The sequence below is a fragment of the Acidobacteriota bacterium genome (assembly GCA_039028635.1).
GTDB lineage: Bacteria > Acidobacteriota > Thermoanaerobaculia > Multivoradales > JBCCEF01 > JBCCEF01.
Genome location: JBCCHV010000005.1, coordinates 1 through 57,671, shown reverse-complemented (window position 1 = coordinate 57,671; position 57,671 = coordinate 1). Strand labels below are relative to the sequence as shown.

The following is a 57,671-nucleotide window of genomic DNA, read 5'->3' as shown; positions in this document are numbered from 1 at the left end:
GGAAGGGGGACTCGCGCTGGTCCTGGTAGCGACCGGCGATGCGCCGCCGGCGGCAGTTGGTGAGGGAGAGGTGGCGGCGGGCCCGGGTCATGCCGACGTAGAGCAGCCGGCGCTCTTCTTCGAGGTCGTCACGGGTGCCCTGGGAGTTGAAGTGCGGCAGCAGGCCGTCTTCCAGGCCGGCGACCACCACGGCGGTGAATTCGAGGCCCTTGGCGCTGTGCAGCGTCATCACCGAGATGCCGCGCTCGACCTCCCAGTCGTCGAGGTCGGCGACCAGCGCGACGTGGTCGAGGAAGGGAGTCAGCAGGTCCTCGTCGTCGGAGTTGAAGGCTCGCGACTCGGTGAACTCCTGTGCCGCCGACAGGAACTCGCGAATGTTCTCGATGCGGCCGGCGTCCTCGGGATGGTCTGGGCGGTACATGTCGAGGAAACGGGTGTCTTCCAGCAGGCGGTCGAGGAGGGCCGGCAAGGGCAGCTCTTCGGCCGCCGCCATCAGGCCGGCGATCAGGTCGCGAAACTTGCCGACGGCGGTGGCGGCGCGGGTCGGCAGATTCTGGGTCTGGCGCTGGAAGATGACGTCCCACAGGGGCTGCCCGAGGGAGTCCGCCTCCTGCCGCAGCATTTCCTGGGTGGCCTTGCCGATGCCGCGCGCCGGCCGGTTGAGGATGCGCTCCAAGGAGTAGGAATCCTGCGGGTTGCGCAGCAGCCGCAGGTAGGCCACCAGATCCTTGATCTCGGCGCGCTCGTAGAAGCGCGTGCCGCCGACCAGGATGTAGGGGATCTCGCGCCGCAGCAGCTCATCTTCGATCGAACGCGTCTGGGCGTTGGTGCGCACCAGAATGGCCATCTCCGAAAGCGGCACTTTGGAGCGCAGGTCGCTCAGGCCCTGAACCAGCCAGCGCGCTTCTTCCTGCTCGTCGGTGGCTTTGAAGACGACGATGTTCTCGCCTTCGCCGGAGTCGGTCCACAGCCGCTTGCCGCGGCGGCCCTGGTTGTTCGCCACCAGGGCGCCGGAGGCGTCGAGGATGGTCTGGGTGGAGCGGTAGTTCTGCTCCAGCTTGCGCACCTCGGTGCCGGGGAAGTGGCGTTCGAAATCGAGGATGTTGGCGATGTCGGCGCCGCGCCAACGGTAAATGCCCTGATCCTCGTCGCCCACCGCCGTCAGGTTGGCCGGCTCGCCGGCGAGAACCTCGATCAGCCGTTGCTGGGCCTGGTTGGTGTCCTGGTACTCGTCCACCAGCAGGTACTGGGCGCGGTAACGCAACCGGTCGAGGACATCCGGCTCCTGCTCCATCAGGCGCACCGCCAGGAACAGCATGTCGTCGAAGTCGACGCCGGATGCCTTGGCGAGGAGCCCCTGGTAGCGGCGGTAGCAGGGGGCGACGCGGCGGGCGAAGAACGAGTCGGCGGCGTCCTCGAAGGCGTCCGGGTCGATCAGCCGGTTCTTGGCGCTGCTGATGGTGGCGAGCACGCCGCGGGGCGGAAAGGACTTCTCCGATAGGCCCTCGATCTGCAGCGCCTGCTTGATCAGATTGAGCTGGTCCGAGGTGTCGAGGATGGCGAAGTTGCGCGCCAAGCCGACCCGTTCGCCGTAGCGCCGGAGCTGGATCAGGGCCCAGCGGTGGAAGGTGCCGACGAAGGTCTCGAGAGGCCACTGGTCGACCAGCCCCTCCACCCGCTCGCGCATCTCTGCGGCGGCCTTGTTGGTGAAGGTGACGGCGGTGATGGCGCCGGGCGAGACCCCGAGCTCGCCGATCAGCCAGGCGATGCGATAGGTGATCACCCGGGTCTTGCCGGAGCCGGCGCCGGCAATGACGAGCTGGGGGCCGTTGCCGTGGGTGACGGCTTCGATCTGTTGCAGGTTGAGCTCGCGCTCGAGGTCCACGGCGGCGGTCATGGCGGGCAGTTTGCCCCACGCCGCCGAGGAGCGCAAGGGTGCCGCGAGGGGCGCCTGAGGAGGTTCGGACTGGAGGGGATGTGCGCCGGTTGGCCGAGTGCCGGCCAACCGGCGTCGAGCGTCCTACGGGGCGACGTTGCAGAGGCTGTTGACGGGAATTCCGTTCAGCCCGAGGCTGTAGCGGTTCTCGGCCGAGAACACAGTCTGCAGCCAGGCCTGGCGGTGATTCTGCAGGTTCGGGCCGTCGGCGAAGCCGAACTGAACCCGACCGTTGTTGTAGTTGAAGTCGAACTCGTCCGCCGAGAAGCGCTGCGTGGCGAGGGCCATGAGAGGGAAATTGGTAATGAAGTCCGGGTCCGCGCCGGCCTCGTTACGGGCGGTGACGAACGAGGTGTTGAGAGGGAACCAGGACGGCTGGCCACCGAAGCAGGCGAACTGATCCGCCTCCGGGGTGCCGGGGTCGCGCCAGACGATGAAGTCGGTACCGCCGGAGAAGGCGCCGCCGGTGAGGAAGCGGCTGCTCCACAGATCCGGCAGCGGGGCGCGGTCGTCCTGAGCCGTGAAGCCGTCGAAGCGGCCGTAGAAGGTGAACTCGTTGGGCCCCGCGAAGAGCGTCGGGTCGGACCAGATCGAGACTGCCTCCGAGCCCTGAGCGAAGTTCTCGCCGGGGTTGACGATGAAGAAGTCGCCCCACAGGCGATTACTGGCCTCGCCGATGCCGCCATCGCCGTCGATGAAGTACGGAAAGTCCGTGTCCGCCGGCGTGAAGCGCTTGCCGTACTCGATGCCGCTGCATTCATCGACCACGTCGATGGTGATGTAGCCGCGGGCGATGGAGTCCTTGTAGGGAGCGCCCGAGCAGAGGTTCGTCACCGGATCCTGAAAGCCGCGGTGGGCCGCCCGCAGCTTGCCGATCTCAGTGGCGGTGAGCACCGGGTTGACGTGCACCGGGGTGAAGGTCGGCGAGCTGCAGAAGGGAATCTGGGTGAGGTCCGAGCTGCCGCCGGTCGACGGCACGACGCCGTTGAACAGGTCGCGAACGTTGATCGACTGCAGGTCTCGCGGCTCGAGGAAGAGGTCGAAGCCGAGAGTCGGGATGCCCATGTCCGTCCACAGCACGACGCGCGCTGCGGTCACGCCGTTGAACTCGTTGTTGACCGAGAACAGGGTGGTGATACCGGACGGATTGGCGGTGTCGACCTCGAAGTAGGGGATCAGCATGGTGGCGCCGAGTCCCTGGCCGACGCGGCAAGGTTGGGCGGCCAGACTGCCGGAAAGGGTCACCAGGGCGAGCGCCAGGAGTCCCGTGACGAGCCTTCGCTTCATGAGTCTTCTCCTTCGGATTGAGATTTCACTATGCCGCAATGGCCAAGCAAGTCGAGCAGCGAGGACAAACCGATGGCGGCCTCTCCTCCCTCCAAGGACCGAACGCGAACGCTCCTCCTCGGAGGACGAACAGCAAAGGAACGCCCACCATCTTATAGGGAGGAGGGCGGCGATTCCGTTACACGCCTTGGGCAGCGCGCCACAGGCGTCGTGCGCCGGCCAGCTCGGCGGCGACGGCCGATGGCGTGACAGGGCTTTCGAGGATCACCGGAACGGTGGGTGGAATCTCCTCGATCAGCGGCAGCAGCCGTTCGCCGGCGGCGGTCGACAGGGGACGGTGGCGGGCCTCCGGGGTGAGGTCGCTGAGGTGGAGCTGGGCCAGCCGGTCGCCGAAGGCTGCGAGCAGCTCGCGTCCCGCGGCGAGGGTCGGGTCGACATGAACGGCGTGGGCCAGGTCGAAGCAAAAGGTCGCTTCGGGCAGCGCCTCGAACAGGGGCTCGAGCTCGCCGACGGTGCGACCGACGGCCTTGCGCCGGTCCATGTTTTCGAGACAAAGGCGGTGACCGAGCGGGGTCCAGAGGCTCGGGTCACGCACCATGTCGGGGTGGACGACCAGCGGCCAGGGAACAGGAACCGATGCGGCCAAACTCTCCACCAGCAGGGCCTCGCGATCTTCCGGGAGGCGGCTGGGAGCGTGCACCGAGACGTGCTGAAAGCCGGCCAAGGGGAGATCCGGGATCCCCTCGAGGAGGGGCTCGAGCTCGTCCCAGCGCAGGGCCGAGAGCTCGATCGCCGTCGCGCCGTGATGGGCGGTCGCGGCGATCGCTGTCGCCGGGTCGCCCGGCGCAATGGCGCCGCTGGAGAAGCCGAGGATCATCTCCCTTGCCGAGCTAGAAGACGCCGAACTTGACCGTCAGGTCGAACAACGGTGCTCCCGGCGTCAGAAAGAGCTGGTCGAGGCCTTCTTGCAGCTCGTAGCAGGTGCGGCTGGCGTGGTGGAAGAGCTCGTCTTCGCCGAGGTCATCGAAGGTCAGGTCGCTCAGGCGCCGACGGGCGTCGTCGTCCGCCAGCAAGCCGAGAAAGCGATCATAGGCGCCAAAGACCTGGCGCGCCGCATCGGCGAGGTCGCCGTGAGGCTGGAAGGCGGTGGCGAGCATCTCGAGCGGGGTCTGGCCAACGGTGCGTCGAAAGTGCTCGGTCAGGCGGTCGACATCGTGCTGGCCGAAGATCTCCTCCTTCTCATCCGGGGCCAGCCCGGTTTCACAGCAGAAGGCGGTGAGCAGGCCGGCGACGAAGATCAGCTTGCGGGAGGTGCGCAGCTTGATGTTGCGCAGCGCCCAGCCTTCGCCGGCCCGGCTGCGCTGCTTGTAGGCGAAGTCGACCGTCATGGTGCGCCAGTAGCGCACGATGTCGTTGAGCAGGAAACGCGGCATGCGGGTGCGACGGCTTCCGAACCACAGGCCGCGGTCCTCCGCCAGGTAGCGTCGCAGGACGTGATGGACGACCCGCTCCCAGGCTTGCGGCCGGCCGATCGCCGCGCTTTCGAGGAGCAGCAGGATCCGTCGGGTGGTGTTGCTGTTGGTGTCGTCCTCGCCACCGATCTGATGCACCAGATCATGGCTGAAGGCCATGCTGCCGAAGGTGCCCTCGCGACCCGGCTTGCGCTGCTCGATGCGGCGCACGTGGCGGTCGACGGACTGCGCTCGCTCGAGGTGCCTGGGATCTGCGGGGCCATCCACCAGCAGGGTCCAGTCGATGTCCGAGCCAGCGGAGAACTCGTCCCGCGCCAGCGAACCGAAGACCACGATCGAGGCCTCCGACGAGGTGCAGTCGGTGAGCGCTGAGTCGAGCTCTCGGCGCTTGGCCTGGGCGCGTTCTTGGCCCGCCTTCAGGTGGGGCCAGCTCTCGCCCAGCTCGGCCGCCAGCCTGGCAATCGGATCGTGCATGGCGGTCGGAGCCGCTTTAAGTGAAGTCGGCTCCGAGGAAGATCACCGCCAGGATGATCAGAGCCACCGCCGCCGGCGACACGAAGCGGATGAAGAAGCTCCACACGCCGTACCGGAACCAACCCGGTTGGGTGCCGTCCATCAGCTCCTCTTCCTTCGTCTTGCGGGTCATGAACCAGCCCACCGCGAGAGTGATCAGGAAGCCGCCGATGGGCAGCAGCCAGTTGGCCGCCAAGTGGTCCATGGTGTCGAACAGGCCGCGTTTGCCGGCGAAGATCTCGAAGCTCGACAACGGGCCGAAGGCGCCCAGGGACAGGCCGCACAGGAGGGTGATGAAGAAGGTGCCGAGGCCGCAGAGGGTGGTGGCCTTGGCGCGGCTCATGGCGCGCTCGTCGATGAAGTAGGCGACCACCACCTCGAGCAAGGAAATGGTCGAGGTGAGGGCCGCGAAGCCCACCAGGAGATAGAACAGCGGCCCCAGGACCTTGCCGAGGGGAACGACCGTGTAGAACAGGTCGGGCAAGGTGATGAACAGCATGCCGGCGGTCGAGCGACTGATCTGCTCGGCCATGCCGGGCTTGCTGAAGATCACCGAGAACATGATGACGGTGGCGACGATGGCGATCACCGTGTCGAGGACTACCACCATCATCGAAGAGCGCACTACCGAGTTCTTGCGGCTCAGGTAGGAGCCATAGGTGATCATCGCGCCCATCCCCAGGGAGAGGGTGAAGAAGGAATGTCCGAGAGCCTCGAGAACACCGTTCCAGGGCAGCTCCGAAAAGGTCGGGGCGAAGATGAAGGCGAGCGCTTCGCCGGCCCCCTCCATGGTCAGGGCGCTGACCAGCAGCAGCGCCAAGATGACCATCAGGGTCGGCATCAGGATGCGCGAAATGCGTTCGATCCCCTGACCGACGCCGCGATAGATCACGGTCATGGTGCAGGCCATGAACAACCCCGCCAGCAAAATCTGGAGAGGCCCATTGCCGGTCATCACCCCGAAGGCATCACCACCGCTGTAGTCGATCGGGTAGCCGTTGAAGCTCCAGCCGAGGCACTTGATGAAGTAGAGCAGGGTCCAGCCGGCGACCACCGTGTAGAAGCTCAGGATGACGAACCCGGTGACCACTCCCCAGCCACCGACGAAGCCCCAGGCGGAGCCCACCGATTCCTTGAGGGCTCCGACGGCGCTGCGCTGGGTGCGGCGACCGACCAGGATCTCGGCGATCATGATCGGCAGGCCGACGCCGGCGATGCACAGCAGGTAGACGAGGACGAAGGCTCCACCGTTGTTGTGCCAGGTGATGTAGGGGAACTTCCAGAGATTTCCCAGGCCGATGGCGCTACCGGCGGCGGCCAGGACGAATCCCAATCTCGAGCTCCATAGATCACGGGGCTTCTGCATGCTTCCCTCCGGCTCCCTCAACGGCGATGTCGAGAACGTCAGGTCGACGGGTTGGTCGAACGTGGTTGCGCGCCAGTGTACACGGAGCACCGGCCCGGGGAGAAGGGAGTGTTTGCTGGAAGTGTCGGTAAGACCGTGGTTTCTACCGCCAGCTCGAGGGAGCTGAGGCTAGAAGATCACGGTGCGAAAAATGGTGCCGCGGGTGCCGACCAGGTCGTTGGTCTTGAGGGTCTGGCCTTCGCTCAGGGTCAGACCGTTGACCAGCGTCGGGGCACGCTCCGCCAGATTGCGGATGAAGACCTGGCGGTCGAGCTGCACCAGCTCGAACTGCTCGGCGGCGATGTCCTCCTCGTCGGCGAGGACCAGGTCGCAGGTCGAGCGCGAGCCGATGGTCGCCTTGTTGCGCAGCAGGAGGCGGTACTCCTTGCCCTTGCGGCTTCCCCGCAGGACGACGAAGCGTACGCTGCGGGGATTGAAGACACCGGTGATCTCGGCGCCCGGCGGATCGATGCCGCCAGCGGCGGCGATGGCGGCGGCCCCCGGCATGGTGGCTTCACCATCTTCGGTCGGCAGGTCGCCGAGGGCGGCTGTCGCCTCGAGGTCTTCGCTGGGGGCTGGCTCCTCCCGGGGCTGCTTGCGGCGGCGCAGGGAGAGCAGCCAGCCGAGCAGTCCGAGGGCGAGCAGGATCAGCCAGAGGGTGGGGTTCTTCCACCAGGGTCGCGCAGCGCCCGTGGTCGCTCGGTCCGCGGGGTCCGTGGCCGCGGTCGGGTCGCTTCGGCCGGGATCGGTGCGCGGCGTCTCGGTGGTGGTTTGGGGCGAGGTCGCGGTGTCGGGCCCGACTTCTCCGCCGGCCGGCGGCGGAGGTTCTGCGGTCATCGGATCCCGCCCCTGGGGATCGCCTGCCGAGCCCTCGACGCTGGAGGACGCCGCCGTTCCGCTGCCGCTGGCGGCGGTCGAGGAGACGGTGGGGAGGAGGCGCAGGTCGGTGCCCTGGGACAGACGCCTGCCGCTGTGCTCGAGCTGGAGCTGAAGGCGGTAGCTCTCGCCATCGACGCGGCAGCCGGCGCAGCTCATCTCCGCGACCCAGACTCGCCGGATGGCATCCCGAATCTCGCCGTATTGGTCCTCGAAGGATTCACTGCCGGTGTAGAAGGCGCCGCCGGAGTTGGAAGCGAAGCGGTGCAGCACCTCGAGGTACCTCTGCTGCTCCGCTGTTGGCAGCTTGCTGACGCCGATGGCGTAGATCGGCATCGGGTCTTGGCGCAGCTTGGTCAGCACGTCTTCCGGCAGCAGCCCGCTGCCTTCGTCCTTGCCATCGGTGAGCACCACCAGCACCCGTCGTCCGGGAATCTGCTGATCCCGTTGTCGACCGAGCTCGAGGGCGTCCACCAGGGCGCGGTGGAGAAGGGTTCGCTGGTCCGTGGGGCCCAGATCATCGAGACCGGCCCGCAGCGTCGCAACATCGCTGGTGAAATCGACCACCAGCCGGCTGCTGTCACCGAAGGCCAGGATGGCGGCGCGATCCGCCGGTCGCAAATCGCCCAGCCAGGTGCCGAGGGCAGAGCGAATCTGACGGAACTGGGCCTCGCTGAGGGACTTCGAGATGTCGACCAGGAACAGATAGCCGACGCCTTCGCCGGTGGCGTCGAAGGGACGCAGGCGGTCGAGGTCGAGGCGCTCCTGGCCGAGGGTGCCGGTGAGCTGGGGCGGAGCGATGGCGGTCACCGCTCGGCCCTCGTCGTCGACCACGTCGAGGTAGACCTGGAGCCGCGGCGGCAGGTCGCCGGTCTGGCGGGCGTGGCTGAGGATGAGGCTGTGGGCGGATTGCGCCGTTGCCGCCATCGGGAGGGCGAGGGCGAGTACGGCCAATGCCGCGATGAAGCCTTTCATGACCTGTTTCTCCCAGGGGCAGCCGGGGGCTCGCCCGCCATCCGTTGCGATCGCCCTCAGGGGGTGGTGACCCGATTTCCTCGCAGCTCGAGGGGGTGCGGGGGCGCAACCCAGAATCCCTGGGCGAAATCCACCCGCATGCGCCGCAGCGCCGTGAAGGTCGCCTCGTCTTCGACCCCTTCGGCAATGGTCTTGAGCTGCATCACATGGCCGACCTGGTTGATCGCCTCGACCAACGCTAGCTGGGTGGGGTCGTGACAGATTCCCCGGACGAGATGTCCGTCGATCTTGAGGAAGTCTACCGGCAAGTCTCGCAGCGTGGCAAAGGAGCTTCTGCCGCTGCCGAAGTCGTCGAGGACAAAGCGACAGCCGCGACTGCGCAGGGCGTGCATGCGGCGCCGGGTCTCCTCCGAGTCGGCGGCCTCGGTGATTTCGAGCCAGAGGCGGTTGGGGTCGACCCGCTGGCTTTCGAGGGCGGTCATCAGCTCGCGGACGAAAGCCTCGTCGGCAATCGACTGCCGCGACAGGTTGATGGCCAAACGCAGGGACGGCGACTCGGCGAGTTGCTCGAGGGCGCGGGCCAGCACCCAGCGGTCGATCTCGCGGGCGAAGCGGTGGCGTTCGGCGAGGGGCATGAACTCTTCCGGCAGGATCAGCTCGCCGTTCTCGCCGTCCATGCGCAGCAACAGCTCGAGGCGATCGGCGGTGTCGCTGCCGGCGCAGGTGCGCAGCGGCTGCGCGAAGAGTCGGAAGCCGTCGCCGGAAAGGGCGGCGTGCAGGGCCCGGACGCGATCGACGTTGTCCCAGCGGGCCGAGATCTCGCCGTCGTCGGGGCGGTACTCCTTGACCCGGTCACCGCCCTGTCGGCGGGCCAGATCACAGGCGGCGCGCGCCGTTTCGAGGGCCTGCTGGGCGCCGCCGCGCAGGCTCACCGCCACCAGACCGATGCTGGCGCGCACCGACACCGCCTTCGAATCGGCGGTGAAGCGCAGGCCGCGCAGCTCGTCGACCAGCGACTCGATGGCCTGGCGAGCCGCCGGCGGCGAGGTGTCGCGGAGCAACAGGCCGAACTCGTCGCCCCCCAGCCGGCCGAGGACCCGGGGGCCGCCGAAACGGCACTTGAGGAACGAGGCGAACTGCGCCAGCACCGCATCGCCGGCGGCGTGCCCGTGGACCTCGTTGATCAGGCCGAGGTCGTCGAGGTCGAGGTGACAGAGGGCAAGCGGCTCTTCCGGCGAGCTCGCCGCCGCCTCGTCGATGGCGCGAAGGAGCCGGCTCTCGAATTCGCCGCGATGGGTGAGGCTGGTGAGTTCGTCGTGGGTGGCGAGAAAGGATGCGTGGCGGGCGGCGGTCTCGGCCTCGGTGAGATCGCGGGCGACAACTACGCCGCCGCGCCGCTCTCCGCCGTGATGAAGGGCGGCCGCCGAGAGACTGACGTCACGCTCCCCGAGGCGCGGCGACAGCAGGGTAGCGCGCCAGGCGCCTTCCGCTCGCAGGCAGTGGTCGAGGGGCGAGCGCAGGGGTTGGCTGGAGTCGTCCGCCAGCAGGCGTACCACCTCGTCGAAGGGACGCCCTTCGAGGCGCTCGTGATCGCGTGCCAGGAGCAGCTCGCCGGCGGCGTTGAGGTAGTCGATGCGGCCATCGGCGTCGGTTCGAATGACGCCGTCGCCAATCGAGTTGAGGGTGACTTCGGCGCGCTCCCGCTCTTGCCGCAGCTCGCGCTCGGTGCGTCGCTGCTCGGCGATGTCGGTAGCCACGCCCACCACCCGGCGCCCTTCCTCTACTGCCTTGCCGCGCAGCAGGATGGGGCCGAAGACGCCGTTCGCGCCGCGCATCCGAACTTCCAGCGACAGCGGTTGGCCGGACTGTAGACATTGCTGCAGGGCCTGTTGCAGGCGCCCCTGGTCGGAAGGATGGACGAAGGGCAGGATTGCCTGACGCGTTGGGCGGCCGCGGAATCCGGAGAGCTCTTGCAGCCGGCGGGTGTTGCCGGGAACGCTGATCTCGTCGCGCACCACGTCCCATTCCCAGGTGACGCTGCGGCCGGCCCGCTGGGCCAGCTTGAGATGGGTCGCCTGCTGGCGGCCGACGTCCTCGAGTTGCTTGTAGCGGGCGATGTCGAAGGCTGCGATCACCACCTCGTCGCCGTCCGCCTGCACCGTCAGCTCGAGCCACCGGTGGCCACCATCGGCCTCCAGGAATGGCACTTCCAGGTGGTCTCTCTCGAGGGCGAGGAGCTCGCGCAGGGCCGGTTGATGGTCGGGGCGGACGCGCTGGCCGAGGGATTCGCCGGTCAGCTCGTCGGCGGACCAGCCGGTGAGTCGCTCCCAGGCTGCATTGACGGCGATCGGACGGTCGCCGCGGCAGCGCATCAGGGGGACCGGTGCCCGGTGCATCCAGTCACTGCCGCGCGCTGCCCGCGAGGGCTCGCTGGAAGGGGTGTGCTGAGTATCCAAGTCCGCCAAGGGTCCGTCCGATCAACGCCCAGATTGCAGAGGAAATCAAGCCTTCAAAGGAAGTGCGACCATAGCACGCAAGTGACGAAAAACAAAGTACTTGGTTTCCCTTTGCTGAGTGTCATGGCACTGAATATATGCCTTTGAATTCTTATAGGTGAATCCTTGCCGAGGACCGTCGGCCGAGACAGTCCGCTGGCCGAGGGGGTGGTTCCTCCCGCCGTCGTCCTTGCGTCCCGCCGACGGCCAAGATACCTTTGGGCCGACTTTCCAACATTCTCCGCGGAAGGGGATTTGCCGATGTCCGAAGACGCCAAGGTAGCCGAGGAGATCTCACCATCCCGCTATATCGAGAAGGTCAGCTTGATGACCGGCGAGATGCTCGACGACGAAATTCTGCCGCGCCATCTGCTGGTTAGCCACCACCGCGACTACCACGTCGTCGACGTCCAGGCGCGGCGATTCATGAGCCGGATGGTGGCGACGACGGGCGACGAAGATCGGGCCCGCCGTCGCATGAAGGAAGTGCGGCGTTTGGGGCACAAGACGGCCCAGATGCTCGGCAAGGTCACCCGTCAGGACCCGACGCGGGTGTCGAAGGCGCTGTTCGGCCTCAAGGATCGCGAGTACTACTTCCGCTACAGGAAGCACCCCCACAGCCGGGAAGAGATCGACGCCATCCTGGCCCGCTTGCGCCAGGAGTCGGTGGACCAGCTGGCGGCGGCGACGGCCGACGGCGGTGGCGGCATCCGGGTGTTGCTCACCGGCGGCACGGGCTTCGTCGGTCAGGAAATACTTTGGCAGGCGGCACAGGACGACGAGGTCACCGAGATGGTGGTGCTGATCCGTCCCAAGACCATCCGTGATCGCAAGACCAAGGAGGTCATCAAGACGCTCTCGCCGGCGGACCGCGGTGAGCTGCTCCTCGATCGCCTCTGGCTGACGGAGCCGGAGCAGCGGGCCAAGTTCTCCTTCGTGGCCGGCGACGTCGAGCAGCCCAATATGGGGATCGCCGCGGATGAGCTCGCGGCCCTCCAGGAGCGGCTCACCCACGTCATCCATTGCGCCGCCAGCGTCGCCTTCGACGATCCCTACGAGAAGTCCTTCCGCGACAACGTCACCGGCACCCTCAACGCACTGCGCTTTTCCCATGCCCTGCAGTCGGCCGAAGGCAGCCCATTCGTGGCTCACCTCGGCATCGAGACCTCCTACATCCACGGCCGTCAGACGGCGGCGGTGGCGCGCGAGGACGAGGTGGTTTTTCCGCGCAACTTCTACAACAACTACTATGAGCTCACCAAGGCGATGGCGTCGATCGAGACCGAGCGCTTCATCTTGGAGAAGGGGTTGCGGGTGGTGCAGCTCAATCCGGCGATCGTGATCGGCGAATCGCGGGCCGGCAACAATCGCGGCGACACCAAGGTGGTCAACGCCCCGGTCAATGCCTTCGGCCGCGCCAAACAGGCCCTCGATGTGCCCAAGGGCGAGGGGCGCTGGTTCGACCGTTCGAAGGCCTCGGTGATTGCGCGTATGGCCTGCATCTTCCCGGGCGACCCGACGGCGGAGATCAACCTGATTCCGGTGGATCGCGTCGTCGAGGGCATCCTGGCGGCCCTCAAGAAGCCCCTCGCCGTCGGCGAGCGTGTGCACCTGGCGACGGACAACCGGCTGACCTCGGAGCAGATCCAGAAGATCGTCCACCAGGAGCTCGGGGTGGAGATCAAGCTCGCCGACCCGACCCTGCACCGCAACGTCACGCTGCCGGTGCTGACCCGGGTGCTCAAGCGCCTCAAGCAGCCCAAGCTGGCGAATGCCCTCGACAAGCTCGGCACCATCTTCGGTGGATACAGCGAGTGGGGCCAGCCGATTCATGAGGTCGGCAACGACGTGCGCGTCCTCGGCCTCACCGAGGAGCGTCCCAACACCCGCCACGTCTTCCGCATGCTCTGCCGCCACAACCGCTATGTCCAGGACTTCGGGCAGGTGCGCGATGCCGACGATATCTCGCGCCGCGAAAAGGTTTGGTGGGACTTCATCCTCGACCTCGAAGAGGAGACCGGTCACCCGGTGGGGGCGATGAGCGCCGAGGACTTCCGAGCCGCCGTCGAGGCCGGCCTCGACCTCGAAAGCTTCGAGCGCCGCGCGGCTTCCTAGCGGGTCGTTTTGTCTCAGGGGGGCTCAAGGCGCCCCCCTCGGCCGCACGCACATGTCGTGCGGCCTCACCCCCGTCCACGGCGGCTCTGCCGCCGCCTCGCGCTGATCGCGCTCGAAGGCCGTCTGCTGCCTAGCAGACGGCTCGCTCTCTTCTGTCGGTATTCAGCTCACCTCGCCGCCCGGTACGAATGCACCGGACGGCCAACCCTCGAAGCGAGCCTGGGCAGCCCCGCAGCCTACGAGCAGGTTAGTGAGAAAGATCGAGACCAAGACTTCAGGTCGACCCGAGACCCCGAGCCGAGCCGCCGCGGTGGCGTTTCAGGAGGCGGTAGAGGGTCGTGCGATCGATGCCCAGCAGAGCGGCGGCTTCGGCACGGCGCCCACCGCTGGCGGCGAGGGCTTCGTCGAGAGCGCGGGCGGTGGCTTGATCGAGGCGCGCCCGCAGATCGAGGCTCGGCGACACATCTCGAGGGATCGCCTCGAGCAGGAAGTCTTCCGGCTCGAGCTGCGCTGAACGGGCGAGCACGCAGGCCCGTTCGAGGGCGTTCTCGAGCTCCCGCACATTGCCCGGCCAGGAGTGCTCGAGGAGGCGCTGCTGCGCCGCCTCGCCGAGACGAAAGTCGGCCTCGCCGGCTTGCCGGCGATGGTCGAGGAAGTGACCGGCGAGGGGCAGGATGTCGTCCGGCCGGTCGCGCAGCGGTGGCACCCGCAGAGGGATCACCGCCAGCCGAAAATAGAGGTCTTCGCGGAAACGTCCGGCGGCGATCTCGGCCTTCAGGTCGCGATTGGTCGCCGCCACCACCCGCACGTCCACCGGCCGAGCCCGGTTGCCGCCGACCCGCAGCACCTCGCCCTCCTGGAGAACGCGCAGGATCTTGACCTGGAAGGCGCCGTCCACCTCGCCGATCTCGTCGAGAAACAGGGTGCCGCCGTCGGCTCGCTCGAAGCAGCCCTGGCGCGTCCGTTCGGCGCCGGTGAAGGCACCCTTCTCGTGACCGAAGAGCTCGCTGTCGAGGAGGTTGTCGGAGAAGGCCTTGCAGTTGATCGCCACGAAGGGTCCCTCGGCGCGATCGCCGACCTGGTGCAGGCGCCGCGCCAGCACCTCCTTGCCGGTGCCGCTCTCGCCTTCGAGAAGCACCGCGGCCCGCGAGGCGGCGGCCCGGTCGACCAGGTCGATGAGCTGCTTCATGGCACGACTGGCGGCGATCAGCTGGCGGCCTTCGCGCGCCTCCAGGCGATCCTTGAGGCGGCGGTTCTCGCGCTGCAGGGTGGTGAGCTCGAGGGCTCGGCGGACCAGATTGCGCAGCTCGTCGTTGTCGCACGGCTTGGTGACGTAGTCGAAGGCCCCCAGGCGCATCGCCTCGACCGCCGAAGCCACCTCGCCGAAGGCGGTGAGCAGGATCACCGGCAGGTCCGGAGCGGCGCGCCGCAGGCGCTGCATCAGCTCGAGGCCGTCGAGGTCCGGCATGCGTTGGTCGGTGACCACGACGTCGGCGCCGCGGGCGTCGAAAGCGGCGAGGGCCTCCCGGCCGCTGTAGCAGGCCTCGCACTCCCAGCCTTGCCGGCGTAGCGAGGTGGCGAGGGCTTCCGCCATGCGGGCTTCGTCGTCCACCACCAGGATGCGAGCGGTCATGGCGCCACCGCCAGCTCGATGGCGAAGCGGCCACCCCCGAGGTCGTCGTCGCCGGCGGCGATGCGCCCGCCATGGGCGCGCACGATCTGCCGCGCAACCGCCGGGCCGAGGCCGGCGCCGTCGCGGCGGGTGGTGAAGAAGGGCTCGAAGATGCGATCCCGCAGATCCTCCGGCACTCCCGGCCCCTGATCGCGAATGGTGAGCTCTACCTGGTCCCCCTGGCGGGCGGCGGTGAGGTCGATGCGGCCGCCCGCCGGCGATGCTTCGGCGGCGTTGGCGATCAGCCCGAGGAGGACCTGGCAGAGCAGATCGGGGTCGGCCCGCAGGGCGACGTCCGGGGGTGCCGCGAGCTCGGTCTGCAGGGAGACTCCACGGCTCTCGAGGAGTGGCCGGGCAAGGTCGGAGGTGCGACCGACCAACTCCGCCAGCGCGATCCGCTCCGGATTCACCGTCACCGGTCGGGCGAAGTCCACCAGGGTTTGGGTGACCCGCGATAGGCGGTCGACCTCGTCCATCACCTGGCGGCAGCTGTCGCGTCCGCCGGCGTCGGCGGCTGGCAGGGTCTCCGCGAGGTTCTGCACCAGGGTGCGGATGATCGCCAGCGGATTGCGCACCTCGTGCGCCACGAAGCTGGTGACTTGGCCCAGGGAGGCGAGCTTCTCGGACTGCGCCAGGCGGCTCTGCAACCGGGCCGAGGCGCGGCCTTGCTCGGCCAAGTCCTGCTTCGCCTGGCGCTCGCGCCGGCGGCTCTCGAGGGCGAGGCCGACAAGGTAGCCGCCGAGGGCGAGGCTGAGCTCCCAGAAGGTCACCACCCACCAGGTGACGTCGCGCTCACCGAGGCGGAAGCTGAGCCCGAATCCCAGCGCCAGGGCCGACTCCGCCAGGCCGAGGGCGAATCCGGCGGCGGCAAACCACCAGCGCTCGTGGCGTCGGGGGAGGCGGATGAGTGGCTTCATCAGGGTGACGGAGGTCAGCAAAGGACGGGCCAAGGGTCTGGCCGCGGGGTACGGGCTCGTCACCGAGGATACGGGACCCCGCGCCGTTGCGAAACGGCTTCGTCCGTTGCAGCGCTGCAACGCCGCTGGCGCTGTCGGAGTGCCATCGGGCCGGAATCCACGGCCTGGCGGAGGCTGGCGCGGATCCCGCACTGCAGGCGACCGAGGGAATCACGACGAAACAAAGGAGATGATGCGATGAGCTGGAAGAAGATCGTCCTCACCCTGGTCCTGGTGCTGTTCCTCGCCATGACGGCGATGGTTCTGCGGGAGCACGGTTATCTGGGCTGGTTCGAGCTGGTCAACGCCAACTCGGCGACTCAGCTTGTGATGTGGGATCTCACCATCTGCTTGGTGTTGATGGGGATCTGGATGTTCCGCGATGCCCGTCGTCAGCAGCGCACCGTCTGGCCATACCTGATCTTGACGGCGGTGGTCGGAGTCGCCGGCCCGTTGCTCTATCTGATTCTGGCGCCGCGGGAGAGCTGAGGGCCGGGGGTCGGGCTCGGAAATCGTTGTAGGGTAGGGCGATGGGCTCCTCCCTGCCGCCCGATCCCCAACTCTCCGCCATCGTCGTCCACTGGCGGGGAGAGGACCATCTGCGGGCCCTGTGGGCCGCCTGGCCGGACGATCCCCGGTTCGAGCTGGTGGTGGTCGACAACGGCTCCGACGGCTCCCTCGCGGACCTCGCGGCGGAGCTTGGGGCGGGCTGGGTATCGCCGGGGCGAAACCTCGGCTTCTCCGGCGGCGTCAACGCCGGCGCGCGGGTGGCGCGGGCTCCCCTGTTATTGATCCTCAACCCCGACATCGTGCCCCGACCGGGAGCTCTCGAGCGGTTGCTCGAGGGCTTCGTCGCCGATCCCGCCGTCGCCGGCCTGGCGCCGCGGTTGATCGGTCCCGACGGCGCTCGCCAGACCGCCTGGCAGCTTCGCCCCTTGCCTCGCTCTGCGGATCTGCTGCTCCAGGCCTGCCTGGTGCCGGTGGGGGGGGGGCCGGACGAGGAACCGGCTGGGGGGAGCGTCGTCGAGCAGCCGGCGGCGGCCGCCCAGGCGGTGCGGCGGGCGGTCTTCGATCGCCTGGGGGGCTTCGACGAGGCTTTCTACCCGGCCTGGTTCGAGGATGTCGACTTCGCGCGCCGTCTGGCGACCGCCGGCGAGCGCTTGCGCTACCACCCGGCGGCGGAGTTTCGCCACCATCTCGGCGCCACCGTCGAAGGCTTGGGCCTCGGTCCCTTTCTCTGGATCTACTACCGCAACCTGCTGCGCTACGGCCGCAAGCATCACGGCGCCTGGCTGGCGCCGCTGGCGCGCCTGCTGCTGCCGCTGGCGGCGCTGCTGCGTATCCTGCTGCTGCCGTTGCGCCGGCCGCGGCGCGCCCGCTCCCGTGGCCAGGCGATGACCGCCTATGGGGCGCTCGCCCTCGGCGCCCTCAGCGGCTGGCGCTGGCCGAGTGCCTGGCGGCGCCTCGGGGAGACGCCATGAGCGCCGCCGAAGCGGTCACCGTCGCCATCGTCACCTTCAACAGTAGCGACGATCTCGGCGAATGCTTCGCTGCCATCGCCCGCCTCGGGCACCGGCCCCTGCGGGTGGTGGTGGTGGACTGTGCCAGCAGCGACGGTTCGGTGGAGGCGGCGCGCCGCGAGTCGGCCCGCCTGCTCGCCGCCGGCATCGCCTTCGAGGTCGAGGCCCTGGCCGACAACCGCGGCTTCGCCGGCGGCATGAATCGCGCCCTGGCGCGTTCCCAGGATCCTTGGTTTCTGACCCTCAATGCGGATGCTCGGCCGCAGGCCGACTTCTTGCGCCGGCTGCTGCGCCGGGCCGCCGCGCACGAGGACTTGCAGGTCGGCGCCGTCACCGGTCGTCTGCTGCGTCCGGAAGTCGACGGCGTGCGCCATCTCGATGCCTGCGGCATGCGCCTGACCGCCACCTGGCGTCACCTCGATCGTGGCTCCGGGGCGGTCGATCGCGACCAGTGGAACGTTGCCGATCGCGTGTTCGGCGCCACCGGAGCGGCCAGCCTCTTCCGCCGCGCCGCCCTCGACGACGTCGCCCTCGACGGTGAGATTTTCGATCCCCGCTTCCACTCCTTCCGCGAGGATGCGGAGCTCTGCTTTCGCCTCCGCGAGCGTGGTTGGGAGATTCTCTACGAGCCCACCGCGCGGGCCGAGCATCGGCGCTGGAATCTGCCCGAACGGCGCCGCCAGATGCCGGCCGAGGTCAATCTCCACTCGCTCAAGAATCGCTATCTGCTGCGCGCCTACCACCAGACCCGCCGCAACTTCTGGCGCACCCTGCCGGCGGCGCTGCTGCGCGACCTGCTGGCGGTTGGCTATGTGCTGCTGCGCGAGCGCTCGTCGCTGCCGGCGTTTCTCTGGCTGTGGCGCCATCGCCGAGAGATCCGCCAGCGCCGTCGCCTCATCCAGGGGCGCCGCACTGTCGCCGCCGCCGAGATCGACTTCTGGTTCGGACGTTCGGGGGCGCCGCTATGACCAAGTCCGCGTCGGCCGGCGCCCTGCGCATCGCCCTGCTCGGCAGTCGCGGCATCCCCAACCGCTACGGCGGCTACGAGACCTTGATGGAGGAGTTGGCTCGCCGGCTGGTCGAGCGCGGCCACCGCGTCACCGTCTACTGCCGGTCCCACTCCACTCCGAAGACCCTGCGGCAGTGGAAGGGCGTCGACCTGGTGGTGCTGCCGACCCTGCGGGGCAAGTACTTCGACACCCCGGTCCATACGCTGCTGTCGGTGATCGATGCCGGCTTTCGGCGCTTCGATGCTGCTTTGGTGGTGAACTCCGCCAACGCCGTCTTCGTGCCCTGGCTGCGGCTGACCCGTATCCCGGCGGCGCTGCACGTCGACGGCATCGAAAAGCGGCGCCGCAAGTGGGGGCCCGTCGGCCGGGCCGTCTACGCCCTTTCGGAGCGTCTCGCCACCTTCGTGCCCAACCTGCTGATCACCGATGCCGAGGTCATCCGCAAGCACTATGAGGAGCGCTACGGGGCGGCCTCCGTGCCGATCACCTACGGTGTCGATCCGGTGGTGCCGGAGGGCCGCGCCACCCTCGACCGCCTCAGTCTCGAGGCGCGGCGCTACTTCCTCTACGTCAGTCGTTTCGAGCCCGAGAACAACCCCGACCGGGTGGCGGCGGCCTATCGCCGGGTCGGCGGCGACCTGCCCCTGGTGATGGTCGGCGGGGCGCCTTATGCGGCGGGCTTCATCGCCGGTTTCACGGCGGACGCCGATCGGCGCATTCTCTTTCCCGGCCCGATCTACGGCGAGGGCTACCGCGAGCTGCTCTCCCACGCCCTCGCCTACATCCACGCCACCGAAGTCGGCGGCACCCACCCGGCCTTGGTCGAAGCGATGGGCTACGGCAACTGCCTGGTGGTCAACCGAACTCCGGAGAACGTCGAGGTCGCCGGGGATCAAGCGCTCTACTTCGAGGCCGGTGACGAAGACACCCTGAGCCGCGCCTTAGAGGAGGTGAGAAGTTCGCCGGAGGCGGCTCGCCGACGAGGCGAGGCTGCCGCCGAGCGGGCTCAGCGCCTATACTCTTGGCAGGCGGTGACCGATCAGTACGAAGCGGCCCTTTGGCACCTCGCTCACGGCACCGACCCGCAATGAGAGCCCCGGTCGAGGTTCTCGGCTTTCTGGCTCATCTGCCGGGTAACGGGGGCCGTAGGAGCCCTGAGATCGGCAGAAGAGCGCAGGAAAACGGCGGTTCGAGGGTTGCAGGACAGGTCAGGGGTAGACGGAGCCCGGCCCAGTTACGTTAGAATATGTGTCATCGACATATTTTTCTGCCGTAGAAGCCGTAGAATAGGGCCTGAACGCGAATGCTGAAAGAGCGAGCTCGAATCCTGGCGGTCACCATCTTCGCCCTCGATCTGGCGTTGGTGGCGGCAGCATTCTTCGTCGCCTACTGGCTGCGCGATTCTTTCTTGCCGCGGGTGATGGCCGACTCCTTCACCGGCCACCTCTATCCCCTGTCGGCCTATCTGCCGCTGCTGCCATTGGTGCTCGCCCTGTGGGCGGTGCTGCTGCTGTCGTCGGCGCAGTACCGCGATTCCCACCGCACCGTTCCCCTGATCGAGGAAGCGGCGGCGATTTTCCGCATCTGCGCCACCGGCACGATCATCTTCTCGCTGATGATCTTCGCCCTGCGCCTGGGCGAGAAGCTGCTCGACAACGATCAGATCAGCCGCTCCTGGCTGCTGCTTTTCGCCATTCTCACCTTCGTGCTGCTGCTCGCCGAGAAGCTCGCCGTGCGACTGACCGCACGCTACGTGCGGATGCGCGGCCTCAATTACCGCACGGTGCTGATCGTGGGAACCAATCCCACCGCCCTCGAGATGGCGGCGGCTATCCTCGGCCATCGCTTCTGGGGCTTCAAGATCCTCGGCTTCATCGCCAACGGTGAGCCTCACCCGCTGTTTCCGCGCGGCCGCTTCCCGATTCTCGGCTCCGTCGAAGACATTCCCGAGATTCTCAATCGTCAGGTGGTCGACGACGTCATCTTCGCGGTCTCGCGAAAAGAGCTCGACCGCCTGGAAGAGCTCTTCCTGATGCTCCAGGAACAGGGCGTTCGGACTCGTTTCGCCCTCAATATCTTCCCCAATACGCGCGCCAAGGTGCAGTTCGAGGAGCTCGACGGGCTGCCCCTGCTGACCTACTCGACGACCCCCACCAATCTCCTCCAGCTGCTCTCCAAACGCATTCTCGACATCGCCCTGGCGGCGGCTGTCCTGGTGCTGGCGATGCCGGTGATCTTCGGCATCGCCCTGGCGATCAAGGTGACCTCCGGTGGCAAGGTGCTCTTCCGGCAGACGCGCTGCGGCCTCAACGGTCGCTCCTTCACCCTCTACAAGTTCCGCACCATGGTGGAGGGGGCCGAGCAGCAGCGCCGCAACCTGCAGCACCTCAACGAGATGGACGGGCCGGTCTTCAAGGTGCGCTCCGATCCCCGGGTCACCGCCGTCGGCCGCATCCTGCGCAAGTTCAGCCTCGATGAGCTGCCGCAGCTCTGGAACGTGCTGCGCGGCGACATGAGCCTGGTGGGACCGCGGCCGCCGATTCCGGAAGAGGTCGCCCAGTACCAGCGCTGGCAGCGTCGCCGCCTGTCGATGAAGCCCGGCTTGACCTGCCTGTGGCAGATCAGCGGGCGCAACAACATCGACTTCGATCGCTGGATGGAGCTCGATCTCGAGTACATCGACACCTGGTCGCCGATGCTCGACGTCAAGATCCTGCTCAAGACCATCCCGGTGGTCCTCACCGGGCGCGGCGCGAGCTAACTTCTGATCTTCGTCGCCGCTTTCCGCGCGGCGATCAGCTCGAGGGTGGTCTCGACCACAGCGCGTAGCGAGCTGGCGTCGGCTTTGCCCTGGCCGGCGATGTCGTAGGCGGTGCCGTGGTCGACGCTGGTGCGCAGGTAGGGCAGTCCCAGGGTCCAGTTGGTGGCGAGGCCGAAGGCCGCCGTCTTGACCGCGATCAGACCCTGGTCGTGGTAGAGCGCGAGGACCCAGTCGCAGGCCCCCTCGCGGGCGCGAGCGAACAGCGAGTCGGCGCTCGACGGACCGGAGCAGTCGACGCCGAGCTGGCGGGCCCGCGCCACCGCCGGCACGATCTCTTCATCGTCCTCGGCCCCCAGCAAGCCGCCCTCGCCGGCGTGGGGATTGAGCCCGGCGACGGCGATGCGACCTTGCGCCTGGCGCTGCCAGCAGAGCAGCGCCTCGACGATGCGCTCGGCGGTGACCAAGTCGAGGGCCTGCCGCAGGGAGACGTGGGTCGAGAGCAGCGCCACCTTCAGGCCTGGCGCCAAAAACGCCATCAAGTAGTCCCGACCGTAGCGCTCCAGGCCGCAGCCTTGGGCCAGGTAGTCGGTGTGACCGACGAACCCGGGCAGCACCCAGCGATCGATGGTCGCCTTGTTGAGGGGCGCCGTCACCAGGGCGTCGACGGTGCCGAGTCGGGCGAGATCTGCTCCCAGGTCGAGGGCGGTGAGGGCGCCGGCGGCATCGCCGACGCTGGGTTCTCCGGGGGAGATCTTGCGGTCCTCGGCGATCGGGTCGAGCACCGCCACGGTGCCGGCGGGGAGCTGCGAGAGCTCCTGCCGGGAGGGCTTGCCCGTCAGATAGTGGAACCGGTCCGAGGCCGCCCCCGGCAGGCTGGCGCTATAGGCCTCGAGCGCTGCACGCTCGGCGATCAGCAGCGCTTGCCAGCCGACCCCGGCGCCGTGGCCGGCGACGAGCTGCAGCAGGATCTCTGGCCCGATGCCGGCCGGATCGCCCTGGGTGAGGGCGACGATCGGAGGCGGGCTCACTTGTCGTCGTCGGCCGAGGCGCGGCGACGACTGCGCTTCTTGAGCTCGTCTTCCTTGAACATGTAGCGGATGTTGTGCTTCGGCACCAGCAGGTTGGGATCGGCGTGGCGGTTGAGCTTGATGGCCCCCTTGTCGTACCACTCGATCCAACCCCGCAGCTCCTCATCGTTGGTCAAGATCACCACCATCGGCGTCTTGGCCGCCATCTGCTTGAGGTAGTAGAACTCCTCGGCGTTGGTCTGCTCCGGAGGTGTCTGCTTGCGGCGGGCACCGCGTGATCCTACGTCGCGCTTCATCTCTTGTAGGTCCGGACGAATGAGCTTTCGGTTCGCCGATTCCATGGTCGATCAACCTCGGGCCGCCGCCGGGCGGCCGGAACGCTTTTTATAGCGGTGGTCTTCGTAGGCCAGGCAGCACAGCAGGCGGCCGCACTGGCCCGAAATCTTGGACGGATTGAGGCTCAGGTTTTGGCGTTTGGCCATTTGAATCGAGATCGGCCGGAAGTCCTTCAACCAGGTCGAGCAGCACAGGGTACGACCGCAAATTCCGACGCCGCCGAGCAGCGCCGCTTCGTCACGGGCACCGATCTGGACCATCTTGACCCGGATCGAAAAGCGCCGCGACAGGTTGCGCACGAGCTGACGAAAATCGACCCGACCGTTGGCGGTGAAGTAGAAGGTGCCGCGCTTGTTATTGAGCGAAAAGTCGACTCGCGAAACTTTCATCTCGAGGCCGAGCTGGCGGGCCTGCTCCTGGCAATAGAGCTTGGCCGTCGTCTCGTTGGTGACCTGGCGATCGTGGGCCGCCGTGTCGCGATCTTCGGCATGGCGCAGGATCGCCCGGGCGCTCGACTTCTGGCACGGCTTGAAGACCGGCATGGGAGATTTCTCAACCCAACCGAAGGCGGGACCGGCTTCGAGGTCGACCACCACCGAGTCGCCTTTGGAGAACAGTCGCCCGCCGGTAGCGCAGAGGGTGAGGTTGGTCTCTTCGCGAAAACGGACGCCGACGAAGGTGTCCTCCACCGCCGTCGACATACCCTTGAAGGAACACCCCTGGCAGCCGCTCATGATCCGTTCTTCGGCTCGGGATGTCTTTGCGTCATGGTCGAGAGCTCCGGGGCTCCGCGATCAACGGTACGAGACTCGATCTCACACCGGCTGCTGAATTTGCGGTTTTGCCAAAAAAGCAATACTGACAGCAGTATGGCAGCCGGAAACAGCACTGTCAACGCGCTTTGGGAGGCCGTCGGCAGGGCGTATCAGGCCTCCTCCGAGGCCAGCACCCGGCGCCCGATATCGCGTCGCAGGACCTTGTTCGGCCAGTCGATCTCGCGGCTGGCGGCATAGGCGCGACGCAGCGCTTCGACCAGACCGTAGGCGCTGGCGCAGACGTTGAGGACGCGCCCGCCGGCGGTCACCACGCCGTCTTCGGCGCTCGCCGTCCCGGCGTGGAACACCTCGACGCCGGGAATCTCGCGCGCCTTGTCCAGGCCGTGGATCGGGTCGCCTTTGGCCGGGCTGTCGGGATAGCCGGCGCTGGCCAGCACGATGCAGGCCGCCGCCTCCTTACGAAAGCCCAGGCGCCGGCTCGAGAACTGGCCCTGGGCGCCGGAAGCGAGCAGCGGCAGCAGGTCGTCCTCCATCCGCATCAGCAGCACCTGGGCTTCCGGGTCGCCGAGACGGGCATTGAACTCGAGTACCTTGGGGCCTGCCGTCGTCAGGATCAGTCCGGCGTAGAGAAAGCCGGTGTAGCGACGCCCTTCGGCGGCCATGCCGGCGACGGTGGGCCGCATCACCTGCTCCAAGACCTTGCCGGCGGTCTCGGCGTCGAGCACCTCCGACGGGCTGTGGCAGCCCATGCCGCCGGTGTTCGGGCCGGTGTCGTTCTCGCCGATGCGCTTGTAGTCCTTGCTGGTGGCGAAGGGCAGGAGGTGCTCGCCGTCGGCCATCGCGATGAACGAGACCTCCTCCCCCACGAGGAACTCCTCGACCAGCACGCGATCGGCGCTGGCGCCGAAGCGCCGTTCCTCGAAGAGCTCCCGCAGGGCGTCCTCGAAGGCTGCTTCGTCCTCGACGATCAGGACCCCCTTGCCGGCGGCCAGGCCGTCCGCCTTGAGCACTACCGGAAAGCCGAACTCCTGCTGCGCCTGGCGCGCCGCCGCGGCATCGTGGGCGACGGCGAAGCCGCCCGTGGGGATGCCCTGGCGCTGCATGAAGTTCTTGGCGAAGACCTTCGAGCCTTCGAGGCGGGCCGCTTCCCGGGAGGGTCCGAAGAGGGCTAGGCCGCGGCGCTCGAACTCGTCGGCGATGCCGAGGGTGAGGGGGAGCTCCGGTCCCACCACCGTCAGGTCGATCTTCAGGTCCTGGGCGAAGTCGGCCAGCTTCTGGACGTCGTCCGGGGCGATTGGCACGCAGTCGGCGATTTCCGCGATGCCGGGATTGCCGGGGGCGCAGAAGAGCTCCGTCAGCTGAGGGCTCTGTCGTAGCTTCCAACACAGGGCGTGCTCGCGGCCGCCCCCTCCGATCACCAGTACTTTCATCGCGTGCCTTCCTCCTTCGGGTTGCCGGCGGCGAGTGCCGTCACGGCCATCACGTCCACGATATCGCGCGCCCGGCAACCGCGCGAGAGATCGTTGATGGGTCGCGCCAGTCCCTGCAGCAAGGGGCCGACGGCGCGTGCTCCGGCGAGTCGCTCGGTGAGCTTGTAGGCGATGTTGCCGGCCCCCAGGTCCGGAAAGACCAAGACGTTGGCGCGGCCTTCGAGGGCGCTCCCCGGGGCCTTGCGCGCGGCGACTTCGGGCACCAAGGCGGCATCGGCCTGGAGCTCGCCGTCGAAGGCGAAGTCGACGCCGCGGTCGCGCAGTAGTTCACCGGCTCGCCGCACCTTGTCGACGCTGGGGTGGTCGGCGCTGCCCTTGGTCGAGAAGGACAACAGGGCGACCCGCGGCTCTTCGGCGAGTAGCGTGCGGCAGCTCTCGGCGGCGGCTTCGGCAATGTCGGCGAGCTGCTTCGGACCGGGGTCCGGCACCACGCCGCAGTCGCTGTAGATCAGGCCGGGTCCCTCCTCGAGGGCCATCAGAAAGCACGACGAAACCACCGACAGGCCGGGTCGGGGACCGATCGTCCGCAGGCAGGCGCGGAGAGTGTCGGCGGTGGTGGCGACGGCGCCCATCACGGCGCCATCGGCGCGGCCGGTGGCCACCAGCAGGGCGGCCTGGTAAAGCGGGTCGCGGGCGCGGGCGACCACTTCGTCGAGAGCCTTCTGGGAGCGACCCGCGAGGTGCTCGACGAGGGCTTCGAAGCCTTCGTCGCTGTGCGGGTCGCGCCGCATCAGGCCGTCGTCGAGGGTCTGCGTGCTGATCAGCAGGGGTTGGCAGAGACCATCGGCTCGGGCCCGGCGGGCGGCCTCGACGACCCGTGGATCTTCGCCTTCGGCGAGGACGATGGTGGCGCCGCGGCGACGGGCGCGAGAATGGATTTGCGACAGGAGGTCGGACAACCGGAAGGCCCCGAATCTGGTGGGTCGAATCGCGGCCAACTTTAGCAGAGGTGCCCTTCCCGCGGCTTTCGGCCGGGCCGCGGGAAGGACTGGGACATGCGCTACCGCTCGAAGGTCAGGGAGGCCCACAGGCTGCGCCAATCGTGGCCCGAATCGGCCGGCGCCGGCTCCATGTGGACCGCCGTCACCAGCCATTGGCCGCGGCCGTCGATGGGCAAGTGGACCCGCCCCTCGGAGTCCGTGCGCTGGGCGGTGACGCGGCCGTCCCCGGAGAGCGCCGTCGCTTCGATGCGAACCCCCACCAGCGGCTCGCCGCGCAGCAGGGCGCGCAGCGGCAGCTCGCTGGTCGAGGCCCGCGTCGGATCGCGCTCGGCCACCAGCTCGAGCTCGAGGCCGAGCGGCGCGAGGGCGGCCTCGACCGCTTCCGGAGTGATCGCCTCGCCGGGTCGGGCGCTCCGGATCAAGGCCTTGGCGCAGCGTGAGAAGAGCTCCCGGCCCGCGGACTCGGTCTCTCCCCGACGCTGCCGTTCGGCCACCACCGAGTCGAGCCCCTCTTCGGCGAGGTAGGCCTCGAAGCGATCCGCCGCCAGCTCGAGAGGGGTCTCCCGACTGCGGTAGACGGCGGCATGGAGCCCCGGGCTCTCGATCCGTCCGTTGCCCGCCGGCCGCCGGCCGGCGAGACCGAGCACCGGCTGCTCGCCGTCCGGCCCGACGAGGGCGAAGCGTTCGGCATGCTGAGGATCGAAGGCCAGGGAGCGACCCGGCGCCTCGTCCCCCACCCGCAGGTCGAGACCGATCGGGTTCCCCGGGGCGATCTCGAAGCGCTGCGGCTGGATCCAGAAGTCGTGGGCCGTCAGTGGCGGACCGAGAAACAACAGCAGGGCACTGGCGAGAAGCTCTTTCTTCACGGCGATGGGCTCCTCGTCAATTGGGGGAACCGGCAATCGGCGTCCGCAGGTAGGGGAAGGCATTGTCGAAGAAGCTCGCATCGACCGGCGCTCCGTCGGTCAGGGGAAGCAGCCCCGCCGGGGCGTCCGCCGGTTCGCACAGGCCGAGGCCGAGGTGGCAGAGCACCCCCATTACCGCCCGCAGCTCGATGTCGACCACGTCGTCGCCCGGTCGGCGGCCGTTGGGGAAGCCGGCGGCGTCGCCGTCGATCACACCCAGGGGGCGCTGGTCGGCGGCGGCGGTGATCGGAATCGAGGTGTTGAGGCGCTGCATCTCGCCGAAGCCGAGCTGGTTGAGGCCCTCGATGCCGGTGACGAAGGCCGCCACCAGGTCATTGCGCGGGATGTTCGACGGCGCGTCGACGCCGAACAGGATCTGCAGCAGCGCGGGAAGGGTGGGGTTGGTGACGTAGGTGGCGAAGGAGCCGTCACCGTCGGGCCGGCTGGCATTGAAGCGGTTCTTGTCCGGCAGGCCGATGACCACCTCGTTGACCAGCGGCATGCCGAGGCGCGACACCTGCACCAGATCGCCGGTTTCGACCGCCGGCTGCTCGAAGGTCGGATCGTCCGAAAGGGTGCGGGTGCGCGGCAGCCAGGCGGTGGTCCAACCGCCGATCACCGGACCGCTGGTGTCGGTCAAGCAGTCCGTCGGCAGCTCCAGGATGAAGGAGGTGATGTTGGCATCCTCGAGATCGTCGCGCTGACTGTCGGGCGCTCCCAGCGGATTGAAGTTCACCAGGTCGAAGGTCTCGCCGAGGTTGACCACGAAGGAGTCCTTGCGCTGGCCCACGAAGACGCGACCGTCGCCGCAGCCGGGAATGTTGAGGTCATGGACGAACGGTGCCGCATAGCGTTCGTAGTTGGGGAAGCTCTTGGCGCCGATGTTGTCGATCGGCTTGCCGAAGCGCCGGCCGCCGGTGAGCAGGTTGGTCGCCGGTGCGGTCTCGGCGGGGTTGCCCAGCGGTCCACGCACCAGGTCGAGGTGGAAAGTCTCGAAGCGATTGACCGCCGCCGAGGAGACGATGGGACCGGCCTGAATCAGCGGGATCGGCACCGTCTCATCGCCGATCGGCAGCGAGATGCCGCGCAGGAAAGTCTGCGAGCGGAACACGAAGGACAGGTTCTCGACGCCATCGCCGTCGTTGTCGATGTGGATCACGTAGCGGGCGTTGGGGTCGAGGGTGAAGTAGTTCGGACCGCCGTAGGCGTCCTGCAGGGGGATGTAGTTGGCGATCAGGGTGACGAAGCCATCGCGGCCCGGCTCGTAGCTCCGAAACATGTAGAAGTCGGTGGCGTCGACCTTCGGGTTTTCGGTGATGAAGGGCGCCTCCCGATGGCTCGAGGCGAAGGCCGCGGTGCTGGCCACCAGGGCGAGCACGAGGGCGGTGCGCAGAAGAGTGGATGACATTCCTCAAAACTCCTTGCCGCAGGTTCGGCGGTTGGTTCGGCCCGCGCCTCACGAAGCTGGGCACGAGCACTCGCCGCCCCTACGGAGTCCCGGGCGGGCCGGATGAAGCGGGGTGGGGACCAGGGTTGGAAGCCGCCAGGCGGGCGGGGGCCGACTTTCGCCTGGGCCGAGAGGGGATTCCGGCCGCGGTTCTCTCAGGGGGAAGCCGTTACTGGGATTCGGCAGGCGGCTGTAGCTCGAGGCGTAGGTCCGCCAGGCTGCGGGAGATGCGGATTTCCACCGGCAGGGCGGCCTCGTCGTCGCTCAGCCAGAGCTCCAGGCGGCCCTTCCAGCGGCGCCCTTCGGGGGCGTCGATGCCGCGAATGGTCCAGTGGCGCGTGCTCACTTCGCGCTCGCCGAAACGGCGCTTCTCGCGGCCGCGCGGAATCACCACCACCGGGTAGACCTTGCCGTCGGACCAGATGGTGAGCTGCCGGGGACGCTCCGGCGTGTCCTGTCGCAGTGCCCAGATGCCGGAGACGATGTCGAGCACGCCGGGCTCGGCGATGTCGTCGCGCTTTTCCTTCTCTTTGCCGCGCCAGCGGTAGGCCGACCAGGCGCTCAGGGCCTGCCGCGAATCGCGGTCGATGGTCGAGCCATAGCGCCAGAACTCACCATCGTCGGATTTTTCCGAGGTCACCAGCAGCTCACTGTGGAGGGTGCCATCGGGCTGCTCGGAAAAGCGCATCACGCCGTCGCCCTTGTTGGGCAGAAACAGCCCCGCCACCCGGCCCACCAGGCTCCCCAGGTGCCAGCGATAGCGAAACTCCTCCGTCGCCGGTTGGGCGCTGCTGGGCAGGGGAATCGCCATGAGGAGCAGGAAGGGCAGGAAGAGGCGTCGCATCATCGGTCCGGGCTCAGTCATGGAGGAGAGCCTCGTCTCCTTCAAGGCGGCCTGGGCGAATGGTATTCCGAGCCCGGCCTCTCGGTCCGACTTCGCGTAATTACGTGCGTAGATTCCCTGGCCCCTTCGCCGAGCAGAGGCGAGGTGAGAGAATTGAACGGACTGTGGCCCGGCGGGCCATGGAGGCCGCTGCCGTGCCCACGGCTAAAGGAGGCGTTCTATGTGGGAATGGATCCTCGAGCTCTTGGGGATAGGGGGAGACACGGCTTCGGCGAATGGCAGTGGGGACAATGAGACGAATCCGGGGGCTGATCCCAACGGCTAGGACTCCAGATGTCGCTTTGCAATGATCACGAGCTCCTTGAGTCGCTCGGGTGCCGATTTCTTGATGATTCCCTTCTGAAGCAAGATGATCGCTGCGAGAGCCTTCTGCGAGGCCCCTGCTGCATCTAAGACATAGCTCGCAGTCGCGGCGGACTCAAGAGCTCGATCAAGCTGGCTAAGGTCGATTAGTACTCCGGCTCGGTCGAGTTCTATGAGTCCTGCGAGGTACGGGAATCCTTGCTCTTGGCATTCACTGCAGATTGAGCGCAGAAGAGTCGCTGCCTCTTCTAGATGGCCTCTACCAGCCGTAATACGCGCCACAAGCCAGTCTCGAAGCAGTAGAAGCTTCGGATTTCCATAGTCGCAGTAGTCTCGACGCAATGAATGAACCAAACGCATTGCGGCGTCGAAGCGACCTTGCTTAAAGGCGCAGAATGCAAGATTGTGTGCAGCGATCAACCGAAGGCTCGGGCTTCCTTGGTGATCAAGCTTGAGAAGGCCCGCGGCAAGCGACTCAGTCGCTGAGCCGTGATCTCCCAGGTCCACCATGACCAGACCAGCCTGAACCTCGAGCCGAGCGAGAAATTTCTCGTTCGCGACACCTTCGACTGCCTTCATCGCTTTCTCAACCAGCGATATCGCGGATCCAAAGTCGCGGGTTTCGCGAACCCATGACGCCTCGAGCGAGTAAATCCGCGCCAGGTCCAGCGGATCCGCCACGTCCTCGAGCAAATCCCGGGCGATGAAGAAGCAGCGTCCGGCGGCTCGCAGGTCGCCGGCGATGCGGTGCGCGTTGCCGAGCGTCGCCCAGGCGAGCGGTAGGAGCTCCGGGCCCGAGGGTGGCGGGCTGGCTTCGGCGGCGGCGATGGCGACTCGGCCCCACAGCAGGGGCTCGTCGCCCTGGCGGCAAAAGCTCATCGCGAGCTGGACGAAGGAACGCCGTTGGCAGCCGGCCTGCGTGCGGGCGGCATCCACTCTCGCCTCGCCCTCGAGGCCGGCGAGGCGCGCCGCCTGCTCGTGGGCGGCGAGCTCTTCGCTGTCCAGTCGATTGAAAACCTGCTCGCTCAACGCTCTTCCCTCTCCACCACCGGGCTCTTCACGGCCTCGGCCTTGACCAGGCGCCGTAGGGCGGTGCGTTCCGTCAGTCGATCGATGACTGCATCAACTAAGAAGTCTAGCGGATGCTCCGTCGTCGCTGCCGGCTCGCCCTCCGCGGGCTGCTCGAAGACCCCGTTGCCGAGGAGTCGACGCAGCGCCTCGTGGGTCGACTCCAACCGACCCGGCTCTCCCATGCGCACGCTCAGGTCGAGCAGATCGGCGCCCATGGCGTCGAGCAGGCGCAGCAGGGTTGGCCATTGTGGGGCCCGTTTGCCCAACTCGTACGCACTGACGTTCGACTGTGTCACCGCGGCCTTGAGGCCGAGCTCGCCCTGCTGCAGTCCCGCCTGCTCGCGCAGCGAGCGCAGGGCAATGCCGAGGGGGTCCGCCGTGTGTCTCATATCTGGAAACATCCTACACGATCTCTCAGAAAGTGCGCAAGAGAGGTTGATAGCAGTGGAGAAGGTCGAAAGAAGCGATCGTCAGCGACTTCAGATCGGATCTATAGATCTATTTTGACTTCAAAAGACTTGACGAAAGACTTCTTTTAATATACAGTATGTCCGTAATCGCGAAGGCGGGCATGTTCCTCAGATGCGCTGTGCGGGGTTCTGCCCGTCCCGAACTTCACTCGACTGGGAGGTTGCCATGAGCTCTTCTCCAACCACCGTTTCGCAGCCGGACGAGCTGGATCCAGTGGCCTACTACCAACTCCTGTGGGAAAGCGGTTTGTCGGCGTTCCCGGTGCCGGGAGATTTGCCGGGTCATCTCAAGCCCGAGCGCATTCAGAGCACCTTGACTCGCGGGCGGGAGGCGCTCCTCGGCACTGGCGACACGGCGGCTCCGGAGCTGTCCGTCGCGCTGCCTCGTCTCAGCAGCGTGAAGCTCTACGACCGCCGAAGCGACTACGAGGGCTGGCGGCTGTCCCAGGACAACCGCTGTCTGGTGCGTCCCTTCGTGCTCCAGAGCTCTGCCGCGGCGCTGAGCTTCGCGGCCTTCGTCAGCGGGATCATTCAAGCGGCCGGTGCCTTGCCGGCCCTGGCGGTGGTGCTCAACACCGCCTGGGTGATCCTCACCACGCCGGCCTCCGGTGCCATCACCGAGGTCGACCTCGTCCTCGCTCGTCGCCTTTCGGAGCAGTGCCCGGATCACCCGAAGCAGGCCAACGCTTCATGAATCGGGACGACGAGGCGCGGCGAGCATCGGTCCTCCGCGAAGCCGCGTTGACCTCGCTGGAGAAGGACGAGGAGCGATCCGAGCGCTGGCTCAGTCAGCGACTCCAGCAGGTTGTCGTCGATGGGCGGCCGGTGCCCAAGGGAGTGGTGCCCGAGGGTGCCGACCGCTCGACGACCTCGACCATCGCGGCCGTCGCCCGAGACTTGCGCCGTCTGGAGGCGACGCTGCGCCAGCTCCGGCCGGCCGATGCCTGCGACATCACCCGGGCGACCTACGCCCTCCAGGCGGCCGACTCCCTCGACCGCTTGGCCACCTGCCTCGAGACCCTCGCCGACCTCGAATTCAGCTCCGGAAAGGCAGAAAAGGACGTCCGGAAGACGTCCGTCCGGACATCTTCCGGACATCTTTTTCGGGCCCGATCGCCGAAAACGCCTGTAAAACGGCGAAGTCCCCCATGGCACGTGGCTTGCTGTAGCGCTTTGGCAAGGAACTGAATCCAGTTTTACGTTGTCCTGGAAGGACGAGGGCATTTCTTGGGAGGTTGGACGTGATGCATCGAGCGTTGATGTTGGCGGTGTTGGGATTTTTGTCGGTAGGCGGATCGCTAGCAGGTTTGGAGGTTGATGTAAGCGACCGGACGGTTTCGATTTCAGGTGTGTCTCCTGGTGGCGAGGTGGCACTGCTGGGGGTGGGCCGGTCTCGGCAGGGTTACCGTCCTCGACTCGAGAGCTGGTCATTGACGCTGCGGGACGATGACCAGGACGGCGAAGTCTCGCTGGATAGCGTGGAGGACCTTCCGGAACTTTCGGTCTGGGCTTCGGCGGATCTCTCGTCGGGTGCGTGGGTGATTCGAGAGTTGCCGGATCTGGACCCCTTGACGGTTCCGTTGTCGGCGTTTGCCGGCGATGGCTCGGAGCTGGTGCTCGCTCGCCGCACGCTGGAGGTGATGTGGATTCGCCCCGGGGACAAGGCGCGGGTTTCGGTGGGGACGGTCGGTGACGGCGGGTCGGCGGACGGCGATGGCAAGGCCAACGCTCGGGTCCAGATCGAGCCCTCGCGCCTGCATCGTCTCCTCGGTGCGCAGGAGCGCGGCCTCGGATTCGCAGGCGGTGACGTCGTGTTCGTGGTCGACTCGGAGTCGCTCGCGATCACGGCGACGACCGTGCCTCAGACGGTGGCGGCGGGAGGTGAGCGATGAAGCTTCGGTGGCTGGTTCTCCTCGCCGTATTGTGGGTCCCGCTGCTGGCCTTTGCCCAGCAGGATCCGATCGAGGCTCGAGGCTTTTCGGCGGAGAAGGTCTACGACTACTCCGGCATCGACTCCGTGGCGTTGTTCAACGGCAACTTGATTCTGGCCTTGCCGATCGGCTCAGAAACGCCGGTGGCGGGCGGCTTCTCCTATGGCCTGACGCTGTCCTACAACGCCAAGGTGTGGGATCTGGAGACCCGCCGAATCGGCGACTTTGAATTGACAGAGGTCTATCCGAATCGGCAAAGCAATGCCGGTCTGGGCTGGACCCTGTCGCTCGGTGGGGCCTTGCTGTCGCCCAACTACACCTATGCCCCGGGCCCCTGGCGCTTTGTCGGAGCGGACGGCTCGGAGAGCGCTTTCTACCAGTCGCTTCACGTCGGGGAGACTATCGGCACCGGTTTTCTCTACAGCCGCGACAACTCCTACCTTCGGCTGAGTGCCCAAGGGGTGACCCGTCGGGTCGAGTTTCCCGATGGCACGATCCGAACTTTCGAGCACGAGGCCAACGGCCGCTGGCGGCTGACGCGGATGGAAGATCGCCAAGGCAACTGGGTGAAGGTCGACCTGGCAGGCTCAGACTGGGAGCTGGAAGATCGGCTGGGCCGGGAGCATACGGTCGACTTCGAGCGTTCGCCGATGACCCAGCAATGGCGGGTGAAGTCGGTCAACTTGCAGGCCTTTGGTGGCTCTCGGGCGATTTACAACTTCCATTATCAGGAGACGGCCATCGAGCGCCATTGCGAGGACGATCAGATTCCCTATCCCGACGGTCACAGCGACCCGACGGGGCCGAACGCGATGGTCGACCTGTTGACCCGCATCGATCTCCCGGACGGCTCCTCCTGGGAGATGCCGAGTTATTACAGCTCCTGCAATCAGCTCGGGACGACCATCGCTTCTTTGCCGGGGGCGATCCGGCAGTTGCGGGCCCCGACTCGTGGTCTGATCGAGTGGACCTATCAGAACTTCACCTTGCTCTCGAGAGCCCCACACGTGCCGGAAAGTCTGGCCGACCAAGAAACCTTGGCGGTCGAGACCAAGCGGGTTCTCGACAGCAACGGACAGTGTTTCGATTTCGACCTCGGCACTCAGGATTGCACCTGGACCTATCGCCAGAGCCGCAACCAGCTCAACGGCGACTTCGGGCGTCAGATCACGGTGACCTCGCCGGCCGGAGACGACACGGTGCACCACTTCACCGAGAAGCCTATGTTTCCGAATGATCCGACTGCCTGGGAGTATGGCCTGCCCTACCGGCGAGGTAGGTCTCACGGTGGCCGGTTCCTGTCGCAAGAGATCTGGGATGGCCGGGCCGGTAGCGGCACTCTGCGGCGCTCGATTTACGTGAACTACGGCCGCGACAAGCTCAAACCCTTCGGCAACGTGCGCTACACCAGCGATTGGTACGACTCCAACCGCCGTCTCGAAAGGCAACGCACGGTCTACGAGGCCGATGGCAATCGCACCACCGACGTCGCGTCCTCCGATTTCGATGGCCTCGGCCACTACCGGGTGGTGACCACCGGTGGTTCGTCCTCCCTGGGGCCGGCCCGTACGGTGACCTCGGCCTACAACCCGAGCCGCGGCACTTACAGCTACGACGCCTTCAGCAACAACCCCCTACCAGGCCACAGCTATAGCCCTTGGCCGACCACTTCCCCTTGGGTTTTGGGTACCTTCACGGACACCTCGGTGAGGCAGGGTGCTTCCGAGGTCAAGGCCGAATACTGCTTCGATGCCGGCACGGGCTTCTTGCGTCGCTCTCGCCAACTCGCAGGAACGACTCGTGGCACTGACGATGTGGTGGTGGTGCGCAACAAAGACAGTTTCGGCAAGGTGACGGCGGAGCGCTTCTACGGCGGCGATCTGCAATCGGTGGGAGTCTTCAATCCGGTGTGTGGCCTCGGCGTGCCGGCCGCAGCGGTCTACTGGATCAAGCATCAATATCAACACGGGCAGCGCTCACGCAGCGAGTATCGGAAGGGCAATGGCAGTGCGCTGACAGGGGCGGAGCACTTCTTCACGCTGGATCAGGGAATCGATGCCTCCACCGGATTGGTGCGGCATTCCAAGGATCCGGCAGGCGTCCGAACCGACTACTCCTATGACGCTCTCGGTCGGCTGACGGCGATTCAGCCGACGGCGGGTCAGGGAGCCTGGATCGAGATCGACTATCTGCGATCCCTGCCGAGCCGGGCTGGCCAGGTGAAGGTGATCCATCGGCCCAATGGGCAGACGAGCGGTGCCACCCTGGCCCAGCGCCATACCTTTTTCGATCCCTGGGGACGCGTCTGGCAGGACCGCGAGCTTCTGCCCGATGGTGTTTGGAGCGAGGTCGAGACGGCCTACTACCCGAACGGTTGGAAGCGGTCCCAGTCCTCCCGCCGAACCAGTGACCACGGATCGTCCTATCCTCGAACCGTGTACTCCGGCTATGACCCCTTCGGCAGGCCGCGGACCCTCACCTTGCCGGACGGCAATCCGATTCGGTTCACCTATCAGGGCATCCGAACCTTGGCCCGTACGGTCGAGGTAGCCACCGGGACGAATGGCGCCGAGACGCCTTCGACCACCACCGAGACCTACGACCGGTATGGGCGTTTGACGGCGGTGGAAGAGCCCTCCGGGAACGCTGGGGCGGAGGTCACGACGAGCTACTTCTACGATGCCGCCGATCGCCTGATCGAAGCGCGGACGCCCCGCACCGGTGGTCACCAGGTGCGCCGCTTTCAGTATGACGGTCGAGGATTTCTCCTTTCGGAAACCCATCCCGAGCTGGGCTTTTCCGGCAACGGCACGCTTTTCTACCGGGAGTACGATGCGCGCGGCCATGCCCACCGGCAGTGGGTGGGGGCGGCGGCCGGTGCCTTCGATCTCGAGTTCGACTTCGACCGCGCCGAGCGTCTGCTGTCGATTCGAGAGAGCGCCGGACTACGGCGATTCCTCAAGACATTCACCTATGGAATCGGCACCAACTCGCTAGACCGTTCGAAGGGCAAGACCAAGACGGCCACCCGTCACAACTGGTTCGTGCCTCCCTGGAACCCGAATGGTCCCGAGATCGACGTCTCGGTGACCGAGACCTACGCCTATGGTGGGCTCGGCGGGCGGGTCAGCTCTCGGCGCACGGCCCTGTCTTCGCTGCAGTCCTTCACTCAAGGGTGGACCTGGGACGATCTCGGCAACTTGCGTCAGGTGACCTTTCCCCGCTGCACCTTTTTCCCCTGCGCCGGCTCCGACTCCGTGCGTGCCGCCACCTCCACCTACGTCCAGGGGAGCCTGACCGCTGTCGGCGGCTACCCGGGCGTGCAGGCGACGGTTTCGTATCATGACAACGGCATGCTTCAGGAAGTGGCCCATAGCGGCGGCATCACCTATTTTCAGGCCCGCGATCCCTGGGGGATGCGGCGACCGCGGTCGGTGGGCGTACGTTTCAACGGTCTGGCCGATCCCGGGCTTGCGCTCGCACCTGGAGCTTCCGCCGATGGGCTGAGTTATCAGTATGACGGTGCCGGCAATGTCAAGGCCCTCGGTGACGAGCGCTATCGCTACGACTCGGTCAGTCGTTTGGTGGAAGGGGTGCTCGGGGGAGGCGATCGGCAGACTTACGGTTACGACCGTTTCGGCAATCTCGGATCGATCACCACCACCTCGGGCGGCTCGACCTCGACTCGGACCCCGGTGGCCAGTGAGGTCACCAATCGCTTGACCGGGGCCGGCTACGACGCGGCGGGCAATCAGCTCAACTGGGGTGTCGGCACTCAGGGCTTCGCTTACGAGTGGGACTCTCTCTCCAAGATGAAGCGCGCTCGCCGCAACAACGGCACTCAGGACGATCTCTACCTGTACACCGCCGATGACGAGCGCATCTGTACCTTCCGCAATGCCGTTCAGCCGATCGAGGAAACCTGGACCGTGCGCGACCTCGATGGGCAGGTACTCCGCACATGGACCAACGTCGGCGGCTCCAGCGGGGCCTGGACCCACCACGAGGACTACATTTACCGTGAAGGCAGTCTGCTGGCCTCGTGGCGGCCGCAGGAGGGAGTCCGCCTCCAGCTTCTCGACCACCTCGGAACGCCACGGCTCTCGGTCAATGCCAATGGACAGATTCCGCGTCTCTCGGTCTTCTTTCCCTTCGGAGAAGAGCTCGGCACCGTCCACCTCGAGGAGAGGCTCAAATTCACCGGCCACGAACGCGATCATCACGGAACACCTGGCCAAGATGACGACCTTGACTACATGCACGCCAGGTACTGCTCACCCCTCAACGGCAGGTTTCTCAGTGTCGACCCCGTGGGAGGGAGCCTCAAGAACCCCCAGTCCCTGAATCGCTACACCTACGCTCTCAATAACCCCCTCAAGTGGGTTGATCCCGATGGCCTGCTGCCGGCTTCGAAGCAGGGGCGAAATGCCTTCCAGCGTGCAGTCGATGAGATTGCCTTGTTCTTTCAGGCAGCCCTTGGCGAGTACCTCGAGGGCGACGAAAATCCGGAGGACGAAGCGGATCAACCGGATCCCGGCTCCATGGCAGCAGAGCTCGAGGCCGAGGGCATCGACTCCAGCGCCTTACCGTCCGAGAGGCTGCAGCTCTTTAGAGATGCTGCCGTGGAGGCTCCCTCGGCGGTGGCTGCTGGCGCGCTCGTTACAGGGTTTACTTTGGCGGAGCAGGCAACGATCTCCAGGGCTACCGCGATCGTAAGGCCGGCAGGGCGGCTCATTGGGGTGGCCGGATCCAGTAAGAAGATTAGATTTTTGCCGGGTGGTGAGAAGGCTGCACAGAAGTTGTTCGGGCGACTGTCGAGAGGTGGCTCTGTCGTCTCTCGGGGGCCAGGGCGAGTTACGGTGAAGCTGGCTCCGGGCGCAACTGTCAGCTATCGAGCTAAGTCCAGGTCTGCATCAGGTCATTCCACAATCAACTTGGACCTTCCAGGCTTGAAAGTCAGAAAGATAAAGTTCCTGGAAAATTAGGAGTAGCACGGTGCGACTTACAGTAGAGCAGTCTGAAGTTCTTGAGTCCGAGTGGATGATTTTTCTGGAAGAGGCCAGAGAGATGCAGTTCTACGTTCTGGTAGAGGATATTAGGGATCTTCTGGGTCGCCGCGAGTCGAAAGCATCGATACAGGAGGCGACTCTGAGAGTTTTACGAGAGCTCTTGGCATCCAAGAAGATGCAGGTCGGAAATCTCTATGAGAGTGGTTTTCGGGTCTGGCCTGGAGACTTCAATATTCACGTGGAACGAATTCGGTTCGCGTGGAGACTTCTTGAAGATTGGCCATCGATCGATGATGTCTGCTGCTTCTTTCCCGCCGGTGACGACATTCCGATGGAGACCGAGAGTGACCTACTGCCGGCTAGCTATTCTCGGGACGGAGACGCTGGTCGTCTTCCGCCATGAGTCCTCTATGGGTGCCGTGCCGATATTGAGGTGATAGGCCACACCTAATGTTCGCGGCTGTCCTCTTTGTGATTGCATCGGCTTATTTTTGCGTAGCTATGTTGGGTTGATCGCTCTGGATCGCTACTCCAACCCCTCCGCCAATAGCCGATGCTACTCTCAAAGAGTCAAAAGAAGCGAATTTTTGTGGCAGTTACAAGTGAAGTCGACGAGGAACGCGAATTCGGCTTTTGGGATCTGGTCGAATCGGTGCGTCAAGAGCTGGGGTATTCTGAGTCTCAGGAAGATATTAGGGGAGCCGTTCTCGATCTGCTGGGTTCTCTTTTGGAGGAGAATGCGGTGGTGATTGGAGAGATGTATGTCGAAGGATTTCGCCTTTGGACCGGTCCACTCGATCGACAGGTTGAAAGGGTCGATTTCACTTGGAGACGTCTTCGAGATTGGCCAACCCTCTACCAAGTTTGCTGGCTTCTCCATCCTGATGATGATCTTCCGTTCGAGGCGGGAACTGAGACCGTTTTCCAGTGGGACGACTAGTCGAACCGCTCTTGAGTTTCGCTCTTCTCCAGGACTATTGGAAGGAAAAGCTCTTGCGGGGCTCTTATGGTGGCGGTTCCTGAAGGCTGTCAAGGATTGGACCGGTGGTCAGGGAGGCCGCCAATCGCTGGACCGGGGCCGGCTGCGACGCCGCTGGCAATCAGCTCCACTTCGGCTCCGGCACCACCGGCTACACCTACACCTGGGACGCCTTGTCGAAGCTGAGGTCCAAGGAGAGCGGCGACGGCGCCATCGAGGACTACTACCTCTACACCGCCGACGACGAGCGCATCAACACCCTCCACTGGGCCGAAAGCCCGATCGAAGAGACCTGGACCCTGCGCGACCTCGGCGGCTAGGTGCTGCGCACATGGGGTACCGTCGGAGGCTCCGCCGGCACCTGGAACCACCGGGAAGACCACATCCATCGGGACGGTCAGCTGCTGGCTTCCTGGAGGCCGGCCGAGGGATGGAGGTTCTTCCACCTCGACCATCTCGGCACCCCGAGGCTCATCACCAAGGCCGACGGGCGCAGTGCGGGGCTTCATACCTACTTCCCGTTTGGGGAAGAGTCCGTGCCCAACGGGTCGAGCGAGCGGATGAGGCTCACCGGCCACGAGCGGGACATGTATGGTGGCGCGGGCCAGGGCGACGCTCGACTAACGGACCGATTTTCGTGCCGGAGAGCCATTCTGGTTCTCACTGTTCTGCTAGGTTTCGGTGGCGTTTGGGCGGCACATGGAGCCAGGATGGTTGGCTGTTTCAACTGCGTTCCAGACAACTCAAACTGCTCCGGTTGGTTCGGCCCCTGTGACACCAAGTGCCAGTCCGCTTCGAATTACGGAACGGGCGACGGGATCTACTGCGAGAACATTCGTGACATGCATGGCGTCCTCTGTGTAACCAGCGGCGGTGCCTGCCTCCTCGTCGAGGTCGAAGAGACGGAGGAGCCAGACTGCAACGGGTATTGCCCAGGATGACGAGATCGCTCGCTGTCGGCCTGGCTGCCCCGTTTCTGCTCCTGGGGCTGGCGGTGCCGTCCATGGAAGCCTCGGACGTTCACGTCTCTCTGTCAGGTGAGCGTGTTGAGGGTGAGGCCGAGGCCCTCGGATTGGTGCAGCTTCGGCTTCTTGGCGAGGAACCTGAGACTCGCGAGGTCGCGTTCGATGACTTGGGGTTGGCCTCCTTGGTGCTTCCGGCGGAAACCTCATGGGAGGCCTGTCTCGAAGTCGCAGGCAGTCCTTCGAGGCCTCGGGAGACACGCAGCTCCACTTTCTCACTCGGCCGGCGGGGCGACTCTCGGGCACGCTGAAACTGCTCGACGGCAAGGGCAAACTACCGAGCAGTCTCGAAATCCGCTTCTCCTCGCCGGAGCCCCTGCGATCGGGTGCGGTTCCTACCTCTCGAGCGCGCTGCCCCGTGGAGGAGGATAAGTGGTCCTGTGACGTGCCCGCGGGATTGCTAGATGCCGAGTTTCGGGTTGCGGGCTACGTCCCGATGTATGAGTTCGGGGTCGAGGTCAAGCCAGCCTCGGTGGTGCATTTTGCCCCCTTCGACTTGAAAGAAGGGGGATCTCTGGTTGGTCGAGCCGAGTCGATTGACGGCGAACTTCTAACCTCGGAAGGTTCCGCTAGGCTCTTCCCCTTCGTTCCTCGTGGAGCCGATACTGGGTTGGCGCAACGGCTGGCGAAGCCGGTGCTCGAGGTGCCCTTGCAGGGGGATGGATTCTTCCAGCTTGCAGGACTCGCTTCCGGAGCCTACGTTCTGGAGGTTGCTCATCCAGGATTCGTGGAGGCGAGAGAGTTTCCGCTGGAAGTTTGGGACTCGGCCGAAGTACGTCTGAAGGCGCCCATCACTCTCTACCGCCCTCTCGAAATCGAGGTCCTGGTCGAACCCCCGGAGGACTGGCGCGGCAAGCCGTGGCAGGTTTCTGTCTCTCGCATGTCGGACCTCTCTGGCTCAGCCGACGGAGACTCCGCGTTTCGTGGAGCCTTGGCTCAAGGGCGCACGGTGCTCGAGAACCAAGCGCCAGGAACATTCCTCGTCAAGGTGCAGGACTCCCTGGGGAACCAGATGTTTGGGCGACCCGATGTCATGGTGACCGCTGCCGACCCTCGTATCGCGGTCACTCTCGATCTCGTGATAGTCCGCGGGGAGTTGCTCTATGGCGAAGAGCCCGTGGAAGGCACGATCTGGTTTGGTGGTCGGTCCGGGATCTCTCGCGCCCACACGCCGACAGACCGAGACGGGGCTTTCATCGGGGTACTTCCAGAGGATGGATGGTGGGATATCGAGGTCGACGTTCCGGAGTTGGAGTTGGAGGGGCTGCGCGACCGGGTCGAGGTTCGCGCAGATTCGAAGGGCGAGGCGGATCTCGACATTGTGCTTCCGGAGACGGAGGTCTTCGGTCGGGTGGTCGATGAACAAGGACGCCCTGTGGCGGAAGCGCAGGTGTTCTTGCGGGGTTCGGACGCGAGGGCCTCAGGGCGCTCCGAGGAGGATGGTGAGTTCCGGCTCCGGGCGTTTCGCGAGGGGGCGGTTTCGGTGGCCGCCCGGAAGGGCGCTGGCGATGACGAGAGGTCGAGTGACAGCGTGATGGCCTCGGTCGTCGAGGGGACTCCCTGGGGGCCGGCGGAGCTCGTGCTGCACAGCAAGCAGGCAATTCGTGGCCGCGTGGTTTCCGAGAAGGGTAGTCCCGTGCCGGGAGCCTCTGTTGATCTCGAAGTGGTCCAACCATTCCTCGCCGCGTCTGGAGACTCGGCCAGGACAGATCTATCCGGCTACTTCGACGCTCGCCTGCGAGCCGATGCCCAACAACTCCACGCGATCGTCAGTGCGCCCGGGCACGGCCTTCAGGCCAGGAGCGTTCCCTTTTCCGAAGACCTGACGTTCGAGGTCTCCGCAGAATGGGGACGTCTCTTCATCCGCTTCGAAGGAGAGGTTGACTCCTCCTCGAGCCGCGAGCGAGGCCAGGTCGTGATTCTCCAGGATGGCATCCCACTGTCTCAGCAGAGGCTATGGCAATGGTCTCGGGGCCATGGTGTGACGTGGCAGCTTGGTAGCAAGAGCCTCGAAATTCCCAGGATGGCACCAGGGCTTTACACCGCATGCGTCATGACCGAGGCGGACTACCTTGCTGCGGCGACGACCCGGAGGGATTGGCGCCAGGAGCAACCGACCTGCGTTAGCGATACCCTCCCCGCTGGAGGAGAGGTGGAGCTTGTTGTCCCCGAGCGAGAAACCAGTCCTTCGGAGCAGGGGTCGTAGGACACCGAGCCGGCGGTCCTCAGGTACCCCGCAGTGCTGTAGGGGCTTCCCTCACAGAGATGCCGCCTCGGCCTACTCCAACCCCTCCGCCAGCAGCCGATGGAAGTGGTGGACGCCTTGCTCCCGTTGGGGTGAGTAGCGGCCGCGCTGGTAGAGGCGGGAGCGGGTGCCGCGCTGGACGCTTTCGACGATGACTTCGTCTTCGCGCTCGACGCGGTCGAGGGCGGCGCCGGCTCCGTGGGTGAGGCGGTCGGGGTCGTGGACGTAGCTGAGGAAGCTGACTCGGGTGCGATGGGGCCCGAGGGGCCGGACGACGTTGACGGAAATCCCCCAGGGATAGACGTTGAGCATGGTGTTGGGGAAGAGCCAGAAGTAGTAAGCGGCGATGCGCTGACCGGCATCCGGCGAGCCCGAAGGCAGGTCGAAGGCGTCTTCACCGTCGGCGGCGACGCCGAGTTGGAGGTTGCACCAAGGAAAGAGCTCGGAGGTGTAGCTGCCGTAGTCGAGGACACCGGCGAGGCCGGGGTGGACGTAGGGGATGTGGAAGCCCTCGAGGTAGTTGTCGCAGTAGAGGGCCCAGTTGGCCTGCACCAGGTAGTCGCGCGAGCGGCCGGCGTCGAACTTCATCTCGGCGAGGGGAAGCCAGCCGACGCGCTCTTCGACCGGGGCGATCAGCTCTTGGAATGAATGGCCCGGATCGAGCGAGGTGAAGAGGAACTTCCCCCAGCTTTCGAGGGGCAGCTTCGGAAGGTGGTCGCAATCGCCGGGGAAGTCGACGGCGTCCTGGAACTCGGGCATGGAGAGGAAGCGGCCGTCGAGCTGGAAGCGGCGGCCGTGGTAGCGGCAGCGCAGTTGGCGGGCGACGCCTTCGCTTTCCACCACCAGGTTGGCGCGGTGGGTGCAGACGTTCGACAGGCAGTGAAGCTGGTCCTGGCGGTCGCGGGTCAGGACCAGGGGCTCGTCGAGGAGGCCTTCGGCGAGGGTGACCGGCTGGGTCTGTCCCGGCGCCCGCAGGCGATCCGAGTCGCCGAGGAAATGCCAACAGCGCGGGAAGAGCCGCTCCTTGAGCTGCTCGTGGACGGTGTGGTCCGAGTAGAAGGAGCCGGGCAGGGTCGAGGCCTGCCGAATGTCCGGATGGATCTCGAAGTGCATCCGCCTCACCTCCGGGGTCGTGGATCCTGACCTTGGAGGTGGATCTTACTCCCAAGCCTGGGTTGCTCCCCAAGTTCGCAAGGCGCGGTTTAGGGGGCTGTGGGGCCGAGAGGGTGCCGCAGGCGGACTGGCTGTCCGTCGAGGACGGGAAATCGCGTCCGGACACCGGAGATACAGCGGTTATCAGTTGGTTGACACCTGTTGAGGGCCGGCTCGCGACATCGGGCGAGAACGGACAGGTTCCTTACGGAGTCTCCTGGACTGGAGGAGCTGCCCCTTGGGCGCCTGGAGACCTCATCGTGTCGTCTAGCCACTTGAGGTACGAGGAGACCCGCGTGTAGTACTCGGTGACTCCGTAGAGACCTTCTCGCCCTTGGGTGGCGCGAGTACTCTGACCCGAACCGACTCCGACGACATAGAGGTCACCCCGATGCTCGACAAAGGCTGGTCCACCGCTATCTCCAGGTCCGCTGATTCCCTCGAGATCTGTCGCCCTGGGGCCGTCTCGGAAGACGAACTTGAGCCAGAAATCGCTGGCCTCGTCGATGCGATTGGTGGCGGCTCGCATTCGACCGTCGTTGCCCACTGGTCCCGTCCGTCCGTCGCCCTTGTCGCCATCGCCCACGACCGTGATGAGCTGACCTATCTCGTCGCGCTTTCTGTAGAGAAGTGCCGGGTGGCTTTCGGGAACCTCGGATTCGAGCCGAACCAGGGCGATGTCGTGGGGTCCGTCGTTCCAGGACGGATGGATGAAGATGGCCGCGATCTCGAAATCGCGACCTGCCACCTTGACGATGTGCCCGGGCTCGAGGAGGGTGGCGATGTGGGCTGCGGTGACGACCCATTGGGGGGCGACGAGAGTGCCCACGCCATCTGGAATCTCTCCCGGGGCCTGCATGCGAACGACCTGAGAGTAAGTTTTGGCGAGCTCGAGATACCGCGCGTCCTCTCGATCGTGGCGAATGATGATGGCCGAGACGACATCTGGAGCCGCGAGGCTCGAGACGAAAAGAGCCAAGGCAACCCGCGGAAACAGTGCTTTCATGGTTTTCTCCGTCCGTTCGAACTCAACTCAGGTCAGGTATCTCGCCAATAGGCGATGAAAAAGGGCGAACCCCTTGCTCGCGGGGCGGAGAAGTGTGACCTCGGCGGCAGAGGGTGCCCGCCTGGATGCTTTCGACGATGACTTCGTCTTCGCGTTCGACCCGATCGAGGGCGGTTCCGGCTCCGCGGTCGAGGCGAGAGGGATCGCGCACGTAGCTTAGGAACGAGACCCGGAGACGAAGAGGGCCCAGAGGCCGCACGACCTTGACGGTGGTACCCCAGGGGTATCCGTTGAGCATGGTGTTCGGGAAGAGCTAAAAGCCATAGGCGCGCGATGCGCTGTCAGGCGTGCGGGGATTCTGGTGGTAGATCGAAGTCTCTTCTCCGGCGCCGGCCGTGCCGACTTGTACGTTGCACCGGGGAAAAAGTTCGGTTCTGGAGACCTCGAAGTCGAGGGCGCCGGAGAGGTCCGGGGGGACGTAGGGGATGTGGAGACCTTCGAATGGCGGTGGAGCTGATCCTGACGAACCTCGGGTGAGCACCAGAGGCTCGTCGAGGAGGCCTTCGCCGAGGAAGACTGGGAGGGCCTGGCCGGGAGCTCGGAGGCGATCGCTGCCGCCTGGAAATGCCACGCCCGAGTGAAGAGGCGCTCGCGGAGCCGGTCCGAGACTGTGGGGTCCGAGTAGACAGCGCCGGGAAGTGTCGCGGTGCGTCGAAGGTCCTCGTCGATCTCGAAGTCCGCCAGGCGTCGAATAGCTGCCTAGAACATGCCGAGCTGCAGGCGGGCGGCTTCGGACATCATGCTGGGATTCCACACCGGATCCCAGACCACTTCGACCTCGGCGTCGGCGACGTCCTCGATCGAGAGGATCTTGTCGCGCACCTCGCCGGGCAGGCTGCCGGCAACGGGACAAGCCGGAGAGGTGAGGGTCATCTTGACGTCGACCTTGTTGCCATCGCCGATGGCGATGTCGTAGATCAGTCCGAGCTCGTAGATGTTGACCGGAATCTCGGGGTCGAAGATGGTCTTGACGGCGGCGACGACTTGTTCTTCGAGGCCTTCGCTGGCGGCTTCGGCAGCCGGCTCGGTCTCGGACGCTTGGGGCTTTTGCTCTTCGGTCATGGCACGGGTTCCTTGGTCGAGGCGAGGGCCGATTGCAGGGTGTGCCAGGCGAGGGTGGCGCATTTGACTCGCATGGGGAACTCCCGCACTCCCTCGAGGGCGACGAGCTTGCCGAGGGCATCGGGGTCGGCCGGGGCGTCGCCGATCATGAGCTGGTGAAAATCCGTGAACAGGGCCTGCACCTCGGCGAGGGCTCGGCCCTGGATGGCTTCCGTCATCAGCGAGGCGGAGGCGGTCGAGATGGCGCAGCCAATGCCTTCGAAGGCGACCTTCTCGACGACGCCGTCGGCGACTCGCAGAGAGACGTCCACCTCGTCACCGCACAGTGGGTTGTGGCCGTGGGCCTGGGCGGTGGCGTCCTCCAGCGAACCGAAGTTCCGGGGACGTCGGTTGTGGTCGAGGATGACCTCTTGGTAAAGCTCGCGCAGGTCGCTCATCGGCCGAAGATCTCGTGCACCGCCTGCAGGCCTTCGACCAGGGCGTCGACCTCATTGCGGTGGTTGTAGAGGGCGAAGGAAGCCCGCGTGGTGGCGGCGACGCCGAAGCGCGCCATCAGCGGTTGGGCGCAATGGTGTCCGGCTCGTACCGCAATACCGCGGCTCGCCAAGATGGTGCCGACGTCGTGGGCATGGACTCCATCCATAGTCCAGGAGAGTACCGCGGTCCTGGGCTCACCGCCGCCCAGGATGGTGAGCCCGGGGATTTCGGCGAGGCGCTCGCTGGCATAGTGCAGGAGGTCGTCTTCGTGCGCTCGCAGGGCGCTGGCGTCGAAGCTCTGCAGGTAGTCGATGGCGGCGCCGAGACCGACGGCACCGGCGATGTCCGGGGTTCCAGCCTCGAAGCGCGCCGGGGGAGCGGCGAAGGTGGTGCGGTCGGCCGAGACGGCGGCGATCATGCCACCGCCGGTCTGGTAGGGCGCCATCTCCTTCAGGTGCTGATGACGGCCGTAGAGAACTCCGGTGCCGGTGGGGCCGAAGAGCTTGTGGCTGGAGAAGACATAGAAGTCGCAGTCGAGGGCGGCGACGTCGACGGCGAAGTGGGGCACGGCCTGGGCGCCGTCGATCAGCACCGGGACGCCGTGCCGCTGGGCCAGGGCCACGATCTCGGCGATTGGCACGATGGTGCCGAGGGCGTTCGAGACGTGGGTCACGGCCAGCAGGCGGGGCTGCCGCTGGAGCAGGGCGGTGAGCTCGTCGAGTTGCAGGTGGCCGTCATCGGCCACCGGGGCGACTCGCAAGGTGGCGCCGGCGCGCTCGCAGGCGACCTGCCAGGGCACCCAGTTGGAGTGGTGCTCGAGCTCCGTCACCACCACCTCGTCGCCGGCGGCGAGACGAGGCGCGAGGAAGCTCTGGGCCACCAGGTTGATGGCTTCGGTGGCGCCGCGCAGGAAAACGATCTCTTCCCGTCGGTCAGCGCCGAGGAAGCGCTGCACTGTGTCGCGGGCGCCTTCGTAGGCGGCGTCGGCGCGCGCCGCCAGGTCGTAAACGCCGCGATGGATGTTGGCGTAGCTGCCGGAGTAGAAGTCCTGGATTGCCGCCAGCACCTGCCGCGATTTCTGAGCGCTCGCGGCGCTGTCCAAGAACACCGTCGGTGAGTCGCCGCCCGGGCGGGCCGGAGCTTCGAGGAACGGAAAGTCCCGACGGACCTGGTCGATGTCGAAGGTCGCGGCCTGGCCGGCGGGCGGCGTGGTCACTCCGGCGGCGCCGCTCATACGGCCTGTCGCACCACCTCGCCGCGCGGCAGGCGGGTGAACAGGAATTCCTCGAGGTCGCGCCGCACCGGCTCGACCTTGATCCGGCTGACGATGTCGCTGGCGAAGGCGTAGGTCAGCAGGCTGTTGGCCGCCTCCTCGCCGATCCCCCGCGAGCGCAGGTAGAAGACCGCCTCCTCGTCGAGCTGGCCGACCGTCGAGCCGTGAGTGCAGCGCACGTCGTCGGCGAAGATCTCGAGCTGCGGTTGGGAATTGGCGATCGCCCCCTCGGAGAGCAGCAGATTGCGGTTCGACTGCTTGGCGTCGGTCTTCTGAGCGTCTTGGTGGACGTAGATCAGGCCGTTGAAAACGGCCCGCGAACGCCCGTCGAGAATGCCCTTGTAGAGCTCGTAGCTATTGCAGTTGGGCTTGGCGTGGTCCATCCGCATGTGGTTGTCGACCAGCTGCGTGCCCTTCGCCAGATAGAGACCGTTCAGGGTGCACTCGATGCCCTCGTCGTCGAGCACGGCGTTGACGTCGTTGCGGGTGATGGCGCCGCCCGTCGACACCGAGTGGGAGAAGAAGTTGCTCGCCCGCTGCTGGTAGATCTGCAGGGTGGCGAGATGGAAGGCTTCGTGGCTCTCGTGCTGCACCTTGTAGTGGTCGATCACCGCGTGGGGCGCCGCCACCACTTCCGTGGCGGAGCACGAGAAGTAGCGTCCGGGGCCGAGGCCGGCATAGGTTTCGACCACCGTCATCTGGCTGTTCTCGCCACCCACCAGCAGGTTGCGCGGATAGGAGACGGTGGCCTCCGGGTCCGCCGTGTCGGTGGACACGTAGAGCAGGTGGACGGGCTTCTCGAGCACCGCGTGGGCGGGCAGCGAAACGAAGGCGCCGTCGCCGAAGAAGGCGGTGTTCATGGCCACGAAGGGGTGACCCTCGTGGTTGGCGTGGGCTCCGAGATGGGGCAGCACCTGCTCCGGCATCTCCGCGATGGCCTGCGCCAGGCTGCCGACGTAGGCGCCTTCCGGAAGGGCCTCGAGCTGTGACAGGCCGGGAGCCCAGAAGCCGTCGACGAAGACCAGGCGAATGGCGTCGTCGAAGACGAAGGGGGCCAGTGCGTCGGCGGCCACGGCGGCGTGATCGCCGGCGGTGGCGGCGGTCGAGCGGCGGAAGACGCCGTCGCGGATGGGAGCGATGTCGGTGAAGCGCCAGCCCTCGGTGCGCAAGGTCGGAAAGCCGTCCTGCTCGAAGCGCTCGAGGGCGCTCTGGCGCAGCGTGAACAGGCTATCGGGTTCGCGCAGAGTCTCTCGGTAGGCTTCGAAGTCGACCCGGTAGGGAGCCACCGGCTCCTGCAGCATGGTGGTGGTCATGATGCTAGGTGCCCACCATGGCGCGCTCGCGCTCGAAGGCCGAGTAACCCCGCTCTTCCAGCTCCAGAGCGAGCTCTTTGCCACCGCTGCGCACGATCCGACCGTTCACCATCACGTGCACGATATCCGGCACGATGTAGTCGAGCAGGCGCTGATAGTGGGTGATGACGAGGAAGGCGCGGTCGTTGCCGCGCATCGCGTTGACGCCGTCGGCAACGATCCGCAAGGCGTCGATGTCGAGCCCGGAATCGGTTTCGTCGAGCACTGCCAGGGAGGGCTCGAGAACCGACATGTGGAAGATCTCGTTGCGCTTTTTCTCGCCCCCGGAGAAGCCCTCGTTGACCGGCCGGTTGAGGAGTGACTCGTCCATTTCGACGAGCTTCATCTTCTCGCGCACCAGTTTGAGGAAGTCAACGGCGTCGATCTCGTCTTCACCGCGATGCTTGCGGATGGCGTTGAGGGCTGCCTTCAGGAAGTAGGTGTTGCTGACACCAGGAATTTCCACCGGGTACTGAAAGGCCAGGAAGAGTCCTTCTCGGGCACGCTCTTCGGGGTCGAGGTCGAGGAGGTCTTGGCCATTGAACAGCACGTCACCGTCGGTGACTTCGTAGTCCTCGCGGCCAGCGAGGACCTGTGCCAGGGTGCTCTTGCCGGAGCCGTTGGGCCCCATGATGGCATGCACCTCGCCGGGCCCGAGGGTGAGGTCGATGCCCTGCAGAATCGCCTTGTCGTCGACGCCGGCGTGAAGATTCTTGATGTCGAGGATGGTCATGGTGTGCTTCTCTCCCAACTGATGAGACAAAGGACTCGCGGCGGTCAGCCGACGCTGCCCTCGAGATTGATTTCGAGCAGTTTGCGGGCTTCGACGGCGAACTCCATGGGGAGCTCCTGGAAGACGTCTTTGCAGAAGCCGTTGACGATCATCGACACGGCGTCTTCGGTGTCGATGCCGCGGGAGTTGCAGTAGAAGATCTGATCCTCGCCGATCTTCGAGGTACTGGCCTCGTGCTCCATGCGGGCTGTCGGGTTCTGGACGTCGATGTAGGGGAAGGTGTGGGCGCCGCAACGATCACCGATCAGCATCGAGTCGCACTGCGAGAAGTTGTGGGCGTTCTCGGCCCCCTTGAGGATGCGAACCGCACCGCGATAGGTGTTTTGACCCTCGCCGGCGGAAATCCCCTTGGCGACGATGGTGCTCTTGGTGTTCTTGCCGAGGTGGATCATCTTGGTGCCGGTGTCGGCCTGCTGGCGTCCCTTCGATAGGGCGACCGAGTAGAACTCACCGACGGAGTCGTCGCCCTGCAGGATGACGCTGGGGTACTTCCAGGTGACCGCCGAGCCGGTTTCGACCTGGGTCCAGGAGATCTTCGAGCCGCGACCGACGCACTTGCCGCGTTTGGTGACGAAGTTGTAGATGCCGCCCTTGCCGGTCTTGAGGTCGCCGGGGTACCAGTTCTGCACCGTCGAGTACTTGATCTGGGCGTCCCCCAGGGCGACCAGCTCGACCACCGCCGCGTGCAGCTGATTCTCGTCCCGCATCGGCGCGGTGCAGCCCTCGAGATAGCTGACGTAGGAGCCCTCGTCGGCGATGATCAGGGTGCGCTCGAACTGCCCCGTATTCATGGCGTTGATGCGGAAGTAGGTCGACAGCTCCATCGGGCAGCGGACGCCCTTGGGCACGTAGACGAAGGAGCCGTCCGAGTAGACCGCCGAGTTGAGGGTGGCGAAGTAGTTGTCGGTGTAGGGCACCACCGAGCCGAGATATCGCCGAACCAGCTCCGGATGGTCCTTGACCGCCTCCGAAAAGGAGCAGAAGACGATGCCGAGATCCTTGAGCTTGTCCTTGAAGGTGGTGGCCACGGAGACGCTGTCGAACACCGCATCGACGGCGACGCCGGCGAGCATCTCCTGCTCCTTGAGCGGGATGCCGAGCTTCTCGTAGGTGGCGAGGAGCTCCGGGTCCACCTCATCGAGGCTCTTCGGGCCGTCGCTCTTGCTCTTGGGGGCGGCGTAGTAGGAAATCGCCTGGTAGTCGACCGGCTCGTAACGCACGTTGGCCCAGGTGGGCTCTTTCAGGGTCTGCCAGTGGCGGAAGGCGCGCAGTCGCCACTTGGTGAGCCACTCGGGCTCTTCCTTTTTGGCGGAGATCCAGCGCACGGTGCCCTCATCGAGGCCCGGCGGCACCGTTTCCTGTTCGATGTCGGTGACGAAGCCGAATTCGTAGTCACGGTTGGCGTACTCTTCGAGCAGAGCCGTGGAGTCGTCGGGTGTGGTCATCTTCTTCCTTACCTTCCGTGGTCTTCAATTCCCGGCGCGGGCGATCCCGTCGGTGGGAGGCCCGTCGCCGAGGACCGTAGAACAGGTCCGTGGGCTCAGGGGGTGGCGGGTCTTTGGAACTCGCCGGGATTCAGGCTTACCAGCTTTTCGGTGGCTCCCGACGGGTCGGTGGCCAGAGGGCGAGCCATTTCCGCCAACGTGATCTGGTCGAGGGCCGAGCGGATGGCGGCGTTGATCACCTGCCAGTTGCTGCGCATCGGGCAGGTCGCCTCCTGCGAGCAGACGCCCGGACTGTCATCGATGCATTCGGTGATCGCGATCGGACCCTCGAGCGTCGCTATCACCTCCGAAATGCGGATCTCCGAGGCCGGTCGCGCCAAGCAATAGCCGCCATGGACTCCGCGATGGGAGGTCAGGACACCCTCTCGGGCCAGCAGCTTGAGAATTTTGCTGACCATGGGGAGCGGCAGCCCGGTCTCCTCGGAAAGCACCGCTGCATTGAAGCGACGGCCCGGTTCCGTGGCGAGGTGGGAGGCGAGGACGATGCCGTAGTCGGTCTGCTTGGTGATGCGAATCATCAGTATCGGGTCGGGCGCCAGAAAAAACCGCGATGGCGGTTCTTGCGGGAGGTCCGAGTTGTCATTGGGAGCGAGCCGGGCTCGCTATATCGGTGCCGCCTCGGGCCCCGCGCTTCAGGGGGCCTCGCGCTTGCCTTGGCTGCTCCTACCGAGCGCTGTGGCAACCACGATAACGTACCGAATGGGTACGAATTCCGATTTTAGGCGTCTCGCGAGAAGCTGTCAAGAAGAGGCCCGAGATCCCGCCGGTCTGCCGCCGGTCGGCAGGAAGATATCTTCGAAGACATAAACATATACGTCTTAGTATCCCTGGTTTAGCGGCGTACTTCTGCTCCCCTGAATTCCGGGAAGGGGTAGGCGCGAATGCCTTGAGAAGGGTCAAAGTACCTGCAAGAGAGAAACGATGAGTCTCTTGGTGTTTTCACTTTTTTACCGCATGTTTGAGGCCTTCAGGTGAACGTCTTGGCGTATCTCGGTAAATGTTGCAATCTTGTCCCCCTCCGGCTAGTTTGCATTCACCTTGGGGGTGTGAGGCGGACTGCGGCGGTCGCTCGGAGCGCTGCAAGGTGCCGCCGGAAAGGGGAACACTATGTTGTTTCACCGCAATCGGAAGCGCACCCTCGGGGTTGTGACGAGCGCTGTGGTATTGCTCGTTGCGACCATGGTGTTGCCAGCATGGGCTGCTACGCCGGCAGAGGCGGAGCAAGTCCGTGCCGAGGCCCGATCGTCCGGGTGGTTGGGATGGTGGGAGTGGCTGACGGCTCTGTTCGATGAGCCGACCGCCATGACCGCGGCAGATTCCGATCCTCGTGAGGATGATCCGGACGAAGATGGAGGAGATGGTCAGAACGACCCCAGCGGTTCCGGGGGCGGTCTCGATCCGGCTCCGACCCTCGATCCGGGTGGAGGGCGTCGCTGGTAGCAAGGCCCGCGGTTGATTACGACGGGATGGTGCTCGACGCGGGATTTTTCGTGCTGGGGCTGTGTATGTGGGGTTCTCTTGTTGGGTGATTCGATTGTCGCGAGCGGAGCGGCTGGCCAGGTGGAGGCCGTCTCCGAAAAGCAAGCTTGCGAGGGGAGGGTTTTAGTGAGTCAGCACCCCGATCCATCCGATATCGTCGCTTTTGTGAGATCTGTAGGCGAGGGTTGGCGCGAGCGCGTGCTCGCGCACCTCCCCGACTGCCCGGGCTGCTGCGAGGTGGCGGCCCAGGCCCTCAAGGAGCTGCAGGCCGCCGAAGACGGCCTCAAGATCCTGCGCTTCGGTCTGCCGAAGGCCAAGCGCCGTCCGCCCGAGGAGCCGGTCGCTCGGGACCGCACTTGGTGGACGCCGCCGCGGGCCACCGGTCGTGAGCTGGCGGAAGGTGAAGAGCTCCTCGAGGAACTGCTCGGCGCGGCCGAGCTCAAGCGCACCTTCCTGGTGCGCAACGACGAGCGCTTCCACTCGCCGGCCCTCGCCGAGCTGATTCTCGAAGAGGCTCGCGAGACCAGCTTCGAGGACGCTTTCGTCGGCAGTCGCTTGGTGGCCCTCGGTCTGCTCGTCCTGGATCACCTCGATCCGCACTATTTCGGTCAGCGGTCGCTCGACGATCTGCGCGGCCGCGGCCACGCCTACCGCGGCAATATTCTGCGCCTGTGTCGCGACTATGATGCCGCTGAGGAGGCTTTCGCCCGCTCGGCAGAGCTCCTGGTGGGCAGTCGCAACGAGCTCGAAGACACGGCTCGCCTTCACTTCCTGGCCCTGCTGCGCAAGTCTCAAGGTCGTTTCGACGAGGCGGCAAGGGACCTTCACGAGGTCTGCCAGCGCTACGAGTCCCTCGGCGAAGACTGCCGGGCGGCGCGCGCCTACTCGGCCCTCGGGGACATTCTTTTTCGTCAGGGCCGACCTGAAGAGGCGGTCCAGCCGCTCGCCGAAGCGCTGGTGCGAATCGATCCCGAGGAGGATCCCCGGACGCTTCTCTATGTGCGCCACAACCTGGTCGTCTGTCTGGCCGAGCTGGGGCGCTACCGCGAGGCGGAGGAGCTCTTCGAGCGCTGCCAGAACGACTACGCTCGTTTCCCCGACGCCACCACCATGGTGCATGCGGACTGGGTGAAGGGCATGCTGGCGGCGGGCCTCGGGCGGGAAGACGAGGCGGAGGAGCTGTTCCAGTCGGTGCGCGACCGGTTTCTCGAGCGCGATCTGCCCTACGATGCGGCGATCGCCTCCCTCGATCTGGCCATGCTCTACAGCCGCCAGGGCCGCACCGCCGAGCTCAAGACCTTGGCCCGCACCATGACGACGGTGATCGCGGCCTACGGCAACGTGCGCGAGACCACCACCGCCTTGATGTTCTTCACCACCGCCGTCGAGCAGGAGAAGGCCTCGGTGCAGGTGATCGAGCGGGTGGCGCGCTTTCTGCGCCAGGCCCACGTCGACCCCAACCTGCGCTTCCGCGATTCGTCGACCTAGCAGGCTGCTGAAAGAGTCCGCTCCGCGGATTTTCCAGCGCTGCTAGCTGATTGTTTCAGGGGCGCCGAGCCTTTCCGGGCTCGGTCGCAGGTTGCCGATGAGTTGTTCAGCAACCCGCTAGGCCAACCGGCGCTCGAGCCAGGCGAGGCTGGCGCCGCCGAGGCAGAACACCACCAGATAGTGAAGGCCGCGGTAGAGGAGCGCCGCGGCGGCGGCGTCGTTGGCGTCGACGCCGAGGGCGACGTAGGTGCCGATGATCGCCGCTTCGGTGGTTCCGACCCCACCCGGAGTCCCGAGCAGGGCGCCGGCGGCGGTTCCCAGGGCAACCGCCGCGAACGCCGTGAAATAGGACGGTGCCGGACCGACGGCGACGAAGAACAGCCACTGCGCGGCGGCGTTGGTGGCGGCGTAGAGCAGGCCGAGCAGCAGCGCCGCTACGACCAGACGTCGCTGGTCGGCCAACGCCCGGACGGTGGTGACGGTCTCTCGCCCCTTGTCGATCCAGCGCCGCCAGCGATCCTGGCGCCGAGACGTCCAGTCCGCCAGGCGGTCGCCGAGACGGGGGGCGGCGAGGCCCAGGCCGAGGGCCATCAGGAGGGCGAGGAGGGCCAACCCGAAGGCCAGCTTCGGGCGGCCGGTGCCGTAGACGGTGCCGATGACGGCGAGGGTGGTCAGCGAGATGACCGCGCCCTGGTGGGCGAGCTGATCGAAAAGCACCGTGCCGTAGGCGCGAGCCGTCGAGAGGTCCGCTCGCTGGCCGAGATAGCGCGCTCGCAGTAGCCCGCCGAGAAGCTTGGCGGCAGGGGTCAGGTGGTTGACCGCGGCGGCTCCGAGGATCATCGGGAAGAGCGGTGCGAAGGGAGCGTCGACGCCGGCGGCCCGTACGCCGAGGTGCCAGCGCCAAGTCCAGATCAGGAACCGAGCAATCAGAAAGAGGGTGGCGGCGGCGACCGGCAGGCCCCGGGCGCCGGCGAGGCGTTGCCGCAGCTCGGACCAGTCGAGCTCGGCGGCAACGCTGACGGCCAGCACGACGGCGAGCACGATGGCGGCCCAGCGGACGATGCGCCGCAGCCGGCGGCGAACCTTGGGATGCTCGAGGGGGGATGCCATGGCAGGGGGTCGAGGATAGCCCAGGGGGCGGCGGACGTCTGTATAATGAAACCCTTTCGCAGGACGTCAATTAGTGGGCCAACGTAGGCGAGGTGATTCGGAAAGACCACGATTTGATCTCAGATCTGACACCTTCTGCACGACAGCATCCGTGGCTGCAGAGCCTGGTAGAAGGGAGTCCGGCGCCTTGCTTCGTCGGTCGAGATCGTCTCTTGTTGGTCAACGGTGCCCTGTGTGAGGCCGTCGGTCGGCGGCCATCCGACCTCTTGGGTCAGCCCGTCGAGTCCCTCTTCGCCGCCGCCAGCCGGGATCCGGTGCGGGTCTGGCTCGATGCTCCGGACTCGACCCGCGTTCCCATCGAGCTGAATCTCGCCTCACAACCGGAACGCCTCGTCGAGCTCACCGCCTCGATCTTCGAGACCGGTGAGGGTGGTCTTCTGGTCGGGCTATTGTCGGATGTCGATCACCGCGAGCGCCTGGCGGGCAGCGAGGGGTGGTTCAGGACCCTCGCCGAAACCACCGTGGCGGCGATCATCGTCTACGACATGGAGCGCATCCTGTACGCCAACCGGGCGGCCGAGGCGCTCACCGGCTACGGTTCCGAGGAGCTGCTCGAGATGTCGGCGACGGATCTGGCGGAGGACGACTTCGCCGCCCTGGCGCGCGAAAGGCTGGCGCCCCGGGTGCGCGGCGAGCTGCCGCCGAGTCATCTCGAGTTCAAGCTCAAGACCAAACAGGGCCGCGCCGTCTGGGTGGACCTGACGGTTTCGGGAGTGCGTTTCCGCGGCGCCGGAGCGGCCCTCGCCTCGGCCATCGACATCACCGAGCGCAAGGAGGTCGAGGAGCGCATCCAGGAGAGTCGGCAGCGGCTCGATTTCGCTCAGCGGGCGGCACGCTACATCGCCTGGGAGTGGCGGACCCGCGGTGGCGAGCTGCTGGTCGAGGGCGACGTCGAGCGCATCTTCGGCTTCTCTCGGCAGCAGATCGGTCGCACCATGCGTCAGTTCCTGCGCCGGGTCCATCGCCAGGACCGGCGACTGCTGTTGCGCCAAGTCGGTCTCTGCTTGCGCCACGGCGTCGACCTCGAGGTCGAGCTGCGCTTCGGCGAGCCCGAGATCTGGCTCGACATTCGGGCGCGGGTGGTGCTCGACAGCTTCGATCGCGTCGAGCGCTTCATGGGGTTCGCCCGCAACATCACCCAGTCGAAGCTCTACCAAGAAGCGCTCTTCTATGAGAAGGAACGGGCTCAGGTGACCCTGGCGTCGATCGGCGATGGAGTGATCCGGACGGATGCCCGCGGCCGGGTGGATTTCCTCAATCCGGTGGCTTGCCGGCTGACCGGCTGGAGCCTCGGGGAAGCCGTCGGGCGCTCCCTCGAGGAAGTCTTCCCGCTCGTCGACGAGAGCACCGGCAAGGCGTTGCCCAGCCCGGTGGGGGCCTGTCTGCGGACCGATCAACAGCTCGAGCTGCCGGGTTTTTCGCTGCTGCTCGATCGCCAGGGGGTGGAGACCTCACTCCAGGGGTCGGTGTCGCCGGTGCGCGATCGCGACCGCCGGGCGCGCGGCGCCGTGGTGGTTTTTCGCGATGTCAGCGAGCTGCGCGGCATCAAGCGCCGCATGTCCTACCTGGCGAGTCACGATGGCCTGACCGGGCTGATCCATCGCGGCGAGTTCGAGGCTCACCTCGAGCGCGCCCTGGCGAGCGCGCGACTGGGCAGCGAGCATGCTCTGTGTCATCTCGACGTCGACGCCTTCAAGGTGGTCAACGACACCGCCGGCTCGGAAGCCGGTGACGAGCTCCTCAAGCTGATCGCCCGCCTGCTGGTGGCGACGGCTCCTTCGGGCACCGTCATCGGCCGCTTGGGCAGCGACGAGTTCGGCGTGCTGTTCCTGAATCTGTCGCCGGAGGAGGGGCGGCGGCGGAGCGAAGACCTCTGCCGAGCGGTCGCCGACTTCCGCTTCGCCTGGCGCGACTCGGTTTTCGACCTCACCGTCAGCATCGGCTTGCTGACCCTGACGCGGGATGGTGGCGACGTGGCCCAGGTGCTGTCCTCCGTCGATGCCGCCCGCCACGCCGCCAAAGAAGCCGGTGGCAATCGGGTGCGCGAGTACCAGCCGGATGATCGCCTGGTGGCCGCCCGCACCGGCGAGATGCAGTGGATTCGGCGCATCCACAAGGCCTTCGAGGAAGACCGTTTTCGGCTCTACCGGCAGCGCATCGAGCCCCTCGGCGAGGGCGTCTCGCCGCTCTACGAGATCTTCATCCGCATGCAGACCGAAGAGCAGGGGCTGGCCTCGCCGGCGGCCTTCATTCCGGCGGCGGAGCGCTACCGCATGGTGCGCTCGATCGACTGCTGGGTGGTGAGCAAGGCCCTCGAGAGCCTCGAGCGACGCTTCGAGGAGGGCGCCTATCCGGAGGACTCCCGCTTCTGCATCAATCTCTCCGGCCAGTCCTTGAGCGAGGAGAGCTTTTTGCCCTTCGTGGTCGCCGAGCTCGAGCGCTGCGGCCTCGATCTGTCGCGGCTCTGCTTCGAGATCACCGAGACGGCGGCGGTCACCCATCTCGCCCAGGCGCAGCATTTCATCTCGGTGGTGCAGGGCCTCGGTTGCCGCTTCGTTCTCGACGACTTCGGCAGCGGCCTGTCGTCCTTCGCCTATCTCAAGAATCTGCCTGTCGACTACCTCAAGGTCGCCGGCGAGTTCGTGCGCGACATGACCGACCAGCGGGTCGAGCGGGCGCTGGTCTCGGCGATCGGTCAGCTCGGCAAAGAGATGGGGTTGCGCACCATCGCCGAATGGGTGGAGGACGAGCAGGCCCTCGAGGCGGTGCGCGAGATGGGCATGGACTACGCCCAGGGCTTCCTGCTCGACAAGCCTAGCCCCCTCTAGCAGGCTGCTGAAGAAGTCGCTTGGCGACTTCTTCAGCGCCTGCTAGCGGTCTGTTTCAGGGGGGCTAAAAGGCGCCCCCCTCGAGCGAACGCACATGTCGTTCGCCTATTGACAACTTTGAGCAGAAGAAGCAATGCTGGTAGGGGCAGGACACCAAGAACAAAGTATCGATTGCG

At 66.1% G+C, this 57,671-nt stretch carries 47 protein-coding genes (1 of these 47 running past the window's edge); 17 read left to right on the top strand and 30 right to left on the bottom strand.

Annotation, left to right across the window (positions count from 1 at the left end; genetic code table 11):
• The 7 genes from AAF604_03510 to AAF604_03480 all read right to left on the bottom strand — a co-directional run.
• Positions 1-1,897 carry the 5' portion of a UvrD-helicase domain-containing protein gene (locus AAF604_03510; protein MEM7048695.1) on the bottom strand. It extends 314 nt beyond the left edge of the window, so the window shows 1,897 of its 2,211 coding nt (coding positions 1-1,897); the start codon lies at positions 1,895-1,897; the stop codon falls past the left edge of the window.
• 123 nt (positions 1,898-2,020) lie between these two features.
• A complete protein-coding gene (locus tag AAF604_03505; GenBank protein ID MEM7048694.1) occupies positions 2,021-3,223 on the bottom strand; it encodes a hypothetical protein in 1,203 nt (400 codons plus the stop codon).
• A gap of 178 nt (positions 3,224-3,401) precedes the next feature.
• Entirely contained in the window at positions 3,402-4,100 is a 699-nt protein-coding gene (locus AAF604_03500) for a hypothetical protein (protein MEM7048693.1), read from the bottom strand.
• A 13-nt stretch (positions 4,101-4,113) separates the two neighbouring features.
• Positions 4,114-5,169 carry a nucleotidyltransferase domain-containing protein gene (locus tag AAF604_03495; protein MEM7048692.1) on the bottom strand — a complete coding sequence of 352 codons (1,056 nt, stop codon included), beginning with the start codon at positions 5,167-5,169 and terminating at the stop codon, positions 4,114-4,116.
• 16 nt (positions 5,170-5,185) lie between these two features.
• The gene (locus tag AAF604_03490; protein ID MEM7048691.1) at positions 5,186-6,574 is read right to left on the bottom strand and encodes a sodium-dependent transporter; all 1,389 of its coding nucleotides are present in this window, start codon (positions 6,572-6,574) and stop codon (positions 5,186-5,188) included.
• A gap of 168 nt (positions 6,575-6,742) precedes the next feature.
• Positions 6,743-8,464 (bottom strand): VWA domain-containing protein, encoded by a 1,722-nt coding sequence (locus tag AAF604_03485; protein MEM7048690.1) that lies wholly within the window; start codon positions 8,462-8,464, stop codon positions 6,743-6,745.
• Between the two features lie 56 nt (positions 8,465-8,520).
• Positions 8,521-10,929 (bottom strand): EAL domain-containing protein, encoded by a 2,409-nt coding sequence (locus AAF604_03480; GenBank protein ID MEM7048689.1) that lies wholly within the window; start codon positions 10,927-10,929, stop codon positions 8,521-8,523.
• 291 nt (positions 10,930-11,220) lie between these two features.
• On the opposite strand from AAF604_03480, the gene AAF604_03475 reads away from it, so the two are divergent.
• Positions 11,221-13,074, top strand: coding sequence for an SDR family oxidoreductase (locus AAF604_03475; protein ID MEM7048688.1), 1,854 nt, complete (start codon positions 11,221-11,223; stop codon positions 13,072-13,074).
• A 274-nt stretch (positions 13,075-13,348) separates the two neighbouring features.
• On the opposite strand, the gene AAF604_03470 is transcribed toward AAF604_03475, so the two are convergent.
• Positions 13,349-14,707 carry a sigma-54 dependent transcriptional regulator gene (locus AAF604_03470; protein ID MEM7048687.1) on the bottom strand — a complete coding sequence of 453 codons (1,359 nt, stop codon included), beginning with the start codon at positions 14,705-14,707 and terminating at the stop codon, positions 13,349-13,351.
• Positions 14,704-15,696: an ATP-binding protein gene (locus tag AAF604_03465; GenBank protein MEM7048686.1), complete on the bottom strand. Its 993-nt coding sequence runs from the start codon at positions 15,694-15,696 to the stop codon at positions 14,704-14,706. The genes AAF604_03470 and AAF604_03465 overlap by 4 nt, the downstream gene beginning before the upstream one ends.
• Positions 15,697-15,900: 204 nt before the next feature.
• Between AAF604_03465 and AAF604_03460 the strand changes: the two genes are divergently transcribed.
• The 5 genes from AAF604_03460 to AAF604_03440 all read left to right on the top strand — a co-directional run bounded on the left by AAF604_03460 (position 15,901) and on the right by AAF604_03440 (position 20,993).
• Positions 15,901-16,191, top strand: coding sequence for a DUF2834 domain-containing protein (locus AAF604_03460; GenBank protein ID MEM7048685.1), 291 nt, complete (start codon positions 15,901-15,903; stop codon positions 16,189-16,191).
• 41 nt (positions 16,192-16,232) lie between these two features.
• Complete coding sequence (locus AAF604_03455; GenBank protein MEM7048684.1) at positions 16,233-17,183, top strand: glycosyltransferase; 951 nt, start codon at positions 16,233-16,235, stop codon at positions 17,181-17,183.
• A complete protein-coding gene (locus AAF604_03450) occupies positions 17,180-18,190 on the top strand; it encodes a glycosyltransferase (GenBank protein MEM7048683.1) in 1,011 nt (336 codons plus the stop codon). The genes AAF604_03455 and AAF604_03450 overlap by 4 nt, the downstream gene beginning before the upstream one ends.
• On the top strand, positions 18,187-19,323 hold the full coding sequence (locus AAF604_03445; protein ID MEM7048682.1) for a DUF1972 domain-containing protein: 1,137 nt from the start codon (positions 18,187-18,189) through the stop codon (positions 19,321-19,323). Before AAF604_03450 ends, AAF604_03445 begins: the two co-directional genes overlap by 4 nt.
• A gap of 212 nt (positions 19,324-19,535) precedes the next feature.
• Positions 19,536-20,993, top strand: a complete 1,458-nt coding sequence (locus tag AAF604_03440; protein ID MEM7048681.1) for a sugar transferase — start codon at positions 19,536-19,538, stop codon at positions 20,991-20,993.
• Here the strand turns inward: AAF604_03440 and pdxA are convergent.
• The 10 genes from pdxA to AAF604_03390 form a co-directional block, all read right to left on the bottom strand.
• Positions 20,990-22,021, bottom strand: a complete 1,032-nt coding sequence (gene pdxA, locus AAF604_03435; protein MEM7048680.1) for a 4-hydroxythreonine-4-phosphate dehydrogenase PdxA — start codon at positions 22,019-22,021, stop codon at positions 20,990-20,992. The genes AAF604_03440 and pdxA overlap by 4 nt on opposite strands.
• Complete coding sequence (locus AAF604_03430; GenBank protein ID MEM7048679.1) at positions 22,018-22,317, bottom strand: hypothetical protein; 300 nt, start codon at positions 22,315-22,317, stop codon at positions 22,018-22,020. Before AAF604_03430 ends, pdxA begins: the two co-directional genes overlap by 4 nt.
• A 51-nt stretch (positions 22,318-22,368) precedes the next feature.
• On the bottom strand, positions 22,369-23,091 hold the full coding sequence (ricT, locus tag AAF604_03425) for a regulatory iron-sulfur-containing complex subunit RicT (GenBank protein ID MEM7048678.1): 723 nt from the start codon (positions 23,089-23,091) through the stop codon (positions 22,369-22,371).
• A 191-nt stretch (positions 23,092-23,282) separates the two neighbouring features.
• Positions 23,283-24,563, bottom strand: a complete 1,281-nt coding sequence (purD, locus tag AAF604_03420) for a phosphoribosylamine--glycine ligase (GenBank protein ID MEM7048677.1) — start codon at positions 24,561-24,563, stop codon at positions 23,283-23,285.
• Positions 24,560-25,522, bottom strand: a complete 963-nt coding sequence (locus AAF604_03415) for a phosphate acyltransferase (protein MEM7048676.1) — start codon at positions 25,520-25,522, stop codon at positions 24,560-24,562. Before AAF604_03415 ends, purD begins: the two co-directional genes overlap by 4 nt.
• A gap of 101 nt (positions 25,523-25,623) precedes the next feature.
• The gene (locus AAF604_03410) at positions 25,624-26,430 is read right to left on the bottom strand and encodes a DUF4198 domain-containing protein (protein MEM7048675.1); all 807 of its coding nucleotides are present in this window, start codon (positions 26,428-26,430) and stop codon (positions 25,624-25,626) included.
• Positions 26,431-26,446: 16 nt separating this feature from the next.
• A complete protein-coding gene (locus AAF604_03405) occupies positions 26,447-27,877 on the bottom strand; it encodes a DUF4331 domain-containing protein (GenBank protein MEM7048674.1) in 1,431 nt (476 codons plus the stop codon).
• 208 nt (positions 27,878-28,085) lie between these two features.
• Positions 28,086-28,781: a DUF3108 domain-containing protein gene (locus AAF604_03400; GenBank protein ID MEM7048673.1), complete on the bottom strand. Its 696-nt coding sequence runs from the start codon at positions 28,779-28,781 to the stop codon at positions 28,086-28,088.
• 300 nt (positions 28,782-29,081) lie between these two features.
• On the bottom strand, positions 29,082-30,152 hold the full coding sequence (locus tag AAF604_03395; GenBank protein MEM7048672.1) for a hypothetical protein: 1,071 nt from the start codon (positions 30,150-30,152) through the stop codon (positions 29,082-29,084).
• Positions 30,149-30,583, bottom strand: coding sequence for a helix-turn-helix transcriptional regulator (locus AAF604_03390; GenBank protein ID MEM7048671.1), 435 nt, complete (start codon positions 30,581-30,583; stop codon positions 30,149-30,151). Before AAF604_03390 ends, AAF604_03395 begins: the two co-directional genes overlap by 4 nt.
• A 247-nt stretch (positions 30,584-30,830) precedes the next feature.
• Here AAF604_03390 and AAF604_03385 point away from each other — a divergent pair, with 247 nt between their 5' ends.
• The 8 genes from AAF604_03385 (at position 30,831) to AAF604_03350 (ending at position 41,811) form a co-directional block, all read left to right on the top strand.
• The gene (locus tag AAF604_03385; protein ID MEM7048670.1) at positions 30,831-31,358 is read left to right on the top strand and encodes a 4a-hydroxytetrahydrobiopterin dehydratase; all 528 of its coding nucleotides are present in this window, start codon (positions 30,831-30,833) and stop codon (positions 31,356-31,358) included.
• Positions 31,355-31,852, top strand: a complete 498-nt coding sequence (locus AAF604_03380; GenBank protein ID MEM7048669.1) for a hypothetical protein — start codon at positions 31,355-31,357, stop codon at positions 31,850-31,852. Before AAF604_03385 ends, AAF604_03380 begins: the two co-directional genes overlap by 4 nt.
• Before the next feature lie 350 nt (positions 31,853-32,202).
• Positions 32,203-32,556 carry a hypothetical protein gene (locus AAF604_03375; GenBank protein MEM7048668.1) on the top strand — a complete coding sequence of 118 codons (354 nt, stop codon included), beginning with the start codon at positions 32,203-32,205 and terminating at the stop codon, positions 32,554-32,556.
• A complete protein-coding gene (locus tag AAF604_03370; GenBank protein ID MEM7048667.1) occupies positions 32,553-37,580 on the top strand; it encodes an RHS repeat-associated core domain-containing protein in 5,028 nt (1,675 codons plus the stop codon). Before AAF604_03375 ends, AAF604_03370 begins: the two co-directional genes overlap by 4 nt.
• A 10-nt stretch (positions 37,581-37,590) precedes the next feature.
• Entirely contained in the window at positions 37,591-38,007 is a 417-nt protein-coding gene (locus AAF604_03365) for a hypothetical protein (protein MEM7048666.1), read from the top strand.
• A gap of 186 nt (positions 38,008-38,193) precedes the next feature.
• Entirely contained in the window at positions 38,194-38,544 is a 351-nt protein-coding gene (locus tag AAF604_03360; protein ID MEM7048665.1) for a hypothetical protein, read from the top strand.
• A gap of 104 nt (positions 38,545-38,648) precedes the next feature.
• The gene (locus AAF604_03355) at positions 38,649-38,903 is read left to right on the top strand and encodes a hypothetical protein (protein MEM7048664.1); all 255 of its coding nucleotides are present in this window, start codon (positions 38,649-38,651) and stop codon (positions 38,901-38,903) included.
• A 1,060-nt stretch (positions 38,904-39,963) separates the two neighbouring features.
• Positions 39,964-41,811: a carboxypeptidase-like regulatory domain-containing protein gene (locus AAF604_03350; GenBank protein ID MEM7048663.1), complete on the top strand. Its 1,848-nt coding sequence runs from the start codon at positions 39,964-39,966 to the stop codon at positions 41,809-41,811.
• A gap of 72 nt (positions 41,812-41,883) precedes the next feature.
• Here the strand turns inward: AAF604_03350 and AAF604_03345 are convergent, their stop codons facing one another.
• From AAF604_03345 to AAF604_03300, 10 genes are all read right to left on the bottom strand, one after another.
• On the bottom strand, positions 41,884-42,963 hold the full coding sequence (locus AAF604_03345) for an aromatic ring-hydroxylating dioxygenase subunit alpha (protein ID MEM7048662.1): 1,080 nt from the start codon (positions 42,961-42,963) through the stop codon (positions 41,884-41,886).
• A gap of 244 nt (positions 42,964-43,207) precedes the next feature.
• The gene (locus AAF604_03340) at positions 43,208-44,008 is read right to left on the bottom strand and encodes a trypsin-like serine protease (protein ID MEM7048661.1); all 801 of its coding nucleotides are present in this window, start codon (positions 44,006-44,008) and stop codon (positions 43,208-43,210) included.
• A gap of 22 nt (positions 44,009-44,030) precedes the next feature.
• Positions 44,031-44,306 (bottom strand): hypothetical protein, encoded by a 276-nt coding sequence (locus tag AAF604_03335; protein MEM7048660.1) that lies wholly within the window; start codon positions 44,304-44,306, stop codon positions 44,031-44,033.
• 461 nt (positions 44,307-44,767) lie between these two features.
• A complete protein-coding gene (locus tag AAF604_03330; GenBank protein MEM7048659.1) occupies positions 44,768-45,130 on the bottom strand; it encodes an SUF system Fe-S cluster assembly protein in 363 nt (120 codons plus the stop codon).
• A complete protein-coding gene (sufU, locus tag AAF604_03325; protein MEM7048658.1) occupies positions 45,127-45,567 on the bottom strand; it encodes a Fe-S cluster assembly sulfur transfer protein SufU in 441 nt (146 codons plus the stop codon). The genes AAF604_03330 and sufU overlap by 4 nt, the downstream gene beginning before the upstream one ends.
• Positions 45,564-46,823 carry a SufS family cysteine desulfurase gene (locus tag AAF604_03320; GenBank protein MEM7048657.1) on the bottom strand — a complete coding sequence of 420 codons (1,260 nt, stop codon included), beginning with the start codon at positions 46,821-46,823 and terminating at the stop codon, positions 45,564-45,566. The genes sufU and AAF604_03320 overlap by 4 nt, the downstream gene beginning before the upstream one ends.
• A 14-nt stretch (positions 46,824-46,837) precedes the next feature.
• On the bottom strand, positions 46,838-48,193 hold the full coding sequence (gene sufD / locus AAF604_03315; GenBank protein MEM7048656.1) for a Fe-S cluster assembly protein SufD: 1,356 nt from the start codon (positions 48,191-48,193) through the stop codon (positions 46,838-46,840).
• 4 nt (positions 48,194-48,197) lie between these two features.
• Complete coding sequence (sufC, locus tag AAF604_03310; protein MEM7048655.1) at positions 48,198-48,959, bottom strand: Fe-S cluster assembly ATPase SufC; 762 nt, start codon at positions 48,957-48,959, stop codon at positions 48,198-48,200.
• 50 nt (positions 48,960-49,009) lie between these two features.
• On the bottom strand, positions 49,010-50,470 hold the full coding sequence (gene sufB / locus AAF604_03305) for a Fe-S cluster assembly protein SufB (GenBank protein ID MEM7048654.1): 1,461 nt from the start codon (positions 50,468-50,470) through the stop codon (positions 49,010-49,012).
• Positions 50,471-50,565: 95 nt separating this feature from the next.
• On the bottom strand, positions 50,566-51,048 hold the full coding sequence (locus AAF604_03300; GenBank protein MEM7048653.1) for an SUF system Fe-S cluster assembly regulator: 483 nt from the start codon (positions 51,046-51,048) through the stop codon (positions 50,566-50,568).
• 784 nt (positions 51,049-51,832) lie between these two features.
• Here AAF604_03300 and AAF604_03295 point away from each other — a divergent pair.
• A complete protein-coding gene (locus AAF604_03295; protein MEM7048652.1) occupies positions 51,833-51,970 on the top strand; it encodes a hypothetical protein in 138 nt (45 codons plus the stop codon).
• 237 nt (positions 51,971-52,207) lie between these two features.
• Positions 52,208-53,497: a tetratricopeptide repeat protein gene (locus AAF604_03290; GenBank protein ID MEM7048651.1), complete on the top strand. Its 1,290-nt coding sequence runs from the start codon at positions 52,208-52,210 to the stop codon at positions 53,495-53,497.
• A gap of 117 nt (positions 53,498-53,614) precedes the next feature.
• Here AAF604_03290 and AAF604_03285 read toward each other — a convergent pair whose 3' ends face one another.
• A complete protein-coding gene (locus AAF604_03285; protein ID MEM7048650.1) occupies positions 53,615-54,607 on the bottom strand; it encodes a lysylphosphatidylglycerol synthase transmembrane domain-containing protein in 993 nt (330 codons plus the stop codon).
• Between the two features lie 212 nt (positions 54,608-54,819).
• Between AAF604_03285 and AAF604_03280 the strand changes: the two genes are divergently transcribed.
• Positions 54,820-57,495 (top strand): EAL domain-containing protein, encoded by a 2,676-nt coding sequence (locus AAF604_03280; protein ID MEM7048649.1) that lies wholly within the window; start codon positions 54,820-54,822, stop codon positions 57,493-57,495.
• The last annotated feature ends 176 nt before the right edge of the window (positions 57,496-57,671 follow it).

What these genes read in the sequence shown, in the direction of transcription:
- AAF604_03505 (MEM7048694.1), bottom strand. Translation starts at nt 3,223, where the DNA reads ATGAAGCGAAGGCTCGTCACGGGACTCCTGGCGCTCGCCCTGGTGACC.
- AAF604_03500 (MEM7048693.1), bottom strand. Translation starts at nt 4,100, where the DNA reads ATGATCCTCGGCTTCTCCAGCGGCGCCATTGCGCCGGGCGACCCGGCG.
- AAF604_03495 (MEM7048692.1), bottom strand. Translation starts at nt 5,169, where the DNA reads ATGCACGATCCGATTGCCAGGCTGGCGGCCGAGCTGGGCGAGAGCTGG.
- AAF604_03490 (MEM7048691.1), bottom strand. Translation starts at nt 6,574, where the DNA reads ATGCAGAAGCCCCGTGATCTATGGAGCTCGAGATTGGGATTCGTCCTG.
- AAF604_03485 (MEM7048690.1), bottom strand. Translation starts at nt 8,464, where the DNA reads ATGAAAGGCTTCATCGCGGCATTGGCCGTACTCGCCCTCGCCCTCCCG.
- AAF604_03475 (MEM7048688.1), top strand. Translation starts at nt 11,221, where the DNA reads ATGTCCGAAGACGCCAAGGTAGCCGAGGAGATCTCACCATCCCGCTAT.
- AAF604_03470 (MEM7048687.1), bottom strand. Translation starts at nt 14,707, where the DNA reads ATGACCGCTCGCATCCTGGTGGTGGACGACGAAGCCCGCATGGCGGAA.
- AAF604_03460 (MEM7048685.1), top strand. Translation starts at nt 15,901, where the DNA reads ATGAGCTGGAAGAAGATCGTCCTCACCCTGGTCCTGGTGCTGTTCCTC.
- AAF604_03455 (MEM7048684.1), top strand. Translation starts at nt 16,233, where the DNA reads ATGGGCTCCTCCCTGCCGCCCGATCCCCAACTCTCCGCCATCGTCGTC.
- AAF604_03450 (MEM7048683.1), top strand. Translation starts at nt 17,180, where the DNA reads ATGAGCGCCGCCGAAGCGGTCACCGTCGCCATCGTCACCTTCAACAGT.
- AAF604_03445 (MEM7048682.1), top strand. Translation starts at nt 18,187, where the DNA reads ATGACCAAGTCCGCGTCGGCCGGCGCCCTGCGCATCGCCCTGCTCGGC.
- AAF604_03440 (MEM7048681.1), top strand. Translation starts at nt 19,536, where the DNA reads ATGCTGAAAGAGCGAGCTCGAATCCTGGCGGTCACCATCTTCGCCCTC.
- AAF604_03430 (MEM7048679.1), bottom strand. Translation starts at nt 22,317, where the DNA reads ATGAAGCGCGACGTAGGATCACGCGGTGCCCGCCGCAAGCAGACACCT.
- ricT (MEM7048678.1), bottom strand. Translation starts at nt 23,091, where the DNA reads ATGAGCGGCTGCCAGGGGTGTTCCTTCAAGGGTATGTCGACGGCGGTG.
- purD (MEM7048677.1), bottom strand. Translation starts at nt 24,563, where the DNA reads ATGAAAGTACTGGTGATCGGAGGGGGCGGCCGCGAGCACGCCCTGTGT.
- AAF604_03405 (MEM7048674.1), bottom strand. Translation starts at nt 27,877, where the DNA reads ATGTCATCCACTCTTCTGCGCACCGCCCTCGTGCTCGCCCTGGTGGCC.
- AAF604_03400 (MEM7048673.1), bottom strand. Translation starts at nt 28,781, where the DNA reads ATGACTGAGCCCGGACCGATGATGCGACGCCTCTTCCTGCCCTTCCTG.
- AAF604_03390 (MEM7048671.1), bottom strand. Translation starts at nt 30,583, where the DNA reads ATGAGACACACGGCGGACCCCCTCGGCATTGCCCTGCGCTCGCTGCGC.
- AAF604_03385 (MEM7048670.1), top strand. Translation starts at nt 30,831, where the DNA reads ATGAGCTCTTCTCCAACCACCGTTTCGCAGCCGGACGAGCTGGATCCA.
- AAF604_03380 (MEM7048669.1), top strand. Translation starts at nt 31,355, where the DNA reads ATGAATCGGGACGACGAGGCGCGGCGAGCATCGGTCCTCCGCGAAGCC.
- AAF604_03370 (MEM7048667.1), top strand. Translation starts at nt 32,553, where the DNA reads ATGAAGCTTCGGTGGCTGGTTCTCCTCGCCGTATTGTGGGTCCCGCTG.
- AAF604_03345 (MEM7048662.1), bottom strand. Translation starts at nt 42,963, where the DNA reads ATGCACTTCGAGATCCATCCGGACATTCGGCAGGCCTCGACCCTGCCC.
- AAF604_03340 (MEM7048661.1), bottom strand. Translation starts at nt 44,008, where the DNA reads ATGAAAGCACTGTTTCCGCGGGTTGCCTTGGCTCTTTTCGTCTCGAGC.
- AAF604_03335 (MEM7048660.1), bottom strand. Translation starts at nt 44,306, where the DNA reads ATGCTCAACGGATACCCCTGGGGTACCACCGTCAAGGTCGTGCGGCCT.
- AAF604_03330 (MEM7048659.1), bottom strand. Translation starts at nt 45,130, where the DNA reads ATGACCGAAGAGCAAAAGCCCCAAGCGTCCGAGACCGAGCCGGCTGCC.
- sufU (MEM7048658.1), bottom strand. Translation starts at nt 45,567, where the DNA reads ATGAGCGACCTGCGCGAGCTTTACCAAGAGGTCATCCTCGACCACAAC.
- sufD (MEM7048656.1), bottom strand. Translation starts at nt 48,193, where the DNA reads ATGACCACCACCATGCTGCAGGAGCCGGTGGCTCCCTACCGGGTCGAC.
- sufB (MEM7048654.1), bottom strand. Translation starts at nt 50,470, where the DNA reads ATGACCACACCCGACGACTCCACGGCTCTGCTCGAAGAGTACGCCAAC.
- AAF604_03300 (MEM7048653.1), bottom strand. Translation starts at nt 51,048, where the DNA reads ATGATTCGCATCACCAAGCAGACCGACTACGGCATCGTCCTCGCCTCC.
- AAF604_03295 (MEM7048652.1), top strand. Translation starts at nt 51,833, where the DNA reads ATGACCGCGGCAGATTCCGATCCTCGTGAGGATGATCCGGACGAAGAT.
- AAF604_03285 (MEM7048650.1), bottom strand. Translation starts at nt 54,607, where the DNA reads ATGGCATCCCCCCTCGAGCATCCCAAGGTTCGCCGCCGGCTGCGGCGC.